This is a genomic window from Micromonospora aurantiaca ATCC 27029 (assembly GCF_000145235.1).
In the GTDB taxonomy this organism is placed as follows: domain Bacteria; phylum Actinomycetota; class Actinomycetes; order Mycobacteriales; family Micromonosporaceae; genus Micromonospora; species Micromonospora aurantiaca.
Genome location: NC_014391.1, coordinates 2,439,674 through 2,497,082 on the forward strand (window position 1 = coordinate 2,439,674; position 57,409 = coordinate 2,497,082).

53 protein-coding genes (1 of these 53 only partly in view) are annotated in these 57,409 nt (G+C 73.7%); 45 read left to right on the forward strand and 8 right to left on the reverse strand.

Annotation, left to right across the window (positions count from 1 at the left end; all coding sequences use genetic code 11):
• Positions 1–131: 131 nt before the first annotated feature.
• Positions 132–2,603, forward strand: a complete 2,472-nt coding sequence (locus tag MICAU_RS11450; protein WP_013285470.1) for a RelA/SpoT family protein — start codon at positions 132–134, stop codon at positions 2,601–2,603.
• Between the two features lie 71 nt (positions 2,604–2,674).
• Here MICAU_RS11450 and MICAU_RS11455 read toward each other — a convergent pair whose 3' ends face one another.
• Positions 2,675–3,517 carry a peptidylprolyl isomerase gene (locus tag MICAU_RS11455; protein ID WP_013285471.1) on the reverse strand — a complete coding sequence of 281 codons (843 nt, stop codon included), beginning with the start codon at positions 3,515–3,517 and terminating at the stop codon, positions 2,675–2,677.
• A 94-nt stretch (positions 3,518–3,611) separates the two neighbouring features.
• A complete protein-coding gene (locus MICAU_RS11460; RefSeq protein ID WP_013285472.1) occupies positions 3,612–4,481 on the reverse strand; it encodes a peptidylprolyl isomerase in 870 nt (289 codons plus the stop codon).
• 236 nt (positions 4,482–4,717) lie between these two features.
• Between MICAU_RS11460 and MICAU_RS11465 the strand changes: the two genes are divergently transcribed.
• From MICAU_RS11465 to MICAU_RS11475, 3 genes are read left to right on the forward strand one after another with little or no spacing between them, the layout of a single operon-like run.
• Positions 4,718–5,437: an MBL fold metallo-hydrolase gene (locus tag MICAU_RS11465; protein ID WP_030271023.1), complete on the forward strand. Its 720-nt coding sequence runs from the start codon at positions 4,718–4,720 to the stop codon at positions 5,435–5,437.
• A gap of 54 nt (positions 5,438–5,491) precedes the next feature.
• Complete coding sequence (gene hisS / locus MICAU_RS11470) at positions 5,492–6,832, forward strand: histidine--tRNA ligase (RefSeq protein ID WP_013285474.1); 1,341 nt, start codon at positions 5,492–5,494, stop codon at positions 6,830–6,832.
• 51 nt (positions 6,833–6,883) lie between these two features.
• Positions 6,884–7,825: an acyl-ACP desaturase gene (locus MICAU_RS11475; protein WP_013285475.1), complete on the forward strand. Its 942-nt coding sequence runs from the start codon at positions 6,884–6,886 to the stop codon at positions 7,823–7,825.
• A 116-nt stretch (positions 7,826–7,941) separates the two neighbouring features.
• On the opposite strand, the gene MICAU_RS11480 is transcribed toward MICAU_RS11475, so the two are convergent.
• On the reverse strand, positions 7,942–8,442 hold the full coding sequence (locus tag MICAU_RS11480; protein WP_013285476.1) for a PaaI family thioesterase: 501 nt from the start codon (positions 8,440–8,442) through the stop codon (positions 7,942–7,944).
• A gap of 56 nt (positions 8,443–8,498) precedes the next feature.
• Between MICAU_RS11480 and MICAU_RS11485 the strand changes: the two genes are divergently transcribed.
• Both MICAU_RS11485 and MICAU_RS11490 read left to right on the forward strand, forming a co-directional pair.
• Positions 8,499–8,975 (forward strand): winged helix-turn-helix transcriptional regulator, encoded by a 477-nt coding sequence (locus MICAU_RS11485; RefSeq protein ID WP_013285477.1) that lies wholly within the window; start codon positions 8,499–8,501, stop codon positions 8,973–8,975.
• 202 nt (positions 8,976–9,177) lie between these two features.
• Positions 9,178–10,227, forward strand: coding sequence for a S1 family peptidase (locus tag MICAU_RS11490; protein ID WP_013285478.1), 1,050 nt, complete (start codon positions 9,178–9,180; stop codon positions 10,225–10,227).
• 59 nt (positions 10,228–10,286) lie between these two features.
• Here the strand turns inward: MICAU_RS11490 and MICAU_RS11495 are convergent, their stop codons facing one another.
• Positions 10,287–10,985, reverse strand: a complete 699-nt coding sequence (locus MICAU_RS11495; RefSeq protein ID WP_049794876.1) for a DUF998 domain-containing protein — start codon at positions 10,983–10,985, stop codon at positions 10,287–10,289.
• A 149-nt stretch (positions 10,986–11,134) separates the two neighbouring features.
• Here MICAU_RS11495 and aspS point away from each other — a divergent pair, with 149 nt between their 5' ends.
• The 4 genes from aspS to MICAU_RS11515 all read left to right on the forward strand — a co-directional run bounded on the left by aspS (position 11,135) and on the right by MICAU_RS11515 (position 15,845).
• On the forward strand, positions 11,135–12,940 hold the full coding sequence (gene aspS / locus MICAU_RS11500) for an aspartate--tRNA ligase (protein WP_013285480.1): 1,806 nt from the start codon (positions 11,135–11,137) through the stop codon (positions 12,938–12,940).
• Positions 12,941–13,004: 64 nt separating this feature from the next.
• Positions 13,005–13,814: an SDR family oxidoreductase gene (locus tag MICAU_RS11505; RefSeq protein ID WP_013285481.1), complete on the forward strand. Its 810-nt coding sequence runs from the start codon at positions 13,005–13,007 to the stop codon at positions 13,812–13,814.
• Positions 13,815–13,875: 61 nt separating this feature from the next.
• Complete coding sequence (locus tag MICAU_RS11510) at positions 13,876–14,499, forward strand: ArsR/SmtB family transcription factor (RefSeq protein WP_013285482.1); 624 nt, start codon at positions 13,876–13,878, stop codon at positions 14,497–14,499.
• On the forward strand, positions 14,496–15,845 hold the full coding sequence (locus MICAU_RS11515) for an MFS transporter (RefSeq protein ID WP_013285483.1): 1,350 nt from the start codon (positions 14,496–14,498) through the stop codon (positions 15,843–15,845). Before MICAU_RS11510 ends, MICAU_RS11515 begins: the two co-directional genes overlap by 4 nt.
• Positions 15,846–15,932: 87 nt before the next feature.
• Here MICAU_RS11515 and MICAU_RS11520 read toward each other — a convergent pair whose 3' ends face one another.
• Positions 15,933–16,673, reverse strand: coding sequence for a GNAT family N-acetyltransferase (locus MICAU_RS11520; protein WP_013285484.1), 741 nt, complete (start codon positions 16,671–16,673; stop codon positions 15,933–15,935).
• Between the two features lie 132 nt (positions 16,674–16,805).
• Between MICAU_RS11520 and MICAU_RS11525 the strand changes: the two genes are divergently transcribed.
• The 12 genes from MICAU_RS11525 (at position 16,806) to MICAU_RS11585 (ending at position 30,268) form a co-directional block, all read left to right on the forward strand.
• A complete protein-coding gene (locus MICAU_RS11525; RefSeq protein ID WP_013285485.1) occupies positions 16,806–17,018 on the forward strand; it encodes a hypothetical protein in 213 nt (70 codons plus the stop codon).
• Positions 17,019–17,092: 74 nt separating this feature from the next.
• Entirely contained in the window at positions 17,093–18,583 is a 1,491-nt protein-coding gene (locus MICAU_RS11530) for a replication-associated recombination protein A (RefSeq protein ID WP_030271033.1), read from the forward strand.
• A gap of 2 nt (positions 18,584–18,585) precedes the next feature.
• Positions 18,586–20,001, forward strand: coding sequence for a hypothetical protein (locus MICAU_RS31505; RefSeq protein WP_013285487.1), 1,416 nt, complete (start codon positions 18,586–18,588; stop codon positions 19,999–20,001).
• Positions 20,002–21,529: 1,528 nt separating this feature from the next.
• Positions 21,530–22,147, forward strand: a complete 618-nt coding sequence (locus MICAU_RS11540) for a hypothetical protein (protein WP_013285489.1) — start codon at positions 21,530–21,532, stop codon at positions 22,145–22,147.
• A 146-nt stretch (positions 22,148–22,293) separates the two neighbouring features.
• The gene (locus tag MICAU_RS11545) at positions 22,294–22,755 is read left to right on the forward strand and encodes a DUF948 domain-containing protein (protein WP_013285490.1); all 462 of its coding nucleotides are present in this window, start codon (positions 22,294–22,296) and stop codon (positions 22,753–22,755) included.
• A 32-nt stretch (positions 22,756–22,787) separates the two neighbouring features.
• Positions 22,788–23,093, forward strand: coding sequence for a hypothetical protein (locus MICAU_RS11550; protein ID WP_013285491.1), 306 nt, complete (start codon positions 22,788–22,790; stop codon positions 23,091–23,093).
• Positions 23,090–25,771 carry an alanine--tRNA ligase gene (gene alaS, locus MICAU_RS11555; RefSeq protein WP_013285492.1) on the forward strand — a complete coding sequence of 894 codons (2,682 nt, stop codon included), beginning with the start codon at positions 23,090–23,092 and terminating at the stop codon, positions 25,769–25,771. Before MICAU_RS11550 ends, alaS begins: the two co-directional genes overlap by 4 nt.
• A gap of 184 nt (positions 25,772–25,955) precedes the next feature.
• On the forward strand, positions 25,956–26,417 hold the full coding sequence (gene ruvX / locus MICAU_RS11565) for a Holliday junction resolvase RuvX (protein WP_013285494.1): 462 nt from the start codon (positions 25,956–25,958) through the stop codon (positions 26,415–26,417).
• Complete coding sequence (gene mltG, locus MICAU_RS11570; RefSeq protein WP_013285495.1) at positions 26,414–27,613, forward strand: endolytic transglycosylase MltG; 1,200 nt, start codon at positions 26,414–26,416, stop codon at positions 27,611–27,613. Before ruvX ends, mltG begins: the two co-directional genes overlap by 4 nt.
• The gene (locus MICAU_RS11575; protein ID WP_013285496.1) at positions 27,613–28,425 is read left to right on the forward strand and encodes a shikimate dehydrogenase; all 813 of its coding nucleotides are present in this window, start codon (positions 27,613–27,615) and stop codon (positions 28,423–28,425) included. The genes mltG and MICAU_RS11575 overlap by 1 nt, the downstream gene beginning before the upstream one ends.
• A 158-nt stretch (positions 28,426–28,583) precedes the next feature.
• Positions 28,584–29,762 carry a chorismate synthase gene (aroC, locus tag MICAU_RS11580; RefSeq protein WP_013285497.1) on the forward strand — a complete coding sequence of 393 codons (1,179 nt, stop codon included), beginning with the start codon at positions 28,584–28,586 and terminating at the stop codon, positions 29,760–29,762.
• Positions 29,759–30,268 carry a shikimate kinase gene (locus MICAU_RS11585; RefSeq protein WP_013285498.1) on the forward strand — a complete coding sequence of 170 codons (510 nt, stop codon included), beginning with the start codon at positions 29,759–29,761 and terminating at the stop codon, positions 30,266–30,268. Before aroC ends, MICAU_RS11585 begins: the two co-directional genes overlap by 4 nt.
• Before the next feature lie 215 nt (positions 30,269–30,483).
• Here the strand turns inward: MICAU_RS11585 and MICAU_RS11590 are convergent, their stop codons facing one another.
• Positions 30,484–31,284, reverse strand: a complete 801-nt coding sequence (locus MICAU_RS11590; RefSeq protein ID WP_013285499.1) for a cytochrome c oxidase assembly protein — start codon at positions 31,282–31,284, stop codon at positions 30,484–30,486.
• Positions 31,281–31,823 carry a DUF2243 domain-containing protein gene (locus MICAU_RS11595; RefSeq protein ID WP_013285500.1) on the reverse strand — a complete coding sequence of 181 codons (543 nt, stop codon included), beginning with the start codon at positions 31,821–31,823 and terminating at the stop codon, positions 31,281–31,283. The genes MICAU_RS11590 and MICAU_RS11595 overlap by 4 nt, the downstream gene beginning before the upstream one ends.
• A gap of 92 nt (positions 31,824–31,915) precedes the next feature.
• Between MICAU_RS11595 and aroB the strand changes: the two genes are divergently transcribed.
• From aroB to nusB, 4 genes are all read left to right on the forward strand, one after another.
• Positions 31,916–32,992: a 3-dehydroquinate synthase gene (gene aroB, locus MICAU_RS11600; protein ID WP_013285501.1), complete on the forward strand. Its 1,077-nt coding sequence runs from the start codon at positions 31,916–31,918 to the stop codon at positions 32,990–32,992.
• A complete protein-coding gene (gene aroQ, locus MICAU_RS11605) occupies positions 32,989–33,429 on the forward strand; it encodes a type II 3-dehydroquinate dehydratase (RefSeq protein ID WP_013285502.1) in 441 nt (146 codons plus the stop codon). Before aroB ends, aroQ begins: the two co-directional genes overlap by 4 nt.
• Before the next feature lie 86 nt (positions 33,430–33,515).
• Positions 33,516–34,073 carry an elongation factor P gene (efp, locus tag MICAU_RS11610; protein WP_013285503.1) on the forward strand — a complete coding sequence of 186 codons (558 nt, stop codon included), beginning with the start codon at positions 33,516–33,518 and terminating at the stop codon, positions 34,071–34,073.
• A 23-nt stretch (positions 34,074–34,096) separates the two neighbouring features.
• Positions 34,097–34,507, forward strand: a complete 411-nt coding sequence (nusB, locus tag MICAU_RS11615; RefSeq protein ID WP_174361785.1) for a transcription antitermination factor NusB — start codon at positions 34,097–34,099, stop codon at positions 34,505–34,507.
• Positions 34,508–34,569: 62 nt separating this feature from the next.
• Here nusB and bldD read toward each other — a convergent pair whose 3' ends face one another.
• Positions 34,570–35,058 carry a transcriptional regulator BldD gene (gene bldD, locus MICAU_RS11620; RefSeq protein WP_013285505.1) on the reverse strand — a complete coding sequence of 163 codons (489 nt, stop codon included), beginning with the start codon at positions 35,056–35,058 and terminating at the stop codon, positions 34,570–34,572.
• 286 nt (positions 35,059–35,344) lie between these two features.
• Here bldD and pyrR point away from each other — a divergent pair, with 286 nt between their 5' ends.
• The 19 genes from pyrR to MICAU_RS11715 form a co-directional block, all read left to right on the forward strand.
• Positions 35,345–35,926, forward strand: coding sequence for a bifunctional pyr operon transcriptional regulator/uracil phosphoribosyltransferase PyrR (gene pyrR, locus MICAU_RS11625; protein ID WP_013285506.1), 582 nt, complete (start codon positions 35,345–35,347; stop codon positions 35,924–35,926).
• 58 nt (positions 35,927–35,984) lie between these two features.
• Positions 35,985–36,911: an aspartate carbamoyltransferase catalytic subunit gene (locus MICAU_RS11630; RefSeq protein ID WP_013285507.1), complete on the forward strand. Its 927-nt coding sequence runs from the start codon at positions 35,985–35,987 to the stop codon at positions 36,909–36,911.
• Complete coding sequence (locus tag MICAU_RS11635; protein ID WP_013285508.1) at positions 36,908–38,224, forward strand: dihydroorotase; 1,317 nt, start codon at positions 36,908–36,910, stop codon at positions 38,222–38,224. Before MICAU_RS11630 ends, MICAU_RS11635 begins: the two co-directional genes overlap by 4 nt.
• Positions 38,225–38,285: 61 nt before the next feature.
• A complete protein-coding gene (gene carA / locus MICAU_RS11640; RefSeq protein WP_174361786.1) occupies positions 38,286–39,458 on the forward strand; it encodes a glutamine-hydrolyzing carbamoyl-phosphate synthase small subunit in 1,173 nt (390 codons plus the stop codon).
• Entirely contained in the window at positions 39,451–42,798 is a 3,348-nt protein-coding gene (gene carB / locus MICAU_RS11645) for a carbamoyl-phosphate synthase large subunit (RefSeq protein WP_013285510.1), read from the forward strand. Before carA ends, carB begins: the two co-directional genes overlap by 8 nt.
• A 121-nt stretch (positions 42,799–42,919) precedes the next feature.
• Positions 42,920–43,927 (forward strand): quinone-dependent dihydroorotate dehydrogenase, encoded by a 1,008-nt coding sequence (locus MICAU_RS11650; RefSeq protein ID WP_013285512.1) that lies wholly within the window; start codon positions 42,920–42,922, stop codon positions 43,925–43,927.
• 102 nt (positions 43,928–44,029) lie between these two features.
• Positions 44,030–45,304: an adenosylmethionine--8-amino-7-oxononanoate transaminase gene (locus MICAU_RS11655; RefSeq protein ID WP_013285513.1), complete on the forward strand. Its 1,275-nt coding sequence runs from the start codon at positions 44,030–44,032 to the stop codon at positions 45,302–45,304.
• Positions 45,305–45,389: 85 nt separating this feature from the next.
• Positions 45,390–46,229: an orotidine-5'-phosphate decarboxylase gene (gene pyrF, locus MICAU_RS11660; protein ID WP_013285514.1), complete on the forward strand. Its 840-nt coding sequence runs from the start codon at positions 45,390–45,392 to the stop codon at positions 46,227–46,229.
• 175 nt (positions 46,230–46,404) lie between these two features.
• A complete protein-coding gene (mihF, locus tag MICAU_RS11665) occupies positions 46,405–46,722 on the forward strand; it encodes an integration host factor, actinobacterial type (protein WP_013285515.1) in 318 nt (105 codons plus the stop codon).
• A gap of 25 nt (positions 46,723–46,747) precedes the next feature.
• A complete protein-coding gene (locus tag MICAU_RS11670; RefSeq protein WP_013285516.1) occupies positions 46,748–47,299 on the forward strand; it encodes a nucleoside/nucleotide kinase family protein in 552 nt (183 codons plus the stop codon).
• 3 nt (positions 47,300–47,302) lie between these two features.
• Positions 47,303–47,569, forward strand: coding sequence for a DNA-directed RNA polymerase subunit omega (rpoZ, locus tag MICAU_RS11675; protein ID WP_013285517.1), 267 nt, complete (start codon positions 47,303–47,305; stop codon positions 47,567–47,569).
• Between the two features lie 14 nt (positions 47,570–47,583).
• The gene (coaBC, locus tag MICAU_RS11680; protein ID WP_013285518.1) at positions 47,584–48,792 is read left to right on the forward strand and encodes a bifunctional phosphopantothenoylcysteine decarboxylase/phosphopantothenate--cysteine ligase CoaBC; all 1,209 of its coding nucleotides are present in this window, start codon (positions 47,584–47,586) and stop codon (positions 48,790–48,792) included.
• Between the two features lie 82 nt (positions 48,793–48,874).
• Positions 48,875–50,080 (forward strand): methionine adenosyltransferase, encoded by a 1,206-nt coding sequence (gene metK / locus MICAU_RS11685; RefSeq protein WP_030271053.1) that lies wholly within the window; start codon positions 48,875–48,877, stop codon positions 50,078–50,080.
• 59 nt (positions 50,081–50,139) lie between these two features.
• Complete coding sequence (locus MICAU_RS11690; RefSeq protein WP_013285520.1) at positions 50,140–52,167, forward strand: primosomal protein N'; 2,028 nt, start codon at positions 50,140–50,142, stop codon at positions 52,165–52,167.
• A 229-nt stretch (positions 52,168–52,396) separates the two neighbouring features.
• Complete coding sequence (locus tag MICAU_RS11695; RefSeq protein ID WP_013285521.1) at positions 52,397–53,377, forward strand: AAA family ATPase; 981 nt, start codon at positions 52,397–52,399, stop codon at positions 53,375–53,377.
• A gap of 94 nt (positions 53,378–53,471) precedes the next feature.
• Entirely contained in the window at positions 53,472–54,734 is a 1,263-nt protein-coding gene (locus MICAU_RS11700; RefSeq protein WP_041798966.1) for a cytochrome P450, read from the forward strand.
• 42 nt (positions 54,735–54,776) lie between these two features.
• Positions 54,777–55,337, forward strand: a complete 561-nt coding sequence (gene def, locus MICAU_RS11705; protein ID WP_013285523.1) for a peptide deformylase — start codon at positions 54,777–54,779, stop codon at positions 55,335–55,337.
• Between the two features lie 5 nt (positions 55,338–55,342).
• Positions 55,343–56,269 (forward strand): methionyl-tRNA formyltransferase, encoded by a 927-nt coding sequence (gene fmt, locus MICAU_RS11710; RefSeq protein ID WP_013285524.1) that lies wholly within the window; start codon positions 55,343–55,345, stop codon positions 56,267–56,269.
• Positions 56,266–57,409: the 5' portion of an RsmB/NOP family class I SAM-dependent RNA methyltransferase gene (locus tag MICAU_RS11715; RefSeq protein ID WP_013285525.1), read on the forward strand. 506 nt of this gene lie beyond the right edge of the window; 1,144 of the gene's 1,650 nt are visible here — the first part of the coding sequence; its start codon is at positions 56,266–56,268; its stop codon lies beyond the right edge, outside the window. Before fmt ends, MICAU_RS11715 begins: the two co-directional genes overlap by 4 nt.

A 57,409-nucleotide genomic window follows, 5' to 3' on the forward strand; every position in this document is an offset into this window, starting at 1 on the left:
GAGCTGTCCGGGGCGGCGAAGGCGCCGGGGCCCGGCCCCGGCGACCGCGTGGAACAAGACCGGCCTCCGGGCCGGTTGAACCAGACGTCGGCCGGACGGCCGGCGCATCCCGGCGAGCGGTGAGGAGGCCGGTGTCCCACGATGTCGTCCCTCCGGTGGAGGGCACGGTGCACCCGACAGGCGACGCGGACGGCTCGGTGACCGAGCGCAGCGGCAACCCGCCGGCCCGGGCGACCGGCGCCACCGGCGGTGCGTCCGACGCGACGGCCGACGGCGGGGCGGTCGTGGTGCCGTTCCCGACCGAGGGTTCCACCGAGTCCACGCCCGGCAGCGGTTTCGCCCTCTCCAACGCGCCCACCGGCCGGCGGGTACGCGCCCGGCTGGCCCGGTTCAACGCGCCCTGGCAGACCTCGCAGGTCAGCGAGGTGCTGGAGCCGCTGATCGCGACGCACCGGGAGAACCACCCCAAGGCCGACGCGCGGCTGCTCCAGCGCGCCTTCGACACGGCCGCGCGGTGGCACTCGGGTCAGTACCGCAAGTCCGGCGACCCCTACATCACGCACCCGCTCGCCGTGGCGACCATCCTGGCGAACCTGGGCATGGACACCACCACGCTGGTCGCGGCGCTGCTGCACGACACCATCGAGGACACCGAGTACACGCTCGACCAGATGCGCGCCGACTTCGGCGGTGAGGTCGCGCTGCTCGTCGACGGCGTCACCAAGCTCGACAAGGTCAAGCTCGGCGACGCGGCCAAGGCGGAGACCATCCGCAAGATGGTCGTCGCGATGGCGAAGGACCCGCGGGTCCTGGTGATCAAGCTGGCCGACCGGCTGCACAACATGCGGACGCTCACCTTCCTGCCCCGCCCCAAGCAGGAACAGAAGGCCAAGGAGACGCTGGAGATCCTGGCTCCGCTGGCGCACCGCCTCGGTATGAACACGATCAAGTGGGAGCTGGAGGATCTGGCCTTCGGCACGCTGTTCCCGAAGCGGTTCGAGGAGATCAACAGGCTGATCGGGGAGCACCAGCCGCAGCGCGAGGCGCTGCTGCGTCAGGTGACGCAGAAGGTGTCCACCGATCTGAAGGCCGCCAAGATCAAGGCGGAGACCACCGGCCGGCCGAAGCACCTCTACTCGATCTACCAGAAGATGATCGTGCGGGGGCGCGACTTCAACGACATCTACGACCTGGTCGGTGTGCGGATCCTGGTCGACACGGTGCGGGACTGCTACGCGGCGCTGGGGGTCATCCACGCCAACTGGCAGCCGGTGCCGGGCCGGTTCAAGGACTACATCGCCATGCCCAAGTTCAACATGTACCAGTCGTTGCACACGACTGTCATCGGGCCCACCGGCAAGCCGGTGGAGATGCAGATCCGCACGTACGCGATGCACCGCACCGCCGAGTTCGGCATCGCCGCGCACTGGAAGTACAAGGAGCACAAGGGCACCCCGGTGGTGGGCCCGCCGGCGCACATCGACGAGATGACGTGGCTGCGGCAGCTGCTGGACTGGCAGCGTGAGGCGGCGGACCCGAGCGAGTTCCTGGACGCGCTGCGGTTCGACCTGTCCAGCCAGGAGGTGTACGTCTTCACCCCGAAGGGTGACGTCATCCCGCTGCCGACCGGGTCGACGCCTGTGGACTTCGCGTACGCGGTGCACACCGAGGTCGGGCACAAGTGCATCGGCGCGCGGGTCAACGGCAAGCTGGTGCCGCTGGAGTCGACGCTGTCCAACGGCGACGTGATCGAGATCTTCACGTCGAAGTCCGACACGGCCGGGCCGACGCAGGACTGGCTGGGCTTCGTCAAGAGCCCGCGGGCGCGTACCAAGATCCGCCAGTACTTCAACAAGGAGCGGCGCGAGGAGGCGATCGAGGCCGGCAAGGACGCGATCGTCAAGGCGATGCGCAAGCAGGGCATGCCGTTGCAGCGGATGCTCACCTCGGACGCGCTGATGGCGATCGCCCGGGACCTGCATCTGGCCGACGTGGCCTCGCTGTACGCGGCGGTCGGCGACAGCCAGGTCTCCGCGCAGTCGGTCGTGCAGAAGCTGATGGCCTCCTACGGCGGCGAGGAGGGCGCGGCGGAGGACATCGCCGAGACCGCCGTCGCCACCCGGCCGCCGCGCAGCCGGCAGAGCAGCGCCGACCCGGGTGTCGTGGTCCGCGGTGTCAGCGACGTCTGGATCAAGCTGGCCCGCTGCTGCACGCCGGTGCCGCCGGACTCGGTGTTCGGATTCGTCACCCGCTCCGGCGGGGTCAGCGTGCACCGGGACGACTGCGCCAACGCCGAGGACCTGCGCGCTCAGCCCGAGCGGGTGGTCGAGGTGAGCTGGAAGCTCACCTCCGCCTCCACGTTCCTGGTCGCCATCCAGGTCGAGGCGCTGGACCGGCACAAGCTGCTCGCCGACGTGACGAGGGTGCTGTCCGAGGAGCGGGTGAACATCCTCTCCGCGACCGTCACCACCACCCGCGACCGGGTGGCGGTCAGCCGGTTCAGCTTCGAGATGGCCGACCCGAAGCACCTCGGGCACCTGCTGGCCGCCGTCCGCAAGGTCGACGGCGTGTTCGACGCGTACCGGGTCACCTCGGGGGCCTGAGCCACCACGCACGCGAAAGCGCCCGCCGGCTGCGATCAGCCGGCGGGCGCTTCGTCGTCGTACGGGTGCGGTCAGCCGCCCTGGACCGGGCTCATCGTCACCTTGGTCATGGTGATCTCCTTCTTCGGGTGACCACCGCCGGCCTGCTTGGCGAACGCGCCGTCGTCACCGGCCGCGGCGACCTGCTTCACCACGTCCATGCCGCCGGTGATGGTGCCCAGCACCGTGTAGTTCGGGTCGAGCGGCGAGTCGCCGTACACGATGAAGAACTGGCTGCCCGTGCTGCCCGGCTGGCCGGAGTTGGCCATCGCGATGACACCCTCCGGGTACGGCGGGCGCTTGTTGGTCGGCAGGTTCTCCTCGGCCAGGTTGTAGGACGGGCCGCCGGTGCCGTCGGTGTCCCGCCAGCCCTTGCCGGTGGCGCTCGGGTCGCCGCACTGGAGCACCTTGATGCCCTCGGTGACCAGCCGGTGGCACTTGGTGTTGTCGAAGAAGCCCTTCTCCGTCAGGTGCGTGAAGCTACCGGCGGTGCAGGGCACGGCGGCACGGTCGATCTTGGCGGTGATCGGGCCCAGGTTGGTGTCGATGGTCATCGTCTGGGTGCCCTTGCCGGACTGCTGGGTCGGCGGGAGGCCGACGTCCTTGATCTGCGGCGGACGGCCCTCCTTGGGCACCTCCGTGTACGCGCACTGGACGGCCCCGGCATCGGCGGTGGTGCCGCCCTGCTTGTCGTCGTCGTCGCCGAGCGCGGCGACGAGCCAGACCGTGCCGGCCACGACGAGCACCAGCACCGCCGCGGCCCCGACGATCGCCTGGGTCTGCCGGCGCTTGCGGGCCCGGCCGGCCCGTTCCGCCATCTCCCGCTCGAGCTTGGCCCGCGCCGCCGCGCGCTGGCGGTCTCTGGTGGACGTCACGGTCACTCCTCACCTGCTGCGTATGGGGTCGGCGCGCGCGCCGCCGGTCACGTGTGGGTCACCGGCGGCGGGGCCGCCGGATCGGGTTGTCGGGTCAGCCCGCGCTGGCGCTGGGCGAGGGCGCGGGACTGCCGGCCGGCGCCGCGCCGGGCTCGCCGACTGTGACGCTCTGGACCAGCACCTGCGTCTTCGGCTTGACCTTGGCGCCGTTGCCATTGTCCACCGTCGGCATGGCGCCGATCTTCTCCACCACGTCGAGCCCACCGGTGACCTTGCCGACCACCGAGTAGGCCGACTTGGCCGGGCTGGCGTCCTTGAAGAAGATCAGGAACTGGCTGCCGTTGCTGCCGGGCGGGTTGCCGATCATGGCGACAGTGCCCTTCGGGTACGTCGCCGGCTGCCCGGGCGCCGGCGAGGCCGACGGGCTCGGCTCAGGCGCGGCCGGGACGTTCTCGTCGTAGAACGAGTAGGTCGGGCCGCCGAGCCCGGTGCCGGTCGGGTCACCGCAGCGCAGCGCGCCCTCGGCGGTGATCTCGTGGCAGGTGGTGTTGTCGAAGAACGACCGGCCGGCCAGGTAGCTCAGGCTCGCCGCGCCGCACGGCGCGTCGGTCTGGTCCAGCTCGACGGTGATCGGCCCACCCTGGTTGGTGGTGATCGTCATCGGGCGGGTGCCGGAGGTGGGCAGGCCCGTGGTGGGCGGCTGGCCGACGTCCTTGAGGTTGGTGTTGACGGCGCCGTCCTCCGCGCTCCAGAGGCAGACGTCCTCGGCGGCCTTCTTCTCCGGCTCGGAGTCGAACGCGCCGAGCGCCCAGGCGGAGCCGGCCACGATCAGCACGAGCACCACCGCGGCGCCCACGCCGGCCCGGATCTGCCGGCGGCGCTTCGCGACCGCCGCCCGCCGGGCGAGTTGCCGGTCGAGCTTGGCGCGCGCCAGTTTGCGCTGCCGGTCCCTGCTGGAAGCCACGCGCGCTCCCCTTCCTCTGCCTGATCGCCGCCGGCGCCGGGCGCCGTCCGCCGTTCCGATCGGGGTGCGCCACGCCACACGCCCGCCAGAGTGTACGGGTAGCGACTGTGAATGTGGTGTACGAGGTCCCGCCGTCTCAGCCCGGCCGGGGCGGACCGGGCCGGTGGCGGACGGAACTCGCCGGCCGCTACGACTAGGCTGCAGGCAGACGACGACCGGACGGAAAGGGGAGCGACGTGCTCGTGGCCGGCTTTCCCGCGGACGCCTTCGGCACCAACTGCTACGTGGTGGCGACCGGGCCGGGGGAGCAGTGCGTGGTGGTCGATCCCGGCATCGGGGTGCTCGACCGGCTCGACGCCGTGCTCGCCGAGCACCGCCTGCACCCGGCCGCCGTGCTGCTCACCCACGGCCATCTCGACCACACGTTCTCCGTCGCCCCGGTCTGCGGTGCGCGGGGCATCCCCGCCTACGTCCACCCGGACGACCGGGAGCTGCTGGCCGACCCGAGCAAGGCGCTGTCGATGGACCTGACCCAGCTGTTCGGCGGCCGGCTGCCGTACGCCGAGCCGGACGACGTGGCCGAGCTGACCGACGGCGCGACGCTGTCGCTGGCCGGGTTGGAGATCACCGTCGACCACGCCCCCGGCCATACCGGCGGGTCGGTGCTGTTCCGGTTGCCCGGCGCCGGCTCGCGCTGGGAGGCGGAGCAGATCTGCCTCTCCGGTGACGTGCTGTTCGCCGGCTCGATCGGCCGCACCGACCTGCCGGGCGGCAGCATGCCCCGGATGCTGTCCAGCCTGCGGGACAAGGTGCTCCCGCTGGCCGACGACACAGTCGTCCTGCCCGGCCACGGCCCCGCGACCACGATCGGCCGCGAGCGCGCGACCAACCCGTACCTCGTCGAGGTGGCGGGCACCGGCGGCGCGCGCCCGGCCGCGCCCACCCGAGGCCTCTGACCGCCGCGACCCACGACGTTCGCCCGCGCCCCGCGCGGGATCGAGGAGTACGCCATGAGCAAGCCCACGCCCATCTCCGGCTTCCCCGAGTGGACGCCGGCTCAGCGGATGATCGAGCAGTTCGTGCTCGACCGGATCCGCGCCACGTTCGAGCTGTACGGCTTCGCGCCACTGGAGACCCGCTCGGTGGAGCCGCTGGATCAGTTACTGCGGAAGGGGGATACCGCAAAGGAGGTCTACCTGCTGCGCCGGTTGCAGGCCGACACCGACGGCCCGGCCGGCGACGACGCGCTCGGCCTGCACTTCGACCTGACCGTGCCGTTCGCCCGCTACGTGCTGGAGAACGCCGGCAAGCTGCAGTTCCCGTTCCGCCGCTATCAGATCCAGAAGGTGTGGCGCGGTGAGCGTCCGCAGGAGGGCCGGTACCGGGAGTTCCTCCAGGCCGACATCGACATCGTCGACCGGGACACCCTGCCGGCCCACTACGAGGCGGAGATGCCGCTGGTCATCGGCGACGCGCTGCGGTCGCTGCCGATCCCGCCGGTGCGCATCCAGGTCAACAACCGCAAGATCTGCGAGGGGTTCTACCGGGGCATCGGGCTGACCGACGCGGAGGCGGCGCTGCGCGCCGTCGACAAGCTCGACAAGATCGGCCCGGCCGGGGTGACGGAGCTGCTGGCGAGCACCGCCGGGGCGAGTGAGGCGCAGGCCAAGGCCGTGCTGTCGCTGGCCGAGATCTCCGCGCCGGACGCCTCCTTCGCCGACGCGGTGCGCGGCCTCGGGGTGAGCGACCCGCTGCTGGACGAGGGCGTCGCGGAACTGACCGCCGTGGTGGAGACCGCCGCCGCGCACGCACCCGGCCTCTGCGTGGCCGACCTGCGCATCGCGCGGGGCCTGGACTACTACACGGGTACGGTCTACGAGACGCAGATGATCGGCTACGAGCGGTTCGGCTCGATCTGCTCCGGCGGCCGGTACGACAACCTGGCCAGCTCGGGCAACGTCCGGTTCCCGGGGGTGGGCATCTCGATCGGGGTGACCCGGCTGCTCGGTCTGCTGTTCGGCGCCGAGGCGCTGTCGGTGTCCCGCTCGGTGCCGACCTGCGTGCTGGTGGCGGTCACCGCCGAGGAGGACCGGGCGGCCAGCGACGCGGTCGCGGCGGCGCTGCGGTCGCGCGGTGTGCCCACCGAGGTGTCCCCGTCGGCGGCCAAGTTCGGCAAGCAGATCCGGTACGCCGAGCGGCGTGGCATCCCGTACGTCTGGTTCCCCGGCGCGGAGGGCGACGAGGTCAAGGACATCCGTTCCGGCGAGCAGGTGCCCGCCGCGGCGGGGGAGTGGACGCCGCCTCGGGCGGACCTGAAACCGCTGGTCGGCCCGGCCGGCACTGGCGCCTGACGACGTTTCGACCTACGGTGGCGTAAGTTACGCCACCGTAGGGAGAACGTCGTGACCGTGCTCAGCCAGACCGCTCTGCTCACCGAACTCGAGCCGGTGGTCGAGAAGAACCTCGACCGCCACCTGTCGCTGGCCAAGGAGTGGTTCCCGCACGAGTACGTGCCGTGGAGCGAGGGCCGCACCTTCGACGGCCCGCTGGGCGGCGAGGCCTGGTCGCCGGAGGACTCGACGCTGCCCGAGGTGGCGCGTACCGCGCTGATCGTCAACCTGCTCACCGAGGACAACCTGCCGTCGTACCACCACGAGATCGCCACCCTGTTCGGGCGCGACGGCGCGTGGGGCACCTGGGTGCACCGGTGGACCGCCGAGGAGGGGCGGCACGGCACGGCGATCCGCGACTACCTCACGGTGACCCGGGCGGTGGACCCGGTGGCGCTGGAGCGGGCCCGCATGGTGCACATGTCGGCGGGCTACCAGAACGTCCACGACCAGGAGATGCTGCACTCGCTGGCGTACGTGTCGTTCCAGGAGCTGGCGACCCGCATCTCGCACCGCAACACCGGCCGGGCCACCGGCGACCCGATGTGCGAGGCGCTGCTGGCCCGGGTGGCCGCGGACGAGAACCTGCACATGGTCTTCTACCGCAACCTGCTCGGCGCGGCGTTCGAGCTGGCGCCGTCGCAGGCGATGCGCGCCGTCGCCGACGTGCTGGCCAACTTCCAGATGCCGGGTGTCGGCATCGACGGCTTCGCCCGCAAGTCGGTGGCGATCGCGCTGGCCGGGATCTACGACCTGCGCCAGCACCGCGACGAGGTGGTGATGCCGGTGCTGCGCCAGTGGAACCTGTTCGAGGTGACCGGCCTGAACGCCGACGGCGAGGCCGCCCGTGACCAGATCGCCGCCCACCTGGACACCCTGGAGACCCAGGCGTCCCGCTTCGAGGACCGCCGAGCCGCCCGAGCCGCCCGCGTTTCCGCGACGACCCAGGCCTGACCCCCGCCCCTCTCCCTCCTCTCCCGCGCGATCTTGCACTTACGGCCCCCGCATTTGCCGCGAAACCGGCGCCGCGGGGGCCGCAACTGCAAGATCGCCGAGAACGAGCGGGGCGGTCAGGGGAGGGGGAAGATGAGGCAGGTCGAGGTGGCGTGGGCTACCAGGCGGCCGGCCGGGTCCGTCAGGCGGGCCTCGGCCAGGGCGGTACGGCGGCCTCGCTGGAGCACCGTGCCCTCGCAGCGCAGCGTGCCGGTGTCGACGGTTACCGGGCGCAGGAACTTCACGTTGAGGTCCAGCGACGTGTAGCCGACGCCGGCCGGCAGCGTGGTGTGCACGGCGCACGCCGCGGCGGTGTCCAGCAGCGTGGAGATGACGCCGCCGTGCACGGTGCCGAGCGGGTTGTAGTGGAACTCCTGCGGCAGCAGCTCGACCGCGACGCGCCCCTCCTCGGCCTCCATCCGGGACATGTCGACGAGGTGCATGATCGGCGGCGCGTCCAGCTCGCCGGCGATCATCGCCTGCATCAGCTCCAGGCCGCTGCGCCGGCCCAGGTGCGCGGCGCCGGCCGCCGGGTCGGACCAGGTGAACGTGCGGGTGCGCTCCTGCGTCTGCGTCATGGACTCAGCCTCGCAGCGCGTTGCTGAGTCTGTCAATCAGACCTAGCCTGGTCGGCATGAGACCCGCGGCACTGGACTGGTCGGTGGAGAACTGCACCATCGCACGCGCCATGGAGATCCTCGGCGAGCGGTGGACCCTCGTCGTGCTCCGCGAGGTCTTCAACGGCGTACGCCGGTTCGACGACATGCGGGTGCGGACCGGCATTCCGCGCCAGGTGCTGACGAACCGGCTCGCCATGCTCGTCGAGCGCGGTGTGCTGCGCCGGGAGCCGTACCGCGAGCCGGGCAGCCGGCCGCGCCACGAGTACCGGCTCACCGAGATGGGCCTGGACCTGTGGCCCGTGCTCGTCGCGGTGCTCGGATGGGGTGACCGCTACCTGGCCGACCCGGAGGGCTCGCCGCTGAGCGTGGCGCACCGTGACTGCGGCGCCGAGGTCCGGGTCGCCTTGCGCTGCGGCGAGGGGCACGAGATCACCGGGGCGCGGGACGTGCTGCCCCGCCCGGGTCCGGGCGCCCGTCGCCGTACGCCCTGAACCGGCTCTGACAGATGATGTCGATGTTGTTGCTCCGGCGTTACATCGGGCGCGGGTGCGAATCCGGGCAAAGTCATGTCTTGCTTACGATCTTAAATATGTGAATACTTTGGGCACCCGGGCGGTTTCCCCAGGTCGCCCGGGTTGTCCTCGGGCGCGCCCCCATGACAGCGCCCGTTCACCCCCATTCGGAGGTTGTTACATGCGACCCACGAGGTCCACGCTCCGCCGCGCCGCCGCAGTCGCCGTCGCCGGCACCCTGGTCACCGGCTCGCTGCTCGGCGCACCCGCGCAGGCCGCCCCCACGGCCCTCTCGCCGGACGCCGCCGCCACCCTCGTCGAGAAGCTCGGTGCCCGCGCGGCCGGCACGTACGCCGACGCCAGCGGCAAGATGGTCGTCACGGTGACCGACACCGCGACCGCCCGCCAGGTGCGCGCCGCCGGTGCCATCCCGAAGATCGTGGCGCGCGGCGCGGACAAGCTCAACGCCGCCACCAGCGAGCTGGAGCGCTCCGCCAAGATCCCCGGCACCGCCTGGTGGACCGACCCGGCCACGAACCAGGTCGTCGTCTCCGTCGACAGCACCGTCACCGGCGCCAAGCTGGAGCGGGTCAAGGCCGCCGCCGCCCGTCACAACGGCGCGATCCGCATCGAGGCCGAGGCCGGCACGCTCAGCACCCGGATCTCCGGCGGCCAGGCCATCTACGCCGGCGGCGGGGGCCGTTGCTCGCTCGGGTTCAACGTCCGCAGCGGCTCGACCTACTACTTCCTCACCGCGGGTCACTGCACCAACATCTCGTCGAGCTGGTACAGCAACTCCGCGCAGACCAGCCTGCTCGGCACCCGGACCGGCACCAGCTTCCCGGGCAACGACTACGGCATCGTCCGGCACAACAACTCGGCCAACGCGGCCGGCAACGTGTCGCTCTACAACGGCAGCTTCCAGGACATCACCTCGGCCGGCAACGCGTACGTCGGCCAGTCCGTCCGCCGTTCCGGCAGCACCACCGGCCTGCGCAGCGGCAGCGTCACCGCCCTCAACGCGACCGTGAACTACGCCGAGGGCAGCGTCTCCGGCCTCATCCGCACCAACGTCTGCGCCGAGCCGGGCGACAGCGGCGGCTCGCTGTTCGCCGGCACCGTCGCGCTCGGCCTCACCTCCGGTGGTAGCGGCAACTGCCGCACCGGTGGCACCACCTACTTCCAGCCGGTCACCGAGGCCCTCAGCCGCTACGGCGTGAGCGTCTTCTGATCCACGCACCGCTGTGAACGGGCCGCCGGGTGACCGGCGGCCCGTTCCGCGTACCCGTCTCAGGTGCCTGCCCCGAGGCGGCCCGGACCGACCGGCGGGCCGTCCGGGCGGGGCGGGTCCGACGGCCGGACCGTCCAGTGCCGGTGGGCCCGCCGCGCCGACAGCACCGCCGCCAGCGGCCAGAGCGTCACCGCGAGCGCCGCCACCCGCTCGGCCAGCCCGGTCCGGGAGCCGCCCGTCACCTCCGCCACCGACCAGCCGAACAACGCCAGCAGCACGGCCGTCACGGCCAGCGCCACCGGCCGGCGGAACGCCCACGGCGGCCGGCCCGCCGGGGAGGCGGCCACCTCGCGCGGCACCCTGCGGGGCAGCCGCAGCGCTGACCCGGCCGGCCAGAGCGCCAGCGCGAGCACCGCCACGGTGGCCACCACCCCGTGCGCCGGGGAACCGCCCACCTGCGGCCGGGGGAACGCGATGAGCGCGACGGTGGACACCCCGCCGACCGCCAGCAGGAAGCGGCTGGGCAGCCCGGCGGCGTGCAGCGCGGCGGCGGTGGCGCAGTAGCAGCAGCCGAGCAGCACCAGCGCGCCGCCCATCAGCCACGGATCGGTGGCGCCCTCACCGGCCAGCTCGCTGATCGTGTCCCGCACCGGGTCGTACCCCGGCCCCTGGCGGGCGCCCGCCACCGTCCAGCCCGCGACCAGCAGCGCGGGCGCGGCGGCCGCGGTGACGACGGCCCAGCTCGGTACGGCACGCACCCGGCCACGGTAGACCGCCGGACCCGGCTCGCACGGCGCTTTCGCCACCGTCGGGGCGGACCGGCTCGACGGGTGCCCGGGAGCGGGCCCGCCCGCCCTGACAGAATGCGGGGGAGCAGTGAGTGGACCAGATTGAGGAGACGCCAGCCGTGATCCGTACCCACAATGCCGGAAGCCTGCGCGCCGCGGACGCCGGCTCGACGGTGACGCTCGCCGGGTGGGTGGCCCGCCGGCGCGACCACGGCGGTGTCATCTTCGTCGACCTGCGCGACGCCTCCGGCGTCGTGCAGGTGGTGTTCCGCGAGGAGGACGCGCACGCGCTGCGTAACGAGTTCTGCGTCAAGGTCACCGGCGAGGTGACCCGCCGCCCGGAGGGCAACGAGAACCCGGACCTGCCCACCGGCGAGGTCGAGGTGACCGCGTCCGAGCTGGAGGTGCTCTCCGAGGCCGCGCCGCTGCCGCTGCCGGTGGACGACCAGATCGAGGCCGGCGACGACATCCGGCTCAAGTACCGCTACCTGGACCTGCGCCGGGGCGGCCCGGCCAAGGCCATGCGGCTGCGCTCGCGGGCCAACCAGATCGCCCGCGGCGTGCTGCACGAGCGGGACTTCCTGGAGATCGAGACGCCGACGCTGACCCGCTCCACCCCGGAGGGCGCCCGCGACTTCCTGGTGCCGGTGCGGCTGCAGCCGGGCAGCTGGTACGCGCTGCCGCAGTCGCCGCAGCTGTTCAAGCAGCTGCTGATGGTCGGCGGCATGGAGCGGTACTACCAGATCGCCCGCTGCTACCGCGACGAGGACTTCCGCGCCGACCGGCAGCCGGAGTTCACCCAGCTCGACATCGAGATGTCGTTCGTCACCGAGGACGACGTGATCGACCTCGGCGAGGCGATCGTCTCGGCGCTGTGGAAGGACCTCGCCGGCTACGAGATCGCCCGGCCGATCCCGCGCATCACCTGGCACGACGCCATGTCCCGCTACGGCTCCGACAAGCCGGACCTGCGCTACGGCGTGGAGCTGACCGAGCTGACCGACTACCTGCGCGGCACCGAGTTCCGGGTGTTCGCCGGCGCGATCGACGCGGGCGGCTACGTCGGCGCGGTGGTCATGCCCGGCGGCGCGTCGCAGACCCGCAAGGAGCTGGACGGCTGGCAGGACTGGGCCAAGGCGCGCGGCGCGCGCGGCCTGGCGTACGTGGTGCTGGACGCCGAGACCGGCGAGGCGCGCGGCCCGGTGGCGAAGAACCTGTCCGAGGCGCACCTGTCCGGCCTGGCCGACGCGGTCGGCGCGAAGCCCGGCGACGCGGTCTTCTTCGCCGCGAGCACGAACACCCGCGAGGCGCAGGAACTGCTCGGCGCGGCCCGGATCGAGATCGCCAAGCGGGCGAACCTGATCGACGAGAGCGCCTGGGCGTTCTGCTGGGTGGTCGACGCGCCGATGTTCGAGCGCACTGACGAGGGCGGCTGGACCGCCGTGCACCACCCGTTCACCTCGCCGAACGCCGAGTGGGTGGACCGGTTCGAGGAGGCACCGGACCGGGCGCTGGCATACGCGTACGACATCGTCTGCAACGGCAACGAGATCGGCGGCGGCTCGATCCGTATCCACCGCGGCGACGTGCAGCAGCGGGTGTTCGACCTGCTCGGCATCACCGCCGACGAGGCGCAGGACAAGTTCGGCTTCCTGCTGGAGGCGTTCAAGTACGGCGCCCCGCCGCACGGCGGCATCGCGTTCGGCTGGGACCGGGTCTGCATGCTGCTGGCCGGCGCGGACTCGATCCGCGAGGTCATCGCGTTCCCGAAGACCCGGGGCGGCTTCGACCCGCTGACCGGCGCGCCCACCCCGATCACCGGGCAGCAGCGCGCCGAGGCCGGCATCGACGCCAAGCCGAAGGCGCCGGGCGGCCCGCACGCCGGCACCGCCGGCCCGGCCGCGCCGGTGGCCGACCCCACCTGATCCTCGCCTCGTCGAAGGGCCCGCGTCATGATGACGCGGGCCTTTTCGATCTTCAGGGGGACTGATGCGTCTGCTCGTGGTGGGAGCCAGCGGGTTCCTCGGCGCCGAGGTGTGCCGGCAGGCGGTCGCCGCCGGGCACCGGGTGGCCGGCACGTACCACTCCACCGCCGTGGCGGTGGCCGGCGTCGCGCCGCACCGGCTCGACGTGACCGACCGCGCCGCCGTGCGTGAGCTGCTGACCCGGGTACGCCCCGACGCGGTCGTCGCCACCCCCTACCGGTACGACGACTGGGCGGTCACGGCGGACGGGGCGGCCCACATCGCGGTCGCCGCCGCCGAGGTGGGCGCCCGGCTGGTGCACCTGTCCAGCGACGCGCTGCACGCCGGGCGCCCGAAGCCGTACGCGGACGAGGACGTGCCCACGCCGCTGCACCCGTACGGGGCGGCGAAGGCGGCGGCGGAGACGGCGGTGCGGGCGGTGGATCCGGGCGCGGTGCTGGTGCGGACGTCGCTGATCGTGGGGGAGGGCAGCAAGCAGATCCAGCTCTGCCGGGACGCGCTGGCCGGCCGGGCCACGTTGTTCACCGACGAGCTGCGCTGCCCGGTGCACGTCGCCGACCTCGCCGCCGCGGTGCTGGAGCTGGTGCCGGGCGGCTACGCCGGGCTGCTGAACGTGGCCGGGCCGGACGCGGTGAGCCGCGCCGAGATGGGGCTGCTGGTGGCCCGGCACGACGGGGTGGACGCGGGCGGGCTGCGGACGACCACGATCGCCGCCGCCGGACTGCACCGCCCGGGCGAGGTGGTGCTGGACTCCAGCCGTGCCGCGGGGCTGCTGCGGACCCGGCTGCGCGGGATCACCGAGCTGTACGGCTAGTTGCACAGATTCTTTGCAAGCATCTTGTGCATGGAAAGTGTGCACAGATATTGTGCATCTCATGGAGGAGAAGAAGCGGCCCGAGGAACGCGCCGTACGCATCGACCACCGTCAGGTTCGCGCGCTGGCCCAGCCGCTGCGCATGCGGCTGATCGGGGCGCTGCGCGTGGCAGGCCCGTCCACCGCCACCGCCCTGGCCGAGATGCTCGGCACCAACAGCGGCGCGACCAGCTACCACCTGCGCCAGCTCGCCGAGGTCGGTCTCGTGGTCGAGGACCCCAACATCGGCACCGGCCGGCAGCGCTACTGGCGGGCCGCGCACGACGTCACCAACTGGGAGTCGAGCGACTTCGACGACGACCCCGACTCGCGGGCCGCGATCGAGTGGCTGGAGGCCGACTACGTCCGCTTCTTCGCCGGGCACGCCGAACGCTGGTTCGCCCAGCGGCACCAGTGGGGACCGGCCTGGCGCGACGCGTTCGGCATGGGCGACTTCTTCATGCGGATCCCGGTCTCCCGGCTCGAAGCGATCAAGGAGGAGGTCTTCGCGCTCTTCGAGCGGCACCGCGACGAGACCGACCCCGACGATCCCGACGCCGAGACGGTCCAGCTCTACCTCGCCGCCCTCCCGATGGACGCGGCGTTCCCGCGGCCCGCCCCGCCGTCCACCGAGGAGAAGCCGTGACCGCGCTGTCCGTACGCCAGATCCGGTCCCGCTACCTCACGCTGTACGGCCTGCGCTGGCTGCCCAGCGGCCTGCTCATGCCGGTGATGATCCTGCTGATGCAGGAACGCGGGCTCACGCTGTCGCAGATCGGCCTGGTCGCCACCGCGCAGGGCCTCGTCGTGCTGGCGCTGGAGCTGCCCACCGGCGGCTTCGCCGACGCGCTCGGCCGCAAGCCGGTGCTGGTCGTCGCCTGGGTGCTCGGCCTGGGTTCGCTGGCGCTGATGGCGGTCGCCGACTCGTTCTGGATGTTCTTCCTGGTCTGGGCGTTGCAGGGCGTCTACCGGGCGCTCGACAGCGGCCCGATGGAATCCTGGTACGTCGACGCCACGCTCGCCGTCGACCCGAAGGCCGAATACGAGCGCGGCCTCGGCTGGGCCGGCACCGTGATCGGTGTCGCGATCGGCGCGGGCGCGCTGCTCAGCGGCGGCCTGGTCGCGCTCGGCCCGGTCGGCCCGGTCAGCGCGCTGGCCCTGCCGGTGATCGTCGCCGCCGTGCTCCAGGCCGTCTCCATCGTGGCGCTGCTGGCGCTGATGGCGGAGCGGCGGCCCGCGTCCGGCCCGGCCGCGCTGCGCGCCTCGGTGGTCGACGCGCCCCGGATGGTCGGGCAGGCCGTCGGGCTGCTGCGCCGCAACCGGGTGCTGGCGGCCCTGGTCGCCGTCGAGCTGTTCTGGGGCTTCGGCATGGTCACCTTCGAGTCGCTGCTCCCGGTACGCCTCGCCGACGTGCTCGGTGACCCGGACCGCGCGGCGGCGCTGCTCGGCCCCGCCGGCACGGCGGCCTGGCTCGCGAACGCCGCCGGTGCCGCGCTCACCCCGTTCCTGCTGCGCCGCCTCGGCGCCGCCCCGGCCGCCGCGCTGATGCGCATCCTGCAGGGCGTGACGGTGGTCGGCATGGGTCTGCTGGCCGGCCCGGTCGGCGTGCTCATCGCGTACCTGGCCTGCTACGCCGTGCACGGCGCGTCGAACCCGCTGCACATGGGACTGCTGCACCGGCAGGTCGACGGCCCGTACCGGACGAGCGTGCTCTCGCTGAACTCGATGGCCGCCCAGCCGGCCGGCGCGCTCGGCGCGGTGACGCTGACCGCGCTGGCCGACGCCACGAGCGTCAGCATCGCCATGGTCGTCGGCGCGGCGATGCTCGCCGTGGCCGCGCCGCTCTACCTGCCGGCCTGGCGCGCCGCCCGCCGCAACACGCAGGACGTCACCGTGGAACCGGAGTCGACGGTAGGCGGCCCCGGCCACGCCGGCCCGCCCCTCGACGCGGCCCCCGCGGTGGCCGCGCCCGCTCCCGCCGGCCGCGACTGAGCCGACCGGCCGGGTGGAACGTCATGGGTGTCTCGGACGTCGTTCGACACCCATGGCGTTCCATCCACGCCGTCGGGGCGTCGCGCGTCAGGCGAGCTCGACGAAGGTGCGGCGTTCGGCGGCGGTGAAGCCGAGCCGGCGGTACAGCCGGATCGCGCCCACGTTGTCCGGGTAGACGCCCAGCGCCACGGCGTCGTACCTGCCGAACAGGGCGCATGTCATCCCGGCGGTCAGCGCCGCACCCAGCCCTCGGCCGCGATGCTCCGGTGCGACAGTCAGCCCGGCCAGGAAGCCGATGTCGCCGCGGCTGCGATCGGCGCCGCAGGCGAGCAGGCGGTCACCGTCGCGGATGCCGTACCAGTCGACGATGCCCGGCTCGCCCGGCCGCGAGGTGGTGGCCGGGAACGCCTCCTCGATCAGCGCGGCCAGGGCGGGGTGGTCGGCCTCGGTGAGGCGTACCACCCGCTCCTGCTCCGGCTGGTGCGGCGGCGGGCCGGTGGCCCAGAGGAGATCCCACTCGGTCAGCCGGGCCACCGGCAGCCGCGCGGCCACCTCGTCCGGATCGGCGTGGGACAGGTTGACCGACTGGCCGGCCCGCAGCGTCCCGTCCGCCCGCTGGGCGGCGAACACGTCGAGCGCCGGGCCGGGGGCGCCGACCGCCCCGCCGGCCGACCAGCCACCCGGTGGCAGCAGCCATCCGACCGCGCCGTCGTGCCGCCATCCCCGTACGGCCACGCCGCGCCGGAGCGCGTGCCGGGCGTACGGGTGGTGGCCGGCCGCGGCGAGCAGCCCCTCCCGCTCGGTCAGCGACTCGTCGACCGTGATCATTCCGCCAGCGTACGACCATCCCCGCTGGTACCGAGGGCCGAGGCACCGCCTGTTCCACGGTGGAGATTGACGAACAGACCGATTGGGTACATCCGTCGCCGACCTGCTGGGAACCCCCACCGGAGGAACGACATGCTCGCCATTCTCGCGGCCATCGTGTTCGGCTTCGCGCTGCTGCTCGACTTCATGAACACCGACCTCGGCGCGCCCGATCTGTTCAGCACCACGACGCTCATGCTCATCGGCTTCCTGCTGCTCTCGCTCTACCTGGCCGGGGTCGGCTCCGGCCCGCGCGGCGGCGGTGGCGGCCGGTGGTACCGGGGCCGGCGGCCGGGTCGCGGCTGACCGGAAAAGACCACCCGGGTCGGGGCGGCGGCGCGATTCCGGCGTCGTCGGCCCGGCCCGGTACTGTCTTCGTGATGGAATCGGACGCCCTCTTCACCCTCGGCGAGCCGGCCGGCGCACCCGCGGGCGCGGGCGGCGCCGACGGCTTCACCGACACCCGGGCGGACTCGCCCCTGCCGGTGCGGATGCGGCCGGCCGGCATCGACGAGCTGGTCGGGCAGGAGCACCTGCTCGCGCCGGGGGCGCCGCTGCGCCAGCTGGTCGAGGGCGCGGCGCCGATGTCGGTGATCCTCTGGGGGCCGCCGGGCAGCGGCAAGACCACCATCGCGCACCTCGTGGCCCGGGCCACCGACCGGCGGTTCGTGGCGATGTCCGCGCTCACCGCGGGCGTCAAGGACGTCCGCGCCGTGATCGAGACCGCCCGCCGGCAGCGCCGGTCCGGCGGCCCGCCGACGGTGCTGTTCATCGACGAGGTGCACCGGTTCAGCAAGACCCAGCAGGACTCGCTTCTCGCCGCGGTCGAGGACCGCACTGTCACGCTGCTCGCGGCGACCACCGAGAACCCGTACTTCTCGGTCATCTCGCCCCTGCTGTCGCGCTGCGTGCTGCTCACCCTCCAGGCCCTCGACGACGACGATGTACGCGGCCTGCTGCGCCGCGCGGTGGCCGACGAGCGCGGGCTCGGCGGCGCGCTGGTCCTGGCCGAGGAGGCGGAGGACCACCTGGTCCGGCTCGCCGGGGGCGACGTGCGCAAGGCGCTCACCGCGCTGGAGGCGGCGGCTGCCACCGCGACCGCGCTCGGCACCGGCCGGATCGACCTCGCAGTGGCCGAACAGGCGGTCGACGTGGCGGCGGTGCGATACGACCGCGACGGCGACGCCCACTACGACGTGACGAGCGCGTTCATCAAGAGCATGCGCGGCTCGGACGTGGACGCGGCACTGCACTGGCTGGCCCGGATGGTGGTGGCCGGGGAGGACGCCCGGTTCATCGCCCGCCGGCTGGTGATCTTCGCGAGTGAGGACGTGGGAATGGCCGATCCCACCGCGCTGACCGTGGCCACCGCGGCCGCCCACGCGGTCGAGTACGTGGGCCTGCCGGAGGCACAGCTGAACCTGGCCCAGGCGGTCATCCACCTGGCCACCGCGCCGAAGTCGAACTCGGCCACGACAGCGATCGGCGCCGCCGTCGCCGACGTACGCGCGGGTCGTGGCGGCGCGGTGCCGCGCGGGCTGCGCGACGCCCACTACTCCGGCGCGCGGGGCCTCGGCCACGGCGCCGGCTACCGCTACCCGCACGACGACCACCGGGGGGTGGTCACCCAGCAGTACGCTCCGGACGACCTCGTCGGAACCGACTACTACCAGCCCAGCGGGCACGGCGCGGAGCGGGCGGTGGCCACCCGGCTGCCGCTGTTGCGCCGGATCGTGCGCGGGCTGCCGGCTCCGGCGACCCGGGCGGAGGCCGGCGCCCCGGCCGCCGCGAACGGGGCCCGGGTGGGGGGCGGCGAGCAGTCCAGCGGGGCGAGTGAGGGCGGCAGCGACGCCGCCGAGGGGGGTCAGTAGTGATGGCGCGTGGTCCGGAGCGGCCGGCGGACGGCCCCGACGAGCGGCGCGACCCGCGCGGCAAGGGCCGCCGGTGGGGACGCGGCCGGGCCGAGCCCGAGCTGGACCCGACTGTCGTCGGCGAGGAACTCGGCTGGATCGACGACCTGCGCACCGCCAAGCAGCAGGGCGGCGAACTCGGACCGGACGGGGGCGTGCCCGCGCCGCGGCCCGACGCCGACCCGTCCTGGCCGGACGGCGAGCCGTCCCGGCCACCCCGCCCGGCCGCCGCACCGGGGCCGGGCCCCGGCATGCCACCCGGCGGCCGACAGGCTCCGCGGCCCCCGGCACCGGGCTCCCCGCCGCCCTCGACCGGTCAGCCGGTTCCGCCACCCTCGCCCGCCGGCCGGCCCGGTACTCCGCCGGCCGGCGCGCCCCAGACTCCCGGCCGGGCCGTTCCGCCCCCGGCTGCCGCACCGCAGACTCCCGGCCGGGCCGTTCCGCCGCCCGCCGCGCCGCACACGCCCGGCCGGCCCCATCCGGGCGGGCCCGCTCCGGTCGGCCGAACCGACCCGACGCTGCCGCCCGTGACCGGCCGTCCGGGTCCGGCTGCGCCCCCGGCCGCCGGCCGTCCCGGGGGACCGGTCACCGGACGACCCGGTACCGACCTGCCCCCGGCCCCCGGTCGACCGGGCATGGACACGCCTCCGCCGCCGGGACGGTCCGGCGTGGACACCGCCCCGCCGTCCGGCCGCCCCGGCGTGGACATGCCCCCGGCCCCCGGGCGTCCGGCCGCGGACACGCCGCCGGGGGCCCGCCCACCGGTCGTGGACGCGCCCTCCGGCGGTGGCCGTCCCGGCCCGGAGGCGCCGCCCGGTGGTGGCCGGCCCGGTCCGCGTCCGCCGGTCATGCGCCGCCCCGACACGCCCGGTCCGGCCGCGCCGCCGGTGCGCCCCGGCGGTCCCGAGACCGGTGCCCCGCGCCGGCCCGGTGACGGCCCCTGGCCGGGCGGCCCCGAAGCCGGTGCCCCGCGCCGCCCCGTCGACGGTCCGTGGCCCGGCGTGCCCGAGGCGCCCCGTCCGGCCGACGCGCCGTACCGCCGCCGCGTGGACGGACCCACCGGCCAGCAGCCGCCCGTCGCCGGCACCCGCGTCCCGCCCGCTGCGCCGCCGCCCGGCCGGGCACCAGCCGCCCCGGGCCGCCCGCCCGCCGACGGCGACAGCCGCGTACCGCCGACGCCCCGCGGCCGGCACGGAGCCGGGCCCGAGGTCCCGCACCAGGCCGATCCGACGATCCCGCCGCCGTCCGGCGGCCGCCGGGCCCGGCCGGACGACACCGCCGGCATCCAGCCGGTCTCCGGTGGTGCCCGCCGGGCGCGCGCCGAGGACGCCGACGCCGTCCAGCCCGTTCCGGGGGGGACGCCGAGCGCGCCCCGATGACGTGGCACCCGGCACCCATCCGGTCTCGGGGGCGGGCCGCCGGGCCCGTACCGACGACGTTCCGCCCGGTACCCGGCCGGTCTCCGGTGCAGGCCGCCGGGCCCGTGCCGACGACGTTCCGCCCGGTACCCGGCCGGTCTCCGGTGCAGGCCGTCGCGCCGCGCCGGAAGGCGTCGTACCCGGCGGGCCGGCCGGACGAGCCGTTCCGGACGCCGCCCCGGTCTCCGGTGGCGGGCGACGCGCCCGGCACGACGAGCCCACCGGCGGCCACCACGTGCCCGCCCCTGGCGGCGGATCCGCAGCCGTGCCCGCTCCGGGCACCGGCCGGCGGGCCGCCCCGGACCGCTCCCCGGTCGTACCGCGCAGCGGAAACGCGCCGGACCTGCCGGGCGCGCCCGTCTCCGGCAGCCCGGCGACCGGCCCGACCCCGCCCGCCGGCCGCCGCGGCGCGCCCGCCGGCCGCGGTGCCGCGCCCGACGGCCGCCGGACCGCGCCCGACGAGCCGGGCGGTACCGGCGTCGGCGCCGAGACACCCGGTCGCCGGGCCGCCCGTGACGACGCCGGTGAGCCGCGGCCGCAACGGCCCGACCGGCCCGCCGACTGGCTGCGGCAGGCGGGTCGCACGCCACACACCGACCCCGCCATGCCGGTCACCCGCCGCCCGGCCGGCCCTCCGGCCGACCAGCCGTCCGGCCGTTCCGAAGCGCCCGCCGGCCGGGCCGGCGTCGCCGTCCCGCCGGTGCGTCCCGAGCCGGGTACGCCGTCCCGGCGGCCCGGACCGCCCGGCCCCGATGTGCCGGCGCGCGCCGAACCGGCGGTCCGCCCCGACCAGCCCGGCCCGGTCGTGCCCCCGGCCCGGCCTCAGCCGTCCGACCCGTCGCCCGGTAGGCCCGGCCCGGCCCGCGGCGCGGCCCGCCCCGGTGTCGCGCCCACTCCCGGCCCGCGCGGCGACGTCGAGCGCACGGGTGGGATCCCGGCGGGCGGTGGCCGTCCCGGTGGTGCCCCCGCGGGTCCGGCCGGTCCCGGTCCGCGTGGTGACGTCGATCGCACGGGGGGGATTCCGGCCGGTGCCGGCCGCCCCGGAGCCGGTCCGGCTGGACCCGGAGCCGGTCCGGCTGGACCCGGTGGCGACGGACGCGGGGTGGCACGCCCCGACGACACCCGGCCCGGTGCCGGGCCTCGTCCGCCGGTGGCCCCCGGTGCCAGAGGGCCGGCAGGCGACGGCCCGGTGCCGCCCGGTGCCCCGGTGACCGCCCGCGCGGCAGCCGGCGTGGCCCGCCCGGTCGCGCCGGACGAGCGGACCACCGGACGGGCGACGCCACCCGGAGCGGAGCCGGACCGGAGGACCGGACCGGGCAACGCGGCGACACCGGCGGCGGCCCGGGCGGCTGTGGTCGTACCCCCGGGGGAGCCCGCGGGGCCACGGCCCGCTGCGGGCGGCGCGCCGCGGCCCGGCGGTCCCGGACCGGACGACAGCGGCGCGGAGGCCGGTGGTCTACGCGGCGCCCGGTCGGAGTTGCGCCGGCAGATGCGCGAACGCAGCCGGCTGCGGCTGGGCATCCTCGCCCTGGTCAGCCTCGTGCTGCTCGGTGCGGTGCCGCTCTACTTCGGGATGCGTACGCTCAGCCGCGACCCGGTCTTCGACACCCTCGACGCCCTCGCCGTGCCCGCCTGGGCACAGAGCAACACGGTCGACAACGTCAGCGGCAGCCGCTGGTGCCTCCAGGACTGCCGCCTGCGTGAACGCTCCGTCGAGTCGGAGCAGGGGTGGAAGGAGACCGTCGCGGTCTACGAGGAGGCGCTGGCCGGGGACGGGTGGCGGCGCTGGAAGGTCGACCGTTGCCCGGACGAGAAGGTCCCTGGCAGCTACACCTGCTGGCGCCGGGACGAACTCACGCTCGACCTGTGGGTGCGCGACCGCACCTGCACGCCCCCGCCGGTGGACGGGGCGCCCGCGCCGACCGCGCCGCCCGCGCCCGCAGCGGCGGAGTGCACCGGCTCGTTGGTGTCGGTGAAGGTGCGCAACGCTATCGACGACGAGCGCACCGGACCGACGCCGACCACCGATCCGTCACTCACCGGTGAGGATCCGTACCCGACCCTGACCGACGACCCGCTGGGCGAGGCGACCCCCTCACCGTCGTGAGCCGACTTTCATCACGGACGGTAGGGTCTGGGGCTGGCACGCCCGTCCGTGCCCGGTGACCGGGTCGGCGTGGCGCGAAGTGGGTAGGTACGGTCGCGCGTTCCGGGGCGTCGGGTTCCGGGACACTGCTTGAGGAGGACTTTCGCGTGAGTGGTGGAGAGATCGCTGCGCTGATCGCGGCCGGCGCGTTCCTGATGCTGGTGCTCGTGCTGGCGGTGCCGATCCTGCGGCTGCGGCACACCGTGGACGCGACGACCCGCATGATCACCGACGTGAACGAGCGCACCGCGCCGCTGCTCGGTGACGTGAACACCACTGTGAAGAACGTCAACGTGGCGCTGGAGCAGGTGCAGACCTCGCTGGACGGGGTGAACCTCCAGCTCGCCAAGGTGGACACCATGACCAGCCACGCGCAGAACGTCACCGCGAACGTGGCGAACCTGGCCACCGTGGTCTCCGCCGCCGCCGCGAACCCGCTGGTCAAGGTGGCCGCGTTCGGGTACGGCGTGCGCCGGGCCGCCTCCGCCCGCCGGCACGCCGAGACCGAGCGCGAGGTGCGCGACACGATCAAGCAGCAGCGTCGCGCCGCCAAGCGCGGCAACCGCTGACCCCGGCCGGCGTACGCGGGAAGGATGAGAACATGAGGCGGTTGTTCTGGCTGGGCATCGGGCTGGCCGTGGGCGTCCTGGTGGTGCGCAAGGCCACCCGGACGGCGCAGGCGTACACCCCGGCCGGCATCGCCAGCGGGCTGTCCGAGTCCGCCGGTGGTCTGGTCGAGTCGCTCCGGGCGTTCGTGGACGACGTCCGGGTCGGCATGGCCGAGCGTGAGCAGGAGATCCACGAGGCCTTCGCCCGCGGCGAGGTGTACGACGACCAGTTCGCCGAGCTGCGGGAGGACCCGCGTATCGGTGACCGAGAGATTTTCCCGGAGGACCACCAGCGATGAAGACGGCGGAGATCAAGCGGCGGTTCCTCGCCCACTTCGAGGCGAACGGGCACACCGTGGTTCCGTCCGCTCCGCTGCCCGCCATCAGCGACCCGAACCTGCTGTTCATCAACGCGGGCATGGTGCAGTTCGTGCCCTACTTCCTGGGCCAGCAGACCCCGCCGTACGCGCGGGCGACGAGCGTGCAGAAGTGCATCCGGACGCCGGACATCGACGAGGTCGGCAAGACCAGCCGGCACGGCACGTTCTTCCAGATGAACGGCAACTTCTCCTTCGGTGACTACTTCAAGTCCGGGGCGATCCCGCTCGCCTGGGACCTGGCCACGAAGCCGGTCGAGGCGGGCGGCTTCGGGCTGGACCCGGAGCGGATCTGGGCCACCGTCTACCTGGACGACGACGAGGCGTACGACATCTGGCGGGCCACCGGCGTGCCGGCCGAGCGGATCGTGCGCCGCGGCAAGGCCGACAACTTCTGGTCGATGGGCATCCCCGGCCCGTGCGGCCCGTGCTCCGAGCTGTACTACGACCGCGGCCCGGCCTACGGCCGCGAGGGCGGCCCGGAGGTCGACGAGGACCGCTACCTGGAGTTCTGGAACCTCGTCTTCATGCAGTTCGAGCGCGGTCCGGGCGTCGGCAAGGAGGACTTCCCGATCCTCGGTGACCTGCCGGCGAAGAACATCGACACCGGCATGGGCCTGGAGCGGATGGCCTCGCTGCTGCAGGGCGTGGACAACCTCTACGAGATCGACGAGGTCAAGCCGATCCTCGACAGGGCCGCCGAGCTGACCGGCAAGCGCTACGGCGTGCACTCCGGTCACGCGGCCAACGAGTCGCACCCGGACGACGTACGGCTGCGGGTGATCGCCGACCACGTGCGTACCTCGCTGATGCTCATCGGCGACGGGGTGACCCCGTCGAACGAGGGCCGGGGCTACGTGCTGCGGCGGATCATGCGCCGGGCGATCCGGGCGGTGCGGCTGCTGGGCTACCAGGACCGGGCGCTGCCCGAGCTGCTGCCGGTGGCCCGCGACTGCATGGCGCCGTCGTACCCGGAGCTGGCCGAGGACTTCGGCCGGATCTCCCAGTACGCGTACGCCGAGGAGGACGCGTTCCTGGCCACGCTGCGCGCCGGCACCACGATCCTGGACACCGCCATCGCCGAGACCAAGTCGGCCGGCAAGGCGGCGCTCTCCGGCGACAAGGCGTTCCAGCTGCACGACACGTACGGCTTCCCGATCGACCTGACCCTGGAGATCGCCGCCGAGCAGGGGTTGCAGGTCGACGCGGAGGGCTTCCGCCGGCTGATGGCCGACCAGCGCAGCCGGGCCAAGGCCGACGCGCAGGCGCGCAAGACCGGGCACACCGACGTGTCGGCGTACCGGTCGGTGCTCGACGGCGGCGGTCCGGTGGAGTTCACCGGCTACACCGAGCTGAGCCGGGAGTCGCGGGTACGCGCGCTGCTGTCCGGCGGCGCCGCGGTCTCGGCGGCGGTCGAGGGTGACACGATCGAGCTGGTGCTCGACACCACCCCGTTCTACGCCGAGGGTGGTGGCCAGCAGCCCGACCAGGGGCTCATCACTGTGGGCGGCGGCCAGGTCGAGGTCTTCGACGTGCAGCAGCCGGTGCCCGGCCTGATCGTGCACCGGGCCAAGGTGGTGCGCGGCGAGGTGCGTTCCGGGGAGACCGGGTACGCCGAGATCGACGTGTCCCGCCGCCGGGCGATCTCCCGCTCGCACACCGCCACGCACCTGGTGCACCAGACGATGCGCAACTTCCTCGGTGAGTCGGCGACCCAGGCGGGTTCGCTGAACGCGCCGGGCCGGCTGCGGTTCGACTTCAACACCCCGACGGGTGTGGCGCCGAGCGTGCTGCACGACGTCGAGCAGCAGGTCAACGAGGTGCTGCTGGCCGACCTGGAGGTGCACGCGTTCGTCACCAGCCAGGAGGAGGCCCGGCGGATCGGGGCGATGGCCCTGTTCGGCGAGAAGTACGGCGAGCGGGTCCGGGTCGTCGAGGTCGGTGACTACGCCCGCGAGCTGTGCGGCGGCACGCACGTGGCCCGCTCCGCCCAGCTCGGCCTGGTGAAGATCCTCTCCGAGGCGTCGGTGGGTTCCGGCGTACGCCGGATCGAGGCGCTCGTCGGCATGGACGCGTTCGGCTTCCTGGCCCGTGAGCACCTGCTGGTGTCCCGGCTGGCCGAGCTGTTCCGGGTGCCGGGGGAGCAGGTCGCCGACCGGGTGGAGCAGACGGTCACCCAGCTGCGCGACGCGGAGAAGGAGCTGGAGAAGCTGCGCGCCCAGCTCGTGCTCGGCGGGGCCGGCGCCCTGGCGGCGCAGGCGAAGGATGTGCGCGGCGTCGCGTACGTCGGCACCGAGGCGCCGGAGGGCGCGGCGGCGAACGACGTGCGGACCCTCGCTCAGGAGATCCGGGGCCGGATCGACGCGGCCCGCCCGGCTGTGATCGCGGTGGCCGCCCGGGCCAACGGCAAGGCGTCGCTCGTGGTGGCCGTCAACCAGGCCGCCCGGGGGCGGAACCTGAGCGCGAAGGACCTGGTCAAGGCGGCGTTCTCCGGCCGGGGCGGCGGTAGCGACGACCTGGCCCAGGGCGGCGGCCTGCCCGCGACGGAGGCGCCGAACCTGCTGGTCACCGTCGAGCGGGCGGTCGCCGACGCGGCATGAGCGAACGCACCGAGCGGAGCGAGGGCCGTGAGGGCATGCCCGGCCGGCACGGCATGAGCGAACGCACCGAGCGGAGCGAGGGCCGTGAGGGCATGCCCAGCCGGCACGGCATGAGTGCACGGATGTACGCCAGGGCGGACCACCCGGTCCGCCCTGGCCCGTACCGGCGGGGAGGTGTCCGCCCGTGAGTGAGGTGTCCCGTGGCGTCCGGCTGGGTGTCGACGTCGGCCAGGTCCGGGTGGGGGTGGCGCGCTGTGATCCGCACGGCATCCTCGCCACGCCCCTGGTGACGCTGGCCCGTGATCTGACCGCGGAACCGGACGCGGTGCCCGCCGACATGGCCGAGCTGGTCCGGCTCGCCGCCGAGCACGAGGCGGTGGGGATCGTGGTCGGGCTGCCGGTCAATCTCGCCGGGAAGCACGGCCCCGCGGCGCTGAACGTATCAGCATATGCCAGCCGATTGGCTGATGTAATGAGGCCGATTCCGGTGACGCTGACGGACGAGAGGATGTCTACCGTCGTCGCGAGTCGTAGGCTGGCCGAACGGGGCGTCCGGGGAAAGCGCCAACGAGCGGTGGTCGACCAGGCCGCCGCGGTGGAGATTCTGCAGAGCTGGCTGGACGCACAGCGGAGGCGGACGCAATGATCGACGATCTTGATCTGGGGTTCGACGAGCCGGACAGGGGGGAGAAGGGCCGGCACCGGCGCGGCGCGGTGCGCCGTCGCCAGGGCAAGTCCGGCGGCGGCCGGGGCAAGACCCTTCTCGCACTCGCTCTCGCGCTGGTCCTGCTGGGCGGCATCGGCGGCGGCGCGTTCTACGGCTTCGACCGGGTCCAGAACTACTTCGTCACACCCGACTACGACGGCTCCGGCACCGGCGAGGTGACCGTCGAGATCAAGCAGGGCGCGCTGATCGCCGACATGGCCGACGCGCTCGTCGCGGCCGACGTGGTGAAGAGCACCAAGGCGTTCATCGAGGCCGCCGAGGAGAACTCGCGCAGCAAGAACATCCAGCCCGGCACGTACAAGATGCGCAAGCAGATGAGCGGTGACGCGGCGGTCGTGGCCCTGCTGGACCTCAAGAACAAGATCGTCAACGGGATCACCATTCCCGAGGGCCTCACCGCGAAGACGGTCTACAAGCGGCTCTCCGAGAAGACCGACATCCCGGTCAAGGACTTCGAGGCCGCGGCGAAGGATCCGGAGGCGCTCGGCGTACCGGACTGGTGGTTCAAGCGTTCCGACGGCAAGAAGGTCAACCCGTCGATCGAGGGCTTCCTGTTCCCGGACACCTACGAGATCCCACCGAAGGCCACCGCCGAGACGGTGCTCAAGCTGATGGTGGACAACTTCCTCACCGTCACCTCCGGCATGCAGTACGCGGAGAAGGTGCAGAAAGATCGCGGCGGCATCACCCCGTACGAGGCGCTGATCGTCGCCTCGCTCGCGCAGGCCGAGGCCGGCAACAAGGCCGACCTGGGCAAGGTCGCCCGGGTGGCCTACAACCGGGTCTACGGCGAGTTCCCCTGCAACTGCCTCGAGATGGACGTCACGGTCAACTACTACCTGGAGCTGACCGGGCAGAAGACCAAGGCGTCCAAGGACATGACTGCCGCCGAGCTGGACAACCCGAAGAACCCGTACAACCGCAAGCTGCGCGGGCTGGTCCCCTCGCCGATCAACAACCCCGGCAAGGAGGCGCTGGAAGGCGCGCTGAGCCCGCCGGACGGCAAGTGGCTCTACTTCGTGGCGATCAGCAGGGACGGCCGCTCCGCGTTCGCCGAGACCTACGCCGAGCAGAAGCGCAACGAGCAGAAGGCCAGGGAGGCCGGGATCATCTGATGGCCGATCCCCGCCGCGCCGCCGTGGTCGGCAGGCCGATCGCCCACTCGCTCTCCCCGGTGATCCACACCGCCGGGTACGCGGCGGCCGGGCTGACCGGCTGGTCGTACACCCGGATCGAAGCCGGCGCCGACGAGCTGCCCGGCCTGGTCGCGGGCCTCGGCCCCGAATGGGCCGGGCTGTCGGTGACCATGCCGGGCAAGGAGGTGGCGCTCGCGCTGGCCGACGAGGTCTCGCCGGCCGCCGCCGCCGTCGGCGCCGCCAACACGCTGGTACGCCGACAAGACGGCACTTGGTACGCGGACAACACCGACGTCACCGGCATGGTCGAGGTGCTCACCGGCGCCGGCTGCGTGGCCGGGGCGGTCGTCACCGTGCTCGGTGCGGGTGGCACCGCCCGGGCGGCCATCGCGGCGGCGGCCCGGATCGGGGCGGCCGAGGTGACTGTGGTGGCCCGCCGCCCGGAGGCGGTCGACGAGCTGCGCCCGGTCGCGGCGGCGGCCGGGGTGCCGCTCGCTGGCGCCGAGTGGGACGGCGCACCCTCCCACGCCCGCGCCGACCTGGTGATCTCCACAGTGCCCAAGGGCGTCGCCGACCCCCTGGCTGACAACTTCGACTGGCGGCCGGAGTCGGTCTTCTTCGACGTGGTCTACGACCCGTGGCCCACGCCGCTCGCGGCGGCGGCGCTCGCCGCCGGGTGCCGGGTGGTCTCCGGGCTGGACCTGCTGCTGGCCCAGGCGTTCGGCCAGTTCGAGCACTTCACCGGCGTCACCGCCCCACGCACCGCGATGCGCGCCGCGCTGCCGGTGTAAGGAAGGGCCCCTTCTTAACGCCTCCGGTAGAGGAAGGGTCCCCTGTTAACACCTCACCCGTCGGGCGGCGGACCAGCGTACGGAGGTGGCCTGTCCGGTTGGCGGGACGCGGCGGGCGGCGTACGCCGGTGACCACCGGGCGTGACAGACTGACCGTCGTGTTGCGCTGGCTGACTGCAGGTGAATCGCACGGACCCGCCCTCGTCGCGATGCTGGAGGGCGTACCCGCCGGCATCGAGGTGACCACCGGGGAGATCTCCGGCGAGCTGGCCCGGCGCCGGCTCGGCTACGGCCGGGGTGCCCGGATGTCGTTCGAGCAGGACGAGGTCGAGATCATCGGCGGGCTCCGGCACGGGGTGACGCTCGGCAGCCCGGTGGCGATCCGGGTCGGCAACTCCGAGTGGCCCAAGTGGCGCACAGTGATGGCCGCCGACCCGGTCGACCCGGAGGAGCTGGCGAGCCAGGCCCGCAACGCGCCGCTGACCCGTCCCCGCCCGGGTCATGCCGACCTGGCCGGCATGCAGAAGTACGGGCACACCGACGCCCGGCCGATCCTGGAGCGCGCCAGCGCCCGGGAGACCGCCGCCCGGGTCGCGGTGGGCACCGTCGCCAAGGCGCTCGTACGCCAGGCGCTCGGCGTCGAGATCGTCTCCCACGTGGTCGAGCTGGGCCCGGTGGCGGTCAAGCCGGGGCTGCGCCCCACGCCGGAGGACGCCGCGCGCATCGACGCCGACCCGCTGCGCTGCCTCGACGCCGAGGCAAGCGCCCGGATGGTCGCCGAGGTCGACGCCGCGAAGAAGGCCGCCGACACGCTCGGCGGCGTGGTCGAGGTGCTCGCGTACGGGGTGCCGCCGGGCCTGGGCAGCCACGTGCAGTGGGACCGCAAGCTCGACGCCCGCCTCGCGACCGCGCTCATGTCGATCCAGGCGATCAAGGGCGTGGAGATCGGCGACGGCTGGCAGCAGGCCCGCTCGCGCGGTTCGGAGGCGCACGACGAGATCGTGCCCACCGCCACCGGGGTGCGGCGGATCACCGACCGGGCCGGTGGCCTGGAGGGCGGCATCACCACGGGTGAGCCGCTTCGGGTGAAGGCGGCCATGAAGCCGATCTCGTCGCTGAACCGGGCGCTCGCCACCATCGACGTGACCACCGGCGAGCCGGCCACCGCGATCAACCAGCGCTCCGACGTGTGCGCGGTCCCGGCCGCTGCGGTGGTGGCCGAGGCGATGGTCGCGCTGGTGCTGGCCGAGGCGGCGGTGGAGAAGTTCGGCGGCGACTCGATTGCCGAGATGCGCCGCAACCTCAACGGTTACCTCGACAGCCTGGTGATCAAATGAGCACCCGGCCGGTCTGCGTGCTGGTCGGGGCGCCCGGCTCCGGCAAGACCACTGTCGGCACGGCGCTCGCCGAGGCGCTCGGCGTCGACTTCCGGGACACCGACGCCGACATCGAGAACCTCGCCGGCAAGCCCATCCCGGAGATCTTCGTGGACGAGGGCGAGGAGCACTTCCGTACCCTCGAACGGGCCGCCGTGGCGGCGGCGCTCGCGTCGCACGCGGGCGTGCTCGCGGTCGGCGGCGGCGCGGTCCTGGCCGAGGAGAACCGGGCCGCGCTGATCGGCCACACGGTGGTGCACCTGTCGGTGGAGCTGCCCGACGCGGTCAAGCGGGTCGGTCTGGGCGCCGGGCGGCCGCTGCTCGCGCTGAACCCGCGCGCCACGCTCAAGCACCTGATGGACCAGCGCCGCCCGCTCTACGCCGAGGTGGCGACCGCGACTGTGGTCACCGACGGCCGTACCCCGCAGGAGCTGGCCGCGGAGATCGCCGCCCTGCTCAAACCCTGACAACGCCCCGCCCCCGCCGTGTCCGGCTCTCTCGGTGGAACGCCGTGGGTGTCTCGCGGGCGTTGTGACACCCGTGGCGTTCCAGTCGGCGGGGATGCCGCGGATGAGTGGAACGCCGTGGGTGTCTCCCGAGCGTTGTGGCACCCGCGGCGTTCCAGTCGGCGTGGAGGACGCCGCTGGGTGGAACGCCATGGGCGGGTGAGAAGGCGCGCCGGTCAGGCGTTGGCCGCAGCGGCCCTGGCCGTCCGGCGTCCGGCGCGGCGGCGCCGGGCCGGTTCGGGCCGCCAGGTGGCGAGCAGCGCGAGCGCCAGCGCGATCTCGGCCAGGTCACCCAGGTAGTACATGAGCGTGGCCCCGGCCCGCAGCTCGGCGGCGGTGGCCGGCACGTCCACGAACAGCCCGGCGTAGAGCAACTGGGCGATGGTGGCGTGCGCGGCCACCCCGACCCCGATCACCACCAGCCGCACCGGTACGCGCGGGCGGTGCGGTCCCGGGTCCGGCCCGGCGATCGACCAGGCGAACAGGCAGCCGCTCAGCAGGAAGTGCAGGTTCACCAGCGTGTGCAGGGCCGGGCTGTCCAAGGTGGCCCGGTACAGCGGGGTGAGGTAGAGCAGCCAGAGCCCGCCCGCGGTGAGCAGCAGGCCGGTCACCGGGTGGCCGAGCACCCGCGCTACCGGATGCCGCAGCAGGTGGACCAGGGCCCGGCCGGTACGCCGGTCCAGCGTGCGCAGCAGCAGCGTGACCGGTGCGCCGAGCACCAGCGCCAGCGGCGCGAGCATGCCGATCAGCAGGTGCTGCCACATGTGCCCGACGAAGTCGCCGGCCGGCCACAGCAGCCCGGCCACCAGCAGCAGCGCGCCCAGACCGAAGCTCGCCGTGCGGGCGTGCGGCCAGCCCGGCCCGCCCGGGTCGCGCAGCCGCAGCGCGGCGGCCAGGTACGCCCAGGACATCGCCACCGGGATCAGCGCGGTCACCGGGAAGCCACCGTCGGCATGCCCGGCGTGGGCCACTGTCACCGGCGCTCCGGCGGGCAGAGGTCCACCGCGCGGGCCCGGCGCTGGATCGCCCAGCCCGCAGCGATCAGCACCACGCCGAGGGCGAGGAACCCGAGGTCCCACCAGAGCTGGTTCGGGCCGCCGCGGACGTGGTGGATGCCGAGCAGGTGGTGGTCGACGATGCCCTCGACCAGGTTGAACAGGCCCCAGCCGATCAGCGCCCAGCCCCACAGCATCGGCGAGCGCCACAGCCGGCCCCGCGAGTGGGTGACCCGGGAGTAGAGCAGGGCCAGACCGGTCAGCACCGCCACCCAGGTGACCACGTGGAACAGGCCGTCCCAGAGCGTGTTCATCTGCAACCCGGGCACGGTGTCCACCGGGTACTCACGCACGCCGATCCGGTCGCTGCCGGTGCTGCTGAGCATGTGGTGCCACTGGAGGACCTGGTGCAGGACGATGCCGTCGACGAAGCCGCCCAGCCCGACGCCGAGGATCGTGGCGGGCAGCCGGATGCTCGTCGCGGACTCCGGTCGGGTCGCGTGTGCCCTCGTCTCGCTCATTCCGGCCGCCCTACCCGCGGTGCGGCCGGTCAAACACCCAGGGAGTGGACAGTCGCCGCGCGGGGGCGGCGCGCTGGACTAGGCTGCCCGCGATGGACGAGGTGACCCGGATCCCGGTCGGCGGCGAGCGGCCGTACGACGTGCTCGTGGGACGTGACCTGCTGAACCCGCCGCCCCGGCTGCTGCCGGGCGCCGAGCGGGTGGCCTTCCTGCACGCGCCGCCGCTCAAGGCACTCGCCGACCGGCTCGCCGACGGTGTCCGCGAGGGCGGCGTGACGCCGCTGCTGATCGAGGTGCCGGACGCGGAGGCGGGCAAGCACGTCGACGTGGCGGCGGCCTGCTGGGACCGGCTCGGCGACGCCGGGTTCACCCGTACCGACGCGGTGGTCGGGGTGGGCGGCGGCGCGGTCACCGACCTGGCCGGGTTCGTCGCTGCCACCTGGCTGCGCGGCGTGCGCTGGGTGCCGGTCGCCACGTCGCTGCTCGGCATGGTCGACGCCGCAGTGGGCGGCAAGACCGGCATCAACACCGCCGCCGGCAAGAACCTGGTCGGCGCGTTCCACCCGCCGGCCGGCGTGCTGGCCGACCTGGCGACTCTGGACAGCCTGCCCCCGGCCGACCTGGCCGCCGGGATGGCCGAGGTGGTCAAGTGCGGTTTCATCGCCGACCCGGTCATCCTCGACCTGGTCGAGGACGACCCGGCCGCCGCGCTGGACCCGGCCGGGCCGGTGCTGCGGGAACTGGTCGAACGCGCGGTCCGCGTGAAGGCCGGCGTGGTCGCCGGGGACCTGCGCGAATCCGGGGTACGCGAGGTGCTCAACTACGGGCACACGCTGGCGCACGCGATCGAGAAGGTGGAGGGCTACCGCTGGCGGCACGGTCACGCGGTGGCGGTCGGCCTGGTGTACGCCGCCACGCTGGCCCGGCTCGCCGGCCGGCTCGACGCGGCCGACGCCGAGCGGCACCGCCGGGTGCTGGCCGCGCTCGACCTGCCCACCGGCTACCGGGCCGACGCCTGGCCGGAGCTGCTCGCCGCGATGCGGGTGGACAAGAAGGCCCGGGGCAGCCGGCTGCGGTTCGTGGTGCTCGACGGGCTCGCCCGCCCGGCGATCATGGAGGCGCTGCCGGACGACCTGCTCGCCGCCGCGTACGCGGAGATCAGCTCGTGAGGGTGTACGTGCTCAACGGGCCGAACCTGGGCCGGCTCGGCACCCGCCAGGTCGACGTGTACGGGGTGACCAGCTACGCCCAGCTCGTGGCCGACTGTGAACGGCACGGCCGGGAGCTGGGCCTGGACGTGGTGGTCCGGCAGACCGACGCCGAGCACGAGATGCTCGCCTGGCTGCACGAGGCGGCCGACGAGGCGGCGGCGGTGGTGCTGAACCCCGCGGCCTGGTCGCACTACTCGATCGCGGTCCGGGACGCCTGCGCCATGCTGCGCGGCCCCCTGGTCGAGGTGCACATCTCCAACATCCACGCCCGGGAGGAGTTCCGGCACCACTCGGTGGTCTCCGCGGTGGCCACCGGCGTGATCTGCGGCCTGGGCGTGGACGGCTACCGGCTGGCGCTGCACCACCTGGCCGCCCGGCTCGCCGCAGGAGCCTGAGCCGGTCCGTTCCGTGGCGCGAGTCCGATTCGACAGAGCGAGTAGACTTGGCCGGTCTGTCCGCCAATTGATGATCAAGGCAGGAAATGGCCACCACCAACGACCTGAAGAACGGCCTGGTACTCAACCTGGACGGCGAGCTGTGGGCCGTCGTCGAGTTCCAGCACGTCAAGCCCGGTAAGGGTGGTGCCTTCGTGCGCACCACGCTGAAGAACGTGCTGTCCGGCAAGGTGGTCGACAAGACCTTCAACGCGGGCACCAAGGTCGAGACCGCGACCGTGGACAAGCGCACCATGCAGTACCTGTACGCCGACGGCGAGGACTACGTCTTCATGGATCTGGAGACGTTCGACCAGATCACCGTCCCCGGCGGCACCGTCGGCGAGGCCGCCAACTACCTCCTCCCCGAGGCCGAGGCGACCGTCGCCACCCACGAGAGCGTGCCGCTGTACATCGAGCTGCCGACCTCGGTCGTGCTCGAGGTCACCTACACCGAGCCGGGCCTGCAGGGCGACCGCTCGACCGGCGGCAACAAGCCGGCCACCGTCGAGACCGGCGCGACCGTGCAGGTGCCGCTGTTCATCACCACCGGTGAGAAGATCAAGGTCGACACCCGCGACGGCCGTTACCTCGGCCGAGCCTGATGGCCGAGGGCCCCAAGCAGCAGATGCCGGCGCGCCGCAAGGCGCGCAAGCGGGCGCTGGACGTGCTCTTCGAGGCCGACCTGCGGGACCGCCCGCCGGTCGAGGTGCTCGCCGGTTACCTGGAACGGATCGAGCAGCCGCGCCCCGACCACCTCGGCTACGCGGTCGGGCTGGTCGAGGGCGTGGCGGCGCACCTCGACCGGATCGACGAGACGATCGCCAGCTACGCCGAGGGGTGGACGCTGGAGCGCATGCCGGTGGTCGACCGCAACCTGGCCCGGATCGCCGTGTACGAGCTGCTCTACGTCGACGAGATCGACGACGCGGTGGCGATCAGCGAGGCCGTGGAGCTGGCCCGGCAGATGTCGACCGACGACTCGCCCCGCTTCCTCAACGGCATCCTCGGCCGGATCGCCGAGTACGCCACGCGCTGACGCGCCGCAACGACGAAGGGCCCGTGCCGACCGGCACGGGCCCTTTCGTCGTACGGGGGATGTCAGGACGCGAAGAACGCCCGCGGGTCGGCGACCAGCACGCCGTGCTCGGTCAGCCGCTCGATCAGGCCCGACGGCGAGGCGTCGTAGACGATCGCGAGGGCGCGCAGGTCGTCGGCGCGGATCGAGAGCACCCGGCCGTTGTAGTCGCCGCGCTGCTGCTGGATGGCGCGCGCGTAGCGGGCCACGTACGCGAGGTCCTCGGAGGCCTCGTCGTAGAGCCGCTCCAGGTCCAGGACGATCTTGCTGGTGGGCTCGTGACGCACCCCGCTGCCGTCGGGCAGCAGCTCCGAGACGGGAACGCGGTAGAAGTCGGCCAGCTCCGCCAGGCGGGACACGGTGACGGCGCGGTCGCCGCGCTCGTACGAGCCGACCACCACGGCCTTCCACCGCCCGTTCGACTTCTCCTCCACCCCCTGCAGGGACAGGCCCTGCTGCTGGCGGATGGAGCGCAGGCGGGCGCCCAGCGACTTGGCGTATTCAGAGGGCATTCGGACACTCCCAGTGCTGTTCGGGTTCCCCGAGCTATCGCTACGGAGCGTGACGGTACGGGGATTGCGACATGTGGTCAAGTGTTGCCGTCCACCGGGTCCGGCACCCACGTGTGGCTTGTCCCCATTTCTCCGGGCTGACCAGCAGGTCAGGACCGGCGGCGGGCAGCCCGGTGACCGCTGGTAACGTGGCGTGAAGCCCCGGTCCGGGCCCCGCGCGGGCCTGCCGGAGCAGACCAGACGTCCTTTAACGACCCGTCCCGTGAGGCGGGGAAGGAGGTCCGCCGTGGCCTACCCACCGGCTGCCCACTCGTCGCCGCCGCGACAACCCTCGGTGAAGGTGATCCTCGCCGCAGCGGACGTGTCGCGGGTGGTCGACCGCATCGCCCACCAGATCCTGGAGAAGACCCAGGGCGCCGCCGACACCGTGCTGCTCGGCATCCCGACCCGGGGCGTGCCGCTCGCCCACCGCCTCGCGGCCCGGATCAGCACCTTCGAGGACGTCACAGTCCCGGTCGGCGTGCTCGACATCACGCTCTACCGCGACGACCTGCGCCGGCACGCCACCCGCGCGGTCGGCCCGACCGACCTGCCGCCCGGCGGGATCGACGGCAAGCGGGTGATCCTCGTCGACGACGTGCTGTTCTCCGGCCGCACCGTGCGGGCCGCGCTGGACGCGCTCAGCGACGTCGGCCGGCCGGCGTCCGTGCAGCTCGCGGTCCTCGTCGACCGCGGCCACCGCCAGCTGCCGATCCGCGCCGACTACGTCGGCAAGAACATCCCCACCGCCCTGGCCGAGAACGTCAAGGTCACCCTCGCCGAGACCGACGGCAGTGACGAGGTACGGCTGTACGGAGGCTCACTGTGAGCGCGAGGAGCGCAGCGAAGCGGAGCCCCGCAGTCGCGAACGAAAGGCGGCGACACGCATGATCCGGCACCTGCTCTCCGGCGCCGATCTGGACGCCGGCACCGCCACCCTGGTCCTGGACACCGCCGCGGAGATGGCGACGGTGGCCGGCCGCGAGGTCAAGAAGCTGCCCGCGCTGCGCGGGCGCACCGTGGTCAACCTCTTCTACGAGGACTCCACCCGCACCCGGATCTCGTTCGAGGCGGCCGCCAAGCGGCTCAGCGCCGACGTGATCAACTTCTCCGCCAAGGGCTCCAGCGTGGCCAAGGGGGAGAGCCTGAAGGACACCGCGCTCACGCTCCAGGCCATGGGCGCGGACGCGGTCGTCGTCCGGCACCCCGCCTCCGGCGCACCGCACCGGCTCGCCGAGTGGGTGGACGGATCGGTGGTCAACGCCGGTGACGGCACCCACGAGCACCCCACCCAGGCGCTGCTCGACGCGTACACGATGCGGTCCCGGCTGGGCCGCCTCGACGGCCTGCACGTGGCGATCGTCGGCGACGTGCTGCACTCCCGGGTGGCCCGCTCCAACGTGCTGCTGCTGTCCACCCTCGGCGCGAAGGTGACACTGGTCGGCCCGCCCACCCTCATCCCGGTCGACATCGCCGCCGCCCTGGCCACCGGCACCGACGTCTGTTACGACCTCGACGCCGTTCTCCCAGATGTGGACGTGGTGATGATGCTGCGGGTGCAGCGCGAGCGGATGGGTGACTCCTACTTCCCGTCGGCCCGCGAGTACGCCCGACGCTACGGGCTCGACGGGCCGCGCATGCGCCGGCTGCCCGAGCACGCGATCGTCATGCACCCCGGCCCGATGAACCGGGGCATGGAGATCACGCCCGAGGTGGCCGACTCGCCCCGCTCCACCATCGTCGAACAGGTCGCCAACGGGGTCTCCGTGCGGATGGCCGTGCTCTACCTGCTGCTCGGAGGGAACAACCGGTGACCGCGTACCTCATCACAGGCGTCAGCATCGTCGGCGGCGAGCCGACCGACCTGCTCATCCGCGACGGCGTGGTGGCCGGGACGGGCCGCGGGCTCGCCGCGGACGACGCCACAGTCATCGACGCGACCGGCCTGGTCGCGCTGCCCGGCCTGGTCGACCTGCACACCCACCTGCGCGAGCCCGGCCGGGAGGACGCCGAGACGGTCGAGTCCGGTTCCCGGGCGGCGGCACTCGGCGGCTACACGGCGGTGTGCGCGATGGCGAACACCTCCCCGGTGGCGGACACCGCGGGCGTGGTGGAGCAGGTCTGGCGGCTCGGCCGGGAGGCCGGCCTGGTCGACGTGCAGCCGATCGGCGCGGTCACCGTCGGGCTGGCCGGCGAGCGCCTGGCCGAGCTGGGCGCGATGGCCGACTCGGCCGCCGGGGTGCGGATCTTCTCCGACGACGGGCACTGCGTGTCGGACCCGCGGCTGATGCGCCGGGCGCTGGAGTACGTCAAGGCGTTCGACGGCGTGATCGCCCAGCACGCCGAGGAGCCCCGGCTGACCGAGGGCGCGCAGATGCACGAGGGCGAGGTGTCCACCCGCCTCGGCCTGACCGGCTGGCCGGCCGTCGCCGAGGAGGCGATCATCGCCCGGGACGTGCTGCTGGCCGAGCACGTCGGCAGCCGGCTGCACGTCTGCCACGTCTCCACCGCCGGCAGCGTCGAGGTGCTGCGTCAGGCCAAGGCGCGCGGGGTACGGGTCACCGCCGAGGTGACGCCGCACCACCTGCTGCTCACGGACGAGGTCGTGAGCGGGAGGAGTGAGCTTGCGAACAACTGGAGCCCAGCGGGCAGCTACGACCCGGTCTTCAAGGTCAACCCGCCGCTGCGCACCGCCACCGACATCGCCGCGCTGCGGGAGGCGCTGGCCGAGGGCGTGATCGACATCATCGCCACCGACCACGCGCCGCACGCCGTGGAGGACAAGGAGTGCGAGTGGGCGTACGCCCGGCCGGGCATGCTCGGCCTGGAGACGGCGCTGTCGATCGCGCTCGACGTGTTCGGTCCCCGCTGGGACCTGATCGCCGAGCGGATGTCCCGCACGCCGGCCCGGATCGCCGGGCTGGCCGGGCACGGCCTCGACCCGGCGCCCGGCGTACCGGCCAACCTGACCCTGGTCGACCCGGCCGCCCGGCGCGTCGTCGAACCGGCGGAGCTGGCCAGTCGCAGTCGCAACACCCCGTACGCCCGCATGACGCTGCCGGGTCGCATCGTGGCGACCTTCCTGCGCGGCGAGCCGACGGTCCTGGACGGAAAGGCTGTCAAGTGAGCGCGAGGAACGCAGCGGAGCGGAGTCCCGCAGTCGCGAACGAAAGGCGGGCCCGGTAATGGTGAAGCGTAGATCGGCGATCCTCGTCCTGGAGGACGGGCGCACGTTCCACGGCGAGGCGTACGGCAGCGTCGGGGAGACCTTCGGCGAGGCCGTCTTCAACACCGGCATGACCGGCTACCAGGAGACGCTCACCGACCCCTCGTACCACCGGCAGGTGGTGGTGCAGACCGCGCCGCACATCGGCAACACCGGCGTCAACGGCGAGGACGACGAGTCCGACCGGATCTGGGTGGCCGGGTACGTGGTGCGCGACCCGGCCCGGATCAGCTCCAACTGGCGGGCCGGCGGCGGCCTGGAGGACCGGCTCGCCGCCGAGGGCGTCGTCGGCATCAGCGGCGTGGACACCCGGGCGCTGACCCGGCACCTGCGCGAGCGCGGCGCGATGCGGGTCGGCATCTCCAGTGTCGAGGACGACCCGGCCGCCCTGCTGGAGCGGGTCCGCCGCTCGCCGCAGATGGTCGGCGCGAACCTGTCCGACGAGGTGACCACCGCCAAGCCGTACGTCGTCGAGGCGCAGGGCGAGCACCGGTTCACGGTGGCGGCTGTGGACCTGGGCATCAAGCGCAACGTGCCGCGCCGGCTCGCCGCCCGCGGCGTCACCACCCACGTGCTGCCCGCCGGGTCGACTATCGAGGACCTGCTCGCCACCGGCGCGGACGCGGTCTTCTTCTCGCCCGGCCCGGGCGACCCGGCGACCGCCGACGGCCCGGTGGCGCTGGCCCGGGAGGTGCTGACCCGGCGGATCCCGCTGTTCGGCATCTGCTTCGGCAGCCAGATCCTCGGCCGGGCGCTCGGCTTCGGCACCTACAAGCTGGGGTACGGCCACCGCGGCATCAACCAGCCGGTGCTCGACCGGGCCACCGGCAAGGTCGAGGTGACCAGCCACAACCACGGCTTCGCGGTGCAGGTGCCGGGTGCCGGGGACGGCGCCGTGGTGCCGGATCAGGTGATCCAGACCGAGTTCGGCGGTGTCCAGGTGTCACACGTCTGCCTCAATGACAACGTGGTCGAGGGGCTGCGGGCCGTGGACGTGCCCGCCTTCACCGTCCAGTACCACCCGGAGGCGGCGGCCGGCCCGCACGACGCGGACTACCTCTTCGACCGTTTCGCCGAGTTGATCGAAGGCCGTGGCTTCGACCGGAACCACAGTGAAGGCGGAAAGAATGCCTAAGCGGACCGACCTCAAGCACGTCCTGGTGATCGGCTCCGGGCCGATCGTGATCGGACAGGCCTGCGAGTTCGACTACTCCGGCACCCAGGCCTGCCGCGTGCTGCGCAGCGAGGGGATCCGGGTCAGCCTGGTCAACTCCAACCCGGCGACGATCATGACGGATCCGGAGTTCGCCGACGCCACGTACGTCGAGCCGATCACCCCGGAGTTCGTCGAGCTGGTCATCGCCAAGGAGCGTCCCGACGCGCTGCTGCCGACGCTCGGCGGGCAGACCGCGCTGAACACCGCTGTCGCGCTGCACGAGGCGGGCGTGCTGGAGAAGTACGGCGTCGAGCTGATCGGCGCGAACATCGAGGCGATCAACCGGGGCGAGGACCGGCAGCTGTTCAAGGAGATCGTCGCGAAGGCCGGCGTACGGCTGGGCCTGGACGATCCGTCCGCGCTGGTGCCGCGCTCGCGGGTCTGCCACTCGATGGACGAGGTCCGCGAGACGGTCGCCGAGCTGGGCCTGCCGGTGGTCATCCGGCCGTCGTTCACCATGGGCGGCCTCGGTTCCGGCATGGCGCACACCGACGAGGACCTGGAGCGCATCGCCGGTTCCGGCCTGGCGGCCAGCCCGGTGCACGAGGTGCTCATCGAGGAGAGCGTGCTCGGCTGGAAGGAGTACGAGCTCGAACTGATGCGCGACCGCCACGACAACGTGGTGGTGGTCTGCTCGATCGAGAACGTCGACCCGATGGGCGTGCACACCGGCGACAGCGTCACAGTCGCCCCGTCGATGACGCTCACCGACCGGGAGTACCAGCGGCTGCGTGACCTCGGCATCGCGGTGCTGCGCGAGGTCGGTGTGGACACCGGCGGCTGCAACATCCAGTTCGCGGTGAACCCGGCCGACGGCCGGATCGTCGTGATCGAGATGAACCCGCGGGTGTCGCGCTCCTCGGCGCTGGCGTCGAAGGCCACCGGCTTCCCGATCGCGAAGATCGCCGCGAAGCTCGCCATCGGCTACACGCTCGACGAGATCCCGAACGACATCACGCTGAAGACGCCCGCGGCGTTCGAGCCGACGCTCGACTACGTGGTGGTGAAGATCCCCCGGTTCGCGTTCGAGAAGTTCCCCGGCGCCGACCCGGAGCTGACCACCACGATGAAGTCGGTGGGCGAGGCGATGAGCCTGGGCCGCAACTTCACCGAGGCGCTGAACAAGGCGATGCGCTCGATGGAAACCAAGTCATCCGGTTTCTGGACCACTCCGGACCCGGAGGGCGCGACGAAGGAGAACACCCTCGCGGCGCTGCGCACGCCGCACGACGGCCGGCTCTACACGGTCGAGCGGGCGCTGCGCCTCGGCGCGTCGATCGCCGAGGTGTCCGAGGCGTCCGGCGGCATGGACCCGTGGTTCCTGGACCAGATCGCCTCGCTGGTCGAGCTGCGCGCCGAGATCGTGGACGCGCCGGTGCTCGACGCCGCCCTGCTGCGCCGGGCCAAGCGGGCCGGCCTGTCCGACCGGCAGCTCGCCGCGCTGCGTCCCGAGCTGGCCGCCGAGGACGGCGTGCGGACCCTGCGGCACCGGCTCGGCGTCCGGCCGGTCTACAAGACGGTGGACACCTGCGCGGCCGAGTTCGAGGCGACCACGCCGTATCACTACTCGACCTACGACTCGGAGACCGAGGTGGCGCCCTCGGCGCGGCCGAAGGTGCTCATCCTGGGCTCCGGGCCGAACCGGATCGGTCAGGGCATCGAGTTCGACTACTCGTGCGTGCACGCGGTCCAGGCGTTGCGGGACGTGGACTACGAGACCGTCATGGTCAACTGCAACCCGGAGACCGTCTCCACCGACTACGACACCGCCGACCGGCTCTACTTCGAGCCGCTGACGTTCGAGGACGTGCTGGAGGTCTGGCACGCCGAGGACTCCTCCGGCAAGGAGGCGGGCGGCCCCGGCGTCATCGGGGTGATCGTGCAGCTCGGCGGGCAGACCCCGCTGGGCCTGGCGCAGCGGCTCAAGAACGCCGGGGTGCCGATCGTCGGCACCTCCCCGGAGTCGATCCACCTGGCCGAGGAGCGCGGCGCGTTCGGCGCGGTGCTGGCCCGGGCCGGGCTGCGCGCGCCCGCGCACGGCATGGCCACCTCGTACGACGAGGCGAAGGCGATCGCCGACGAGATCGGGTACCCGGTGCTGGTCCGCCCCTCGTACGTGCTCGGCGGGCGCGGCATGGAGATCGTGTACGACGACGCCACGCTGCGCGACTACATCGGCCGGGCCACCGCCATCTCGCCGGACCGGCCGGTGCTGGTGGACCGGTTCCTGGACGACGCCATCGAGATCGACGTGGACGCGCTCGTGGACGCCGACGGCGACGTCTACCTGGGCGGCGTGATGGAGCACATCGAGGAGGCCGGCATCCACTCCGGCGACTCGTCCTGCGCGCTGCCGCCGATCACCCTGGCCGGCTCGCACCTGGCCCAGGTGCGGCACTACACCGAGCAGATCGCCCGCGGCGTCGGGGTGCGCGGCCTGCTCAACGTCCAGTACGCGCTGCAGGGCGACATGCTCTACGTGCTGGAGGCCAATCCGCGCGCCTCCCGGACCGTACCGTTCGTCTCGAAGGCCACTGCGGTGCCGCTGGCGAAGGCGGCGGCCCGGATCGCGCTCGGCGCCACCGTCGCGCAGCTGCGCGCCGAGGGGATGCTGCCGCCCACCGGCGACGGCGGCACCATGCCGGCCGACGCGCCGATCGCGGTCAAGGAGGCGGTGCTGCCGTTCAAGCGGTTCCGCACCCCGTCCGGCAAGGGCATCGACGTGCTGCTCGGCCCGGAGATGAAGTCCACCGGCGAGGTGATGGGCATCGACACCGGCTTCGGCCAGGCGTTCGCCAAGTCGCAGGCCGCCGCGTACGGGTCGCTGCCGACCGCCGGGAAGATCTTCGTCTCGGTCGCCAACCGGGACAAGCGCGGCATGATCTTCCCGATCAAGCGCCTGGCCGACCTGGGCTTCGAGATCGTGGCCACCACCGGCACGGCCGAGGTGCTGCGCCGGCACGGCATCGCCTGCGAGCAGATCCGCAAGCACTACGAGTCGGGTGAGGGCGCGGACGCGGTCTCGCTGATTCTCGGCGGGGACGTGGCGCTGGTGGTGAACACGCCACAGGGTTCCGGGGCGAGCGCCCGTTCCGACGGGTACGAGATCCGCAGCGCGGCGGTGAGCGTGGACATCCCGTGCGTCACCACCGTTCCCGGCGCCGCAGCCGCCGTCATGGGCATCGAGGCCCGCATCCGGGGCGACCTGAAGGTCCGCCCGCTGCAGGATCTCCACGCCGCCCTCCGGGCGGGCGAGTGACCCCGCGCCTCAACACGCCGATCATGAGGTTGGCGGCGGATTTGGAGATCCACATCGCCGTCAACCTCATGATCGACGGGGAAACCGGGCGGGCCGGGGGAGCCGGGCGGGGGGCCGGGGCGTGATCTTCGAGAAGGTGGTGCGGCCCCGGCTGTTCTCGCTCGCGGGCGGGGACGCGGAGGGGGCGCACGAGTGGACGCTGGCGCGGCTGGCCGCGGTGTCCCGGCAGCCGGCGGTCCTCGCCGCGCTACGGGCGGCGTACTTCCGGTCGGCGCCGCGCACCGTGTTCGGGGTGCGCTTCCCCAACCCGGTCGGGCTGGCGGCCGGGATGGACAAGAACGGACTCGCGCTGCCGGCCTGGCCGGCACTGGGCTTCGGCTTCGTCGAGGTCGGCACCGTGACCGCGCACGCCCAGCCGGGCAACCCCCGGCCCCGGCTGTTCCGGCTGCGCGACAGCGAAGCCGTGATCAACCGGATGGGCTTCAACAACGCCGGTGCCGAGGCGCTGGCGGACCGGCTGGCCGCGTTGCCGCGCCCGCTCGGCGTGCCGCTGGGCATCTCGCTCGGCAAGTCCAAGGTGACCCCGCTGGACGAGGCGGTCGAGGACTACCTCGCCTCGTACCGGGCGCTCAAGGATCACGGCGACTACTTCGCGGTGAACGTGTCCTCACCGAACACCCCCGGGCTGCGGTCGCTTCAGGACCGGTCCCATCTGGACGCGTTGCTCGCCGCGCTGGTGGGGGAGAAGCCGGTGCTGGTGAAGATCGCCCCGGACCTGACCGAGCCGGCCGTGGCCGAGCTGCTGGAGGTGTGCCTCGACCGGGGCGCGGCCGGGGTCATCGCCACCAACACCACACTCGCCCGGGACGGGCTCGCCCCGGCCGACCGGGAGCGCGCCGCCGAGGCCGGCGGGCTGTCCGGCCGGCCGCTGACCGCCCGGGCCCGGGAGATGGTCGCCTTCGTGCACCGGGAGACCGGCGGCCGGCTACCGGTGATCGGCGTGGGCGGCATCCTGCACCCCGACGACGCCACACGCATGTTCGACGCCGGCGCCTCCCTGCTCCAGCTCTACACCGGCTTCATCTACCGGGGCCCCGCCCTCACCCGAGCCATCACAACCCGAACCTGACCCGCGCGATCTTGCAGTTCCGGCCCCGGCACACCGCCCCATTCCGGGCGCTGCCGGGGCGGCAACTGCAAGATCGCGGGGGAGAGGGTCGAAGGAGGAGACGTGACGCCCGAGGAGATCCTGGAAGCCGACCGGCGGCACGTGTGGCACCCGTACGCCCCGATGCCCGGCGCCGGCGCGCCGTACGTGGTCGACAGCGCCGCGGGGGTGCGGCTGCGGCTCGCGGACGGGCGGGAGCTGGTCGACGGGATGTCGTCGTGGTGGGCGGCGATCCACGGCTACCGGCACCCGGTGCTCGACGCCGCGGTGACCGACCAGCTCGGGCGGATGAGCCACGTCATGTTCGGCGGGCTCACCCACGAGCCCGCCGTACGGCTGGCGCGCACGCTCGTCGAGCTGACCCCGGACGGCCTGGAACACGTCTTCCTGGCCGACTCCGGCTCGGTGAGCGTCGAGGTGGCGGTGAAGATGTGCCTGCAGTACCAGCGGGCGCTGGGACGCCCGCAGCGACGCCGGCTGGGCACCTGGCGGGGCGGCTACCACGGCGACACGTTCCACCCGATGAGCGTCTGCGACCCGGAGGGTGGCATGCACCACCTCTGGGGCGACGTGCTGCCCCGGCAGGTGTTCGCGCCGGTGCCGCCGCCCGGCTTCGACGCGGCGCCGGACCCGGCGTACGAGGCGGCGCTGGTGGAGGCGGTGGAGCGGCACGCCGGCGAACTGGCCGCGGTGATCGTCGAGCCGGTCGTCCAGGGCGCCGGCGGGATGCGGTTCCACCACCCGCACTATCTGCGCGTGCTGCGCGAGGTGACCCGGCGGCACGGCATCCTGCTGGTGTTCGACGAGATCGCCACCGGCTTCGGCCGGACCGGCCGGATGTTCGCCGCCGAGCACGCCGGCGTCACCCCGGACGTGCTCTGCGTCGGCAAGGCGCTCACCGGCGGGTACCTGACGCTCGCCGCGGCGCTGTGCACGCCCGAGGTGGCGCGGGCCATCTCCGCCGACGGGGTGCTGGCGCACGGGCCGACGTTCATGGGTAACCCGCTCGCCTGCGCCGTCGCCAACGCCTCCCTGGACCTCCTGCGGGCCGGGGACTGGGCGGGACGGGTGGCGGGCATCGCCGAGGGCCTGCGGGCCGGCCTGGCGCCGTTGCGGGACGCGCCCGGTGTGGCCGACGTACGCGTGCTCGGCGCGATCGGGGTGGTGCAGCTCGACCACGAGGTGGACCTGCCCCGGGCGACCGCCGCCGCGGTGGCCGAGGGGGTGTGGCTGCGCCCGTTCCGGGATCTCGTCTACACGATGCCGCCGTACGTCTGCGACGCCGCGGACGTGGCGCGGATCGCGGCCGGAGTGGCCGCGGCGGTCAAGGCCGGCTGAGCCCGGCCGGTTCGACAGGGCGCGACGGGAGGCCCGTCGCCGGACACGCCAGGCGGCCCGGAGCCGCCGGGAGAGGGAGAGACGCATGGAGACGTTCGGCGCCCGTCTGCACCGGGCCGTGGCGGAACGAGGGCCGCTCTGCGTGGGGATCGACCCGCACCCCGGGTTGCTGACCGCTTGGGGCCTGTCCGACGACGTGGCGGGCCTGGAGCGGTTCTGCGCCACGGTGGTGGAGGCGATCGGCGACCGGGTCGCCGTGGTCAAGCCGCAGTCGGCGTTCTTCGAGCGCTTCGGCGCCCGGGGCGTCGGCGTGCTTGAGTCAACTATCCGACAGTTGCGAGATTTGGGAGCGCTCACTCTGCTCGACGTCAAGCGTGGTGACATCGGCTCTACCGTCGCCGCGTACGCCTCGGCGTACCTCGATCCATCCAGCCCTCTGTATGTCGACGCGGTCACCGCGAGCCCCTACCTGGGAGTAGGTTCGCTCGCCCCGATGTTCTCCACCGCCGCCGAGCACGGTGGCGGGGTCTTCGTCCTGGCGCTCACCTCCAACCCGGAGGGTGCCTCCGTGCAGCGCGCCGTGGGCGCCGACGGGCGCACCGTCGCGCAGACCGTGATCGACGAGATTTCCCAGCTCAACCGCGGTGCGGAGCCACTCGGCAGCTTCGGTCTGGTGGTCGGCGCGACAGTCGGTGAGACGGGTCACGATCTGGACTCGGTCAACGGTCCGCTGCTCGCGCCGGGGCTGGGCGCGCAGGGCGGAACGCCCGCCGGGTTGCGTACCGTGTTCGGCGCCGCGCTGCCGTGGGTGCTGCCGTCGTACTCCCGGGAGGTGCTCGGCGCGGGCCCCGACCCGGCCGGCCTGCGGGCCGCCACCGAGCGGGTGCTGGCCGACTGCCGGGCCGCCCTGGGCACGGCGGACTGACTGACGGCTCGGTCACTTTGGGTTGATCATCGCGCGTCCACGTTGCCGAAATCTCCGTTGACCGCTAGTTTTCCCCGCGCTGGGAACCACGGACCCCTTTGGTTGCCAGCGACACCACGTTTCACAGATGCGGTGGGGCGCTCAGCCCGCCGTACTAGGGACCTGAGGAGAACTGGTGCCGCTCCCGTCACTGACCCCCGAGCAGCGCGCTGCCGCGCTGGAGAAGGCCGCGGAGATCCGCAAGGCCCGCGCTGAGCTGAAGGAGCAGCTCAAGCAGGGCAAGACCACCCTCGCCACCGTCCTCGAGCGGGCCGAGTCCGACGACGTCGTGGGCAAGCTGAAGGTTTCGGCCGTGCTCCAGGCGATGCCGGGCATCGGCAAGATCCGGGCCACCCAGATCATGGAGAAGCTCAAGATCGCGGACAGCCGTCGCCTGCGCGGCCTCGGCGAGCAGCAGCGCAAGGCTCTGCTCGGAGAGTTCGCCGCCAACTGAACGGCCCGCCGTGTAGAAACAAGCGGTGAGCACGGATGACGAGGCGCGCTCGGCGGCTCGGCTCACTGTCCTGTCCGGTCCCTCCGGGGCCGGCCGGAGCAGTGTCGTCGAGGCGGTCCGGGCGCGCCTTGCGTCTGTCTGCGTGCCGGTGGTCGCCACCACCCGCCCACCCCGTCCGGACGAGCGTGACGGCGTCGACCGCGTCTTCCTCGACGCGCCCGGCTTCGACCGGCTGATCGCCGCGGGCGAGCTGCTGGAGTGGTGCCGGATCGGGCCGTACCGCCGGGGGGTGCCCCGGGCCGAGGTGCGGGCGCGGCTCGCGGAGGGACGGCCGGTGCTGCTGCCGCTGGACCTGGCCGGCGCGCTGGCGGTACGGGCGGCGGCGCCCGGCGCCCGGCTGGTGCTGCTCGCGCCCCCGGCGTACCGGGCCGACCCGGACGTCGCGGCCCTCTTCGCCCATGCCGTGGCACACGACCACACCGAGCGCGCCGCGGCGGAGCTGGTAGGATTGCTCGGTTCGTCCTTCCTGGCTCCGGCCCGACCGCCCGCGGGCGGCGCACGAGACGCAGAGGTTTAATTCGTGGGATCCATCGCCACCAACCCCGAGGGCATCACCAACCCGCCGATCGACGAGCTGCTCGAGAAGACCACCTCGAAGTACGCGCTGGTCATCTTCGCCGCCAAGCGCGCCCGTCAGGTCAACGCCTACTACAGCCAGCTCGGTGAGGGCCTCCTGGAGTACGTCGGCCCGCTGGTGGAGACCACCCCGCAGGAGAAGCCGCTCTCCATCGCCATGCGCGAGATCAACGCGGGCCTGCTCACCGCCGAGCCGACCGACCAGCCGTAACCCCGCCCGCGCCGATGCCCGCCGAGATCGTCCTCGGGGTCGGCGGCGGCATCGCCGCCTACAAGGCGTGTGAGCTGCTCCGGCTCTTCACCGAGTCGGGTCACCGGGTCCGGGTGGTGCCGACCGCCTCGGCGCTCCGCTTCGTCGGGGCGCCGACCTGGGCGGCCCTGTCCGGCCGGCCGGTCGCCGACGACGTCTGGTCCGACGTGCACGAGGTGCCGCACGTGCGGCTCGGGCAGCACGCCGACCTGGTCGTGGTCGCCCCGGCCACCGCCGACCTGCTCGCCAAGGCCGCCCACGGCCTCGCCGACGACCTGCTCACCAACACGCTGCTGACCGCCCGCTGCCCGGTGCTGCTGGCCCCGGCCATGCACACCGAGATGTGGGAGCACCCGGCGACCGTCGCGAACGTGGCCACGCTGCGCTCGCGGGGCGTCCGCGTGATCGAACCGGCCGTGGGCCGGCTCACCGGGCGGGACACCGGCAAGGGCCGCCTGCCCGACCCGGCGGAGATCTTCGCGGTGGCCCGCCGGGCCCTGGCCCGCGGCGTCGAGGCCGAGGCCGATCTGGCCGGCCGGCACGTGGTGGTCACCGCCGGGGGCACCCGCGAGCCGCTGGACCCGGTCCGGTTCCTGGGCAACCGGTCGTCCGGCAAGCAGGGGTACGCGTTCGCCCGCGCCGCCGTGGCCCGGGGCGCCCGGGTCACGCTCGTCGCGGCCAACGTGGCGCTGCCCGACCCGGCCGGGGCGGACCTGGTCCGGGTGGGCACCACCGAGGAGCTGCGCGACGCCACGCTGGCGGCGGCCGCCGACGCGGACGCCGTGGTGATGGCCGCCGCGCCCGCCGACTTCCGGCCGGCCAGCTACGCCACCGGGAAGATCAAGAAGTCCGACGACGGTGTCGCGCCGACCATCGAGCTGGTCACCAACCCGGACATCGCCGTCGAGCTGGGGCGGCGTCGCCGGCCCGGGCAGGTGCTGGTGATCTTCGCCGCGGAGACCGACGACGCGGAGGCCAACGGCCGGGCCAAGCTGGCCCGCAAGGGGGCCGACATGATCGTGGTCAACGAGGTCGGCGTGGACAAGGTCTTCGGCGCCGACACCAACGCGGCCACCGTGATCGGCGCCGACGGCGCCGTGCACCGGCTGCCCGAGCAGCCCAAGGAGGCCCTGGCCGACGCCGTCTGGGACCTCGTCTGTCCGCGGCTGCCGTCGCGTTCCTGACGGTTGGTCGACCCGCGTTCATCGCGTCGCGGCGGAACGATGATGACTAAACTGCCGCCGAGCGACCTTTAAAAGTCTTCACATGCTTAGGAGTGCCGTGACACGTCTCTTCACGTCCGAATCGGTCACGGAGGGCCACCCGGACAAGATCGCCGACCAGATCAGTGACGGCATTCTCGACGCGCTGCTCGCCCAGGACCCGCACAGCCGGGTCGCGGTGGAGACGTTGATCACCACCGGTCAGGTGCACGTGGCCGGCGAGGTGACCACCAAGGCGTACGCCGACATCCCCACCATCGTCCGCGAGACCATCCTCGGCATCGGCTACGACTCGTCGAAGAAGGGCTTCGACGGCGCTTCCTGCGGCGTCAGCGTGTCCATCGGCGCCCAGTCGCCGGACATCGCCCAGGGCGTCGACAATGCCTTCGAGCTGCGTACCGGTGGGTCGGAGAGCGCGCTGGACGCGCAGGGTGCCGGTGACCAGGGCATGATGTTCGGCTTCGCCTGCTCCGAGACGCCCGAGCTGATGCCGCTGCCGATCGCGCTGGCGCACCGGCTGGCCCGGCGGCTCGCCGCGGTCCGCAAGGACGGCACGATCCCGTACCTGCGGCCGGACGGCAAGACGCAGGTCACCATCGAGTACGACGGGCTGCGCCCGGTCCGGCTCGACACCGTCGTCGTGTCCAGCCAGCACGCGGCGGACATCTCGCTGGAGTCGCTGCTCACCCCGGACATCCGGGACCACGTCATCGCCCCGGAGCTGGAGGGCCTCGGCCTGGAGACCGAGGGCTACCGGCTGCTGGTCAACCCGACCGGGCGGTTCGAGATCGGCGGCCCGATGGGTGACGCCGGCCTGACCGGCCGGAAGATCATCGTGGACACGTACGGCGGGTACGCCCGGCACGGTGGCGGCGCGTTCTCCGGCAAGGACCCGTCGAAGGTCGACCGGTCGGCCGCGTACGCGATGCGCTGGGTGGCCAAGAACGTTGTGGCCGCCGGGCTGGCCGAGCGGTGCGAGGCGCAGGTCGCGTACGCGATCGGCAAGGCGCACCCGGTGAGCCTGTTCATCGAGACGTTCGGCACCGAGACCGTGCCGGTCGCCTCGATCGAGAAGGCCGTGGCCGAGGTGTTCGACCTGCGTCCGGCCGCCATCATCCGGGACCTGCACCTGCTGCGCCCGATCTACCAGCAGACCGCCGCGTACGGCCACTTCGGCCGGGAGCTGCCGGAGCTGACCTGGGAGGGCACCGACCGGGCCGCCGACCTCAAGTCGGCCGCGGGAGCCTGACCGCCACCACGCGCCGCGACCGGCGACCCGCGCAGGGGTCGCCGGTCGCGCGCGTCTGCGTGGACGTGCCGCTGCCCCACCTCGACCGCCCGTTCGACTACCTGGTGCCGGAGGCGCTCGACGCCGACGCCCGGCCCGGGGTGCGGGTGAAGGTGCGGTTCGCCGGGCAGCTCGTCGACGGCTGGCTGCTGGAGCGCGCCGAGTCGTCCGAGCACCCCAAGCTGGCGTACCTGGAGAAGGTCGTCTCCCCGGTGCCGGTGCTGTCCCCGGAGGTGGCCCGGCTGGCCCGCGCGGTCGCCGACAGGTACGCCGGCAGCCTCGCCGACGTGCTCCGGCTGGCGGTGCCGCCCCGGCACGCCCGCGCCGAGAAGGCCGTCACGACGGACACGCCACCCCCCGACGAGCCCGCGCCCGACGGCACCGAACCTGACGGCAGCCCTGCCGACGGCACCGCCACCGCCGACGGCACCGCGCCCGGGGGCGTACCGTCCGAGGCCGCCGACGCGGGGGCCCGGCCGGGTGGCCGGGCGGAGGTGGATCCGCGCGGCTGGCGGGACTACCCGGCCGGGCCGGCGCTGCTGCGCGCGCTCACCGACGGCCGGCCCGCCCGCGCGGTCTGGTCGGCGTTGCCGGGGGAGGACTGGGCCGACCGGTACGCCGACGCGGTCGCCGCCACGGTGGCCGGTGGCCGTGGTGCCGTGGTCGTGGTGGCCGACGCCCGTGACCTGGACCGGCTCGACGCCGCCCTGACCGCGGTGCTCGGCGCGGGACGCCACGTCCGGCTCGCCGCCGCCGACGGTCCGGCCCGCCGCTACCGGGCCTTCCTCACCGCCCGGACGGGCGGGGTGGACGTGGTGATCGGCACCCGGGCGGCGATGTTCGCCCCGGTTCGGCGGCTCGGCCTGGTGGCGATCTGGGACGACGGCGACGACCTGCACGCCGAACCGCGGGCGCCCTACCCGCACGCCCGGGACGTGCTGCTGACCCGGGCGCAGCTCGGCGACATCGCCGCGGTGGTCGGCGGCTACGCCCGTACCGCCGAGGCGCAGTTGCTGGTGGAGACCGGCTGGGCGCGCGAGGTGGTGGCCGACCGGGCGGTGGTGCGCGCGCGTACCCCGGCTCTGGCGCCCACCGGCGACGACCCGCAACTGGCCCGCGATCCCGGCGCGGCCTCGGCACGGCTGCCGAGCCTGGCCTGGACCACCGCCCGGGACGCGCTGCGCGCGGACCTGCCGGTGCTGGTGCAGGTGCCGCGCCGGGGTTACGTGCCGTCGGTGGCCTGTGCCGACTGCCGCGCCCCGGCCCGCTGCCCGCACTGCGCCGGGCCGCTCGCGCTGCCGTCGGCGCAGGGCACGCCCGCCTGCCGTTGGTGCGGGCGGGTGGCCGCCGCGTACGCCTGCCCGGAGTGCGGCGGGCGGCGGCTGCGCGCCTCGGTGACCGGTGCCCGGCGGACCGCCGAGGAGCTGGGCCGGGCGTTCCCCGGCGTGCCGGTGCGGACCTCGGGGCGGGAGGAGGTGCTGGCGACGGTGCCGGGCGGCGCCGGGCTGGTGATCGCCACCCCGGGCGCGGAGCCGGTCGCGGAGGGCGGGTACGGCGCGGTGCTGCTGCTCGACTCGTGGGCGCTGCTGACCCGGGCCGACCTGCGGGCCGGCGAGGAGGCGCTGCGGCGCTGGATGGCCGCCGCCGCGCTGGCCCGGCCCGGTACGGCAGGTGGCCGGGTGGTGGTGGTCGCGGACGGCGCGCTGGCCCCGGTGCAGGCGCTGCTGCGGTGGGACTCCGCCTGGTTCGCGGCCCGGGAACTGGCCGAGCGGCGCGAGCTGGGCTTCCCGCCGGCGGTCCGGATGGCGAGCGTCACCGGCGCGGCCGAGGCGGTGGCCGACCTGCTCGCCGGCGCCCGGCTGCCGGGCGACGCCGAGGTGCTCGGCCCGGTGCCGGCCGACGAGGGCCGGGAGCGGATGCTGGTACGCGTGCCCCGGTCCCGGGCCGCCGCGATGGCCGAGGCGCTGCACGCCGCCGCCGGGCAGCGCAGCGCCCGCAAGGCGGCCGACCCGGTACGGCTCCAGGTCGATCCGCTCACCCTGTTCTGATCGGACGCGATCGCGTGACAGTGCGCACGCGGACCCTCGCGCACGGTCGTGACCTGGGGTTTGCCGCACACCTGGTCCGGCAATCGAGTAGCGGGCGGTGATAGCATCGCCCGTCATGCCCAGCCGTGCGGTTTTCCCGCGCGGGACGCGGCGCGGCGGGTGCCAGAGCACGTCGGGCCGACACGGATTCGATGTCGTCAGTCAGCCGGTGAGCAGGGGTGGACCAGTCGTGACCGTTCGTCAGTCGATCGTCTTCAACGGTGACCTCGGCAGTGGCAAGAGCACCGTCTCGGTCGAGATCGCCAAGCGGCTCGGGCTGCGCCGGGTCAGCGTCGGCGACCTCTACCGCCAGATGGCCCAGGAGCGGCAGATGACCGCCCTCCAGCTCAACCTGCACGCCGAGCTGGACCAGGCCGTCGACGGGTACGTCGACCAGCTCCAGCGCGACATCGCCGCCTCCGGTGAGTCCCTGGTCATGGACTCCCGCCTGGCCTGGCACTTCTTCACCGACGCGCTCAAGGTGCACATGATCACCGAGCCGACCGAGGCGGCCCGGCGCGTGCTCGCCCGCCCGTCCGGCCCGGCCGAGAGCTACACCTCGCTGGAGGAGGCGCGGGCCAAGCTGCGCGAGCGCAGCGAGAGCGAGCGCGGCCGGTTCATCGTCCGGTACGGCGTCGACAAGGCCCGCCTGCGCAACTACGACCTGGTCTGCGACACCACCCGGGCCAACCCGGAGCAGGTCATCCAGCACGTCATCGACGTCTACGAGGGCCGCCTCGGCGCGGACGTGCTGCGCGCCGGCCGGCCGCTGCTGCTGCTCGACCCGAACCGGGTGTACCCCACCGAGGACGTGTCGACGCTGCGCGGCCTCTGGGACTCCGACGCCGCCGCCGAGGCGGCCGGACGCGACGAGGAGCCGGAGCCGCTGAGCATCGGCTACACCGGCGAGTACTTCTTCGTCGTCGACGGCCACCGGCGGCTCAGCGCGGCGGTGCGCGCCGGCCTGCCGATGGTCCCGGCCCGGCTGGTCGCCGAGGTGGACGAGCCGGTGGTCGGCGGGATCAGCGCCGTCGACTTCTTCACCGCGCAGGCCCGCCCGGGGCTCATCCACGACTGGGAGGACGCGCACGGCATCACGCTGCCGCTGCCGGAGCACGCGCTGCTCGGCGGCGGCCCGGTGCTCGCCGGGGAGCCGGGCGCCGGCGCCTGACCGCCGGGGACACCGCCACCTCGCCGTCACGGGTTCACCCGATCCGGCGGGCCGGAGCATGATGAAGGCCTCCGATGCCTGGGGAGGCGGAATCGTGGATCCGACCGACGCGCTCGCGCTGCTGATGTCCCCCGAGGGTCGTCTCGACCCCTATCCGACGTACGAGCGGCTGCGCGCGCACGGCCCGGTGGTCCAGGCCGGGCCGGTCTTCTACGTGGTCACCGGCTACGCCGAGGCCGACGCGATCCTGCGCGACGCCCGGTTCGGGGTGATGGACGACGCGCTGCGCGACCAGTTCATGCCCGGCTGGCGGGAGAGCCCGGCCGTGCTGTCGATCTCCCGGTCGATGCTGCGCACCAACCCGCCCGACCACAGCCGGATGCGGCGGCTGGCCGCCGGCGCGTTCACCCCGCGCCGGATCGCCGCGATGCGCGACGTGGTGCGGGCGCAGGCCGACGAGCTGGTCGACGCGATGCTCGCCGCCGACGAGCCGGTCGACTTCATGGCCGCGTTCGCGTACCCCCTGCCGGTCGGCGTGATCTGCGCGCTGCTCGGCGTGCCGGCGGCGGACCGGCCGCTGTTCCGGCGCTGGGCCACCGACCTGACCGGCGTGCTCGAACCGGAGATCACAGCCGACGAGCTGGCGGTGGCCGACCGGGGCGCGACCGAGCTGCGGGGCTACTTCACCGAGCTGGTGGCGGCCCGCCGCCGGGCCCCGGCCGACGACCTCACCACCGCGCTGGTCCAGGCGCACGACGGTGGCGACCGGCTCTCCGGCGACGAGCTGCTGGCCAACCTCATCGTGCTGCTGGTGGCCGGCTTCGAGACCACCACCAACCTGCTCGGCAACGGCCTGGTGGCGCTGCTGGAGCATCCGCGCGCCGCGGCGGCGCTGCGCGAGCGGCCCGACCTCGCCCCCGCGTACGTCGACGAGCTGCTGCGCTACGACTCACCGGTGCAGCTCACCTCGCGGATGAGCACCGCGCCGTCCCGGTACGGCGACGTCGACCTGCCGCCGGAGAGCTGGGTCATCGTGCTGCTCGGCGCGGCCAACCGTGATCCCCGCCGCTATCCCGATCCGGCCCGCTTCGACCCGTGGCGGGCGCAGATCGCGCCGCTCTCATTCGGCGCCGGGCCGCACTACTGCCTCGGCGCGGCGCTGGCCCGGCTGGAGGCGCAGGTGGCGTTCCCGCTGCTGCTGCGCCGGCTGCCCGGGCTGGCAGTGGCGGGCCGGCCCGAGCGGCGGGTCCGGCTCACCCTGCGTGGTCACGCCACGCTGCCGGTGAGCGTGGGGCGGAAGGCGGCCCCGGTCACCGTTCCCGGTACGCCACCCGGGGCGGCCGGGCCGACTCCGTAGACTGGACGCGCATCGTTCGACCCAGACAAGGAGCCACGCCGAGTGACCGTCCAGCCCATCCGTCTGTTCGGCGATCCGGTGCTGCGCACGCCGGCCGACCCGGTCGTCGACTTCGACGCCGAGCTGCGCAAGCTGATCGCCGACCTGACCGACACGATGCGCGAGCAGAGCGGCGCCGGCCTGGCCGCGCCGCAGCTCGGGGTGGGCCTGCGGGTGTTCACCTTCGACGTCGACGACGTCCTCGGCCACCTGGTCAACCCGGTGCTGGAGTTCCCCGACTCCGAGGAGCAGGACGGTCCGGAGGGCTGCCTGTCCATCCCCGGGCTCTACTTCGACACCAAGCGCCGGCAGAACGTGATCGCCAAGGGCTTCAACGGCTACGGCGACCCGTTGCAGATCGTCGGCACCGGGCTGATGGCCCGCTGCGTGCAGCACGAGACCGACCACCTCGACGGGGTGCTCTTCGTCGACCGGCTCGACGCGGCCGGCCGCAAGGAGGCCATGAAGGCGATCCGCCAGGCCGAGTGGTACGACCAGGCCGCGCCGCCGACGGTCAAGCTCAGCCCGCACGCCGCCGGCAACCCGTTCGGCCTGGGGCGGTGACCCGGATGCGCCTGATCTTCGCCGGCACGCCGGCTGTCGCCGTACCGGCCCTGGACGCGATCGCCGCCTCCGGGCACGAGCTGCTCGCCGTGGTCACCCGCCCCGACGCCCCGGCCGGGCGGGGCCGGGGACTGGTCCGCTCGCCGGTCGGCGCGTGGGCCGACGCGCACGGCGTCGAGGTGCTCACCCCGGCCCGTCCGCGTGAGCCGGAGTTCCTCGACCGGCTGCGCGAGCTGGCGCCGGACTGCGTACCGGTGGTCGCCTACGGCGCGCTGGTGCCGCCGGTGGCGCTGGAGATCCCCCGGCACGGCTGGATCAACCTGCACTTCTCCCTGCTGCCCGCCTGGCGCGGCGCCGCGCCCGTGCAGCACGCCGTGCTGCACGGCGACGAGCTGACCGGGGCCAGCGTCTTCGAGCTGGAGGAAGGGCTGGACACCGGCCCGGTGTACGGCACCGTCACCGACGAGATCCGTCCCGCCGACACCTCCGGTGACCTGCTGGAACGGCTCGCGCACTCCGGCGCCGGGCTGCTGGTCGCGGTCCTCGACGCGATCGGCGCCGGCACCGCCCGGGCCGTGCCGCAGCCGGCCGACGGGGTCTCACTCGCCCCGAAGCTCACAGTGGAGGACGCCCGGGTCCGCTGGGGCGACCCCGCGTTCGCGGTGGACCGGCGCATCCGCGCCTGCACGCCCGCGCCCGGCCCGTGGACCACGTTCCGCGACGACCGGGTCAAGCTCGGCCCGGTCACCCCGCTGCCCGACGGCCCGGAGCTGAAGCCGGGGGAGCTGCACGTGGAGAAGTCCGGTGTGCTCGTCGGCACCGCCACCACGCCGGTGCGCCTCGGCGAGGTGCGCGCCGCAGGCAAGAAGGCCATGCCCGCCGGCGACTGGGCGCGCGGCGCCCGGGTCACCGCCGGCGAGGTGTTCGCGTGACGGGGCCGCAGCGCCCGGACCGGCCCGTCGAGGGCGAGCGTCCCGGGGGGTACGCGCGTGAGCACGGCGACCGGCCCGCCTTCGAGCGCCGGGGCGACGACCGTTTCGGCGACCGCCAGCGCGGCGCCCGGCAGCGCTCCGACCGGCCCGCCGCGGACCGGCGTGCCGGCGACCGGTTCGGCGGTGACCGTGAGCGCGGCGACCGGCGGGGCGGGGACCGGCCCGGCGGCGACCGGCGAGGCGGGGACCGGTTCGGTGGGGACCGGCGGGGCGGGCGTCCGGCCCGTCCGGCAGTCGACCTGCCCCGGCAGATCGCGTACGAGGCGATCGCGGCGGTGCACCGCGACGACGCGTACGCCAACCTGGTGCTCCCGGCGATGCTGCGCGAGGCCGGGCTGACCGGCCGGGACGCCGCGTTCGCCACCGAGCTGACCTACGGCACGCTGCGGCACACCGGCACGCTCGACGCGATCGTCACCGACGCGGCCGGGCGGGACGTGCAGCGCATCGACCCGCCGGTGCGCGACGCGCTGCGGCTCGGGGCGTACCAGATCCTGCACACCCGGGTGCCCGCGCACGCCGCGGTGTCCTCCACCGTGGACCTGGTCCGGTCCGTGGGGCCGGGCGCCACCGGGTTCGCCAACGCGGTGCTGCGGGAGATCACCAGCCGGGACGCCGACGCCTGGGTGGCGAAGCTCGCCCCGGCGCAGGAGACCGACCCGATCGGGCACCTCGCGCTCGCGTACAGCCATCCGCAGTGGATCGTGCGGTCGTTCGCCGAGGCACTCGGCGCCGACATGGGCGAGACGACTCGGCTGCTCATCGAGGACAACGAGCGCCCGCCGGTGCACCTGTGCGCCCGGCCGGGCCTGGCCGATCCGGTGGCGCTCGCCGACGAGGTGGGCGGCGCGCCCGGCGCGTTCTCGCCGTACGCGGTCTACCTGCCCGGCGGCGCGCCGGGCGATCTGCCGGCGGTGGCCGACGGCCGCGCGCACGTGCAGGACGAGGGTTCCCAGTTGGTGGCGGACGCGCTGGTGGCGGCACCGCTGGACGGCCCGGACGGCCGGTGGCTGGACCTGTGCGCGGGTCCGGGCGGCAAGTCGGGCCTGCTCGGCGCGCTCGCCGCGACCCGTGGTGCCC

Excerpts from the sequence above, each read along its gene's own strand:
- hisS (WP_013285474.1), top strand. The coding sequence starts at position 5,492 with ATGAGCAAGCCCACGCCCATCTCCGGCTTCCCCGAGTGGACGCCGGCT.
- MICAU_RS11480 (WP_013285476.1), bottom strand. The coding sequence starts at position 8,442 with ATGACGCAGACGCAGGAGCGCACCCGCACGTTCACCTGGTCCGACCCG.
- MICAU_RS11485 (WP_013285477.1), top strand. The coding sequence starts at position 8,499 with ATGAGACCCGCGGCACTGGACTGGTCGGTGGAGAACTGCACCATCGCA.
- MICAU_RS11490 (WP_013285478.1), top strand. The coding sequence starts at position 9,178 with ATGCGACCCACGAGGTCCACGCTCCGCCGCGCCGCCGCAGTCGCCGTC.
- MICAU_RS11505 (WP_013285481.1), top strand. The coding sequence starts at position 13,005 with ATGCGTCTGCTCGTGGTGGGAGCCAGCGGGTTCCTCGGCGCCGAGGTG.
- MICAU_RS11510 (WP_013285482.1), top strand. The coding sequence starts at position 13,876 with ATGGAGGAGAAGAAGCGGCCCGAGGAACGCGCCGTACGCATCGACCAC.
- MICAU_RS11520 (WP_013285484.1), bottom strand. The coding sequence starts at position 16,673 with ATGATCACGGTCGACGAGTCGCTGACCGAGCGGGAGGGGCTGCTCGCC.
- MICAU_RS11525 (WP_013285485.1), top strand. The coding sequence starts at position 16,806 with ATGCTCGCCATTCTCGCGGCCATCGTGTTCGGCTTCGCGCTGCTGCTC.
- MICAU_RS11530 (WP_030271033.1), top strand. The coding sequence starts at position 17,093 with ATGGAATCGGACGCCCTCTTCACCCTCGGCGAGCCGGCCGGCGCACCC.
- MICAU_RS31505 (WP_013285487.1), top strand. The coding sequence starts at position 18,586 with ATGGCGCGTGGTCCGGAGCGGCCGGCGGACGGCCCCGACGAGCGGCGC.
- MICAU_RS11540 (WP_013285489.1), top strand. The coding sequence starts at position 21,530 with ATGCGCGAACGCAGCCGGCTGCGGCTGGGCATCCTCGCCCTGGTCAGC.
- MICAU_RS11550 (WP_013285491.1), top strand. The coding sequence starts at position 22,788 with ATGAGGCGGTTGTTCTGGCTGGGCATCGGGCTGGCCGTGGGCGTCCTG.
- alaS (WP_013285492.1), top strand. The coding sequence starts at position 23,090 with ATGAAGACGGCGGAGATCAAGCGGCGGTTCCTCGCCCACTTCGAGGCG.
- mltG (WP_013285495.1), top strand. The coding sequence starts at position 26,414 with ATGATCGACGATCTTGATCTGGGGTTCGACGAGCCGGACAGGGGGGAG.
- MICAU_RS11575 (WP_013285496.1), top strand. The coding sequence starts at position 27,613 with ATGGCCGATCCCCGCCGCGCCGCCGTGGTCGGCAGGCCGATCGCCCAC.
- MICAU_RS11585 (WP_013285498.1), top strand. The coding sequence starts at position 29,759 with ATGAGCACCCGGCCGGTCTGCGTGCTGGTCGGGGCGCCCGGCTCCGGC.
- MICAU_RS11595 (WP_013285500.1), bottom strand. The coding sequence starts at position 31,823 with ATGAGCGAGACGAGGGCACACGCGACCCGACCGGAGTCCGCGACGAGC.
- aroB (WP_013285501.1), top strand. The coding sequence starts at position 31,916 with ATGGACGAGGTGACCCGGATCCCGGTCGGCGGCGAGCGGCCGTACGAC.
- efp (WP_013285503.1), top strand. The coding sequence starts at position 33,516 with ATGGCCACCACCAACGACCTGAAGAACGGCCTGGTACTCAACCTGGAC.
- nusB (WP_174361785.1), top strand. The coding sequence starts at position 34,097 with ATGCCGGCGCGCCGCAAGGCGCGCAAGCGGGCGCTGGACGTGCTCTTC.
- bldD (WP_013285505.1), bottom strand. The coding sequence starts at position 35,058 with ATGCCCTCTGAATACGCCAAGTCGCTGGGCGCCCGCCTGCGCTCCATC.
- MICAU_RS11630 (WP_013285507.1), top strand. The coding sequence starts at position 35,985 with ATGATCCGGCACCTGCTCTCCGGCGCCGATCTGGACGCCGGCACCGCC.
- carB (WP_013285510.1), top strand. The coding sequence starts at position 39,451 with ATGCCTAAGCGGACCGACCTCAAGCACGTCCTGGTGATCGGCTCCGGG.
- pyrF (WP_013285514.1), top strand. The coding sequence starts at position 45,390 with ATGGAGACGTTCGGCGCCCGTCTGCACCGGGCCGTGGCGGAACGAGGG.
- coaBC (WP_013285518.1), top strand. The coding sequence starts at position 47,584 with ATGCCCGCCGAGATCGTCCTCGGGGTCGGCGGCGGCATCGCCGCCTAC.
- metK (WP_030271053.1), top strand. The coding sequence starts at position 48,875 with ATGCTTAGGAGTGCCGTGACACGTCTCTTCACGTCCGAATCGGTCACG.
- fmt (WP_013285524.1), top strand. The coding sequence starts at position 55,343 with ATGCGCCTGATCTTCGCCGGCACGCCGGCTGTCGCCGTACCGGCCCTG.